Consider the following 57,671-nt stretch of genomic DNA (forward strand, 5'->3'; position numbering starts at 1 on the left):
CCGAACAGGTCCCTGCCCGCGAGCACGACGGGAATCGCTTGCTCCTGGATCGGCGTAGGCGTCGTATAATTTTCTTCGCTCAGCGCTTTGAGTATCGCCGGCTTGAGCTTAAGGTCGTTGAAGTTCATGGAATCTCCTTTATGTTAAAGCGTATCGTAAAATGGTCATGCCAAGCATTATACCCTACCTGGGACTGGGATTGAAAGGAGCAGGCGCCATATCGCCGCCCGAAAATGCAAAAAAAGGCAATTTTCTAGGGCGCGCGAAGCGTTTGCCTGTCGATTCTGCTACTATTAAATAAATAGTACCCGTTTCAGGGGGGAGGCTACTCACGATGAAAAACGATGCGCCGGCACATCCGAGCGGCAGCTTCAAAGTCGTCACGCTGTGCGGATCCACGCGGTTTAAGCCCGAGTTCGAGCGCATCAACGCCGAATTGACGCTTGCGGGCAACGTCGTCATCTCTGTAGGCGTCTTCGTTCATACGGAAGGCCCCGCGGTTTCCGAAGCGCAGAAGCAACGGCTGGACCTTATTCATTTGCAAAAAATCGACATGGCCGACGAGATCTTCGTCGTCAATCCGGGCGGTTACATCGGCGAGAGCACGAGAGGCGAGATCGAATACGCGACGCGAACGGGCGTCCCGGTCCGGTACCTCGTCCCGCCCGCTCCGAGCGGTCCGGACGCCCTAACCGATGGGAGGCTCGTCCCTTGACCTTGATCGTGCACGCCGAATCTCCCGAGGGACTTTATCTGCGGCAATCGGATCCCGTGCTGGCCCGGTTAATCGAGCGCGTCGGGGAGATTCGCCTGTCGCCGAGCCGCACGCCCTACGAATCCCTCGTCGGCTCTATCGTCTCTCAGATGCTCTCCGCCAAAGTCGCAGGCGTCATCAAACAGCGGCTCACGACGCTAATAGGCGGGCCGCTCACGCCCGAGTCGCTGCTAGCGCACGACGAGGAGACGTTGCGGGGTATCGGGCTTTCTTATGCCAAGATCCGCTCGATTCACGACCTCTCTCGCCGGACCCTGTCGGGCGCGTTGGACTACGAAGCGCTAGGCGTTCTGCCCGAGGCGGAAGCCGTCGCCATGTTGACCCAGGTTAAAGGAATCGGGAAATGGACGGCCGAGATGTTCCTGATCTTCTCGCTCGGCCGGCCGGACGTGCTCTCGCTCGGAGACGCCGGCCTGCAGCGCGCGGCTCAATGGTTATACGGGCGCATTAATCCCGACGAGGCGCCCGGCTGCTTGGGACGGTACGCCGATCGGTGGAGCCCTTACCGCAGCATCGCCTGCCTTTACTTGTGGCGGGCGATCGACGACGGCTACGTGGACGGACGGTCGGAGTTGTAGCGCAACGGGGATTTTACCTTTAGAACGGACGCAAGCGCAGGCCGGCGCCTGCGCTTGCTTGCCGACGGGCCGCGTTGCGGTCGCCGGCAGGAACCTCTGTTAGATCCGCTCCAAAAACGGAATCGCGATCGCGGCGATTCGGGCGTGTCCCCGTTCATTCGGATGCAAGCCGTCGTCCGTGAACAGCGGGAGCGTCAGCCGGTTCAGCCCGCTCTCCGCGTACAAATCCAGCACCGGAAGCGCGTACTCGCGGCCGAGCGCGGAGACAACTTCCGCGTAGTCGCGGAGCCGATGTCCCTGCGCGTTAGGACGAACGACGTCATAGCCGTCCTTGTCCCGCTGCAGCGGCGTCCAAAGACTCAAGCGGCAGCCTGGATTCGCCGTCAGCACGGTTTCGATCGCCGTCCTGTACGCGCCGACGAACGTCAACGGGTCGTAGCCGTCCCGGCTGCCAAGCGGCTTGTCGAGCCGGTAATCGTTCGTTCCCGCGAAAACGGTGACGCAGTCCAAGCCGGCGTCGATCCCCGCCGCCATGTTGACGGTAGCGCCTTCGTCGGTCGCGCCGCCGGCCGTCATCGGACAGCCGCTTCTGCCGTAATTAAGCACCTCCGCAAAGCCAAGCGCATCCCGTACGACCGGCTGGTAGCCGTTCGCCGCCGTGATGCTGTCTCCCAGCGTGCCCCAGCGTTTGCCTTCCCATTTCACCTTGCTCACGCTCCGTCTCGAATGTCCGTTCTTTATTCTGCCATTGCCGCTTGTTCGCCCAGCCACGCGACCTGCTCCAGGAGGAGACGCCGTGGCTCGGGCACCCGAATCCCGCGCGGGCCTGCCATTTTGGAATACAACGCCCGATTCGCCGGGTGCCGGTGAACGAGCGTATTGGACGCAAGCGCGCCGAAGTTCGTTACAGTCATGAGTTTACCTTTCATATATTCTCTATGTCCAGCCTTTGACGAAGCCGGCGCGGGGCCGCTTGGGTAAAGCATAGGTAATTCCAAACGGCATGTGGAGCGCTTGAAGGAGGAAAGTACGCATGAAGCCGTTCGATTATTCGCTGGACTACGCCCGCCTCGATCTGCGGGCGCATCCGGAGCTGTACGCGGTGGGCCGCGGCGAGCAGGGCGTGCTGATGGCGGAGCCTTACAAAAGCGAGATTTTGCCGCATTGGCGGTTCAAGACGCCGGAGGAAGCGGTCGAATCGTCCGAGAAAATTTATGCCATGTTCCTGGCGTACAAAGCGGCGGACGACTTCGTCGGCATGGATATGGCCCGCAAGTTTCTGCAGATGGGCTTCACCCGCGCCCGCCGCTATGCGAACCACAAGAGCGGCCGCAAGTACGCGGCGCCCGGCGGCGAAGAACTGCCCGATCGATATGACCCCGTCAAAGCGCAGTCGGCGGCGATTTTCAAAAAGAAGTGGGACGAGGCCCGCACCGATGCCGAGTACTTGGCGATGAAGCGGCGTCATCGGGAGCGGTACGAAGAGAACGCGACGTAAGCGTCGGCCCGACCTATAAGCAGCCCAGCACCCAGCCTTCCAGCGCAGCCGTTCGACGTTCGTGCGGCGTCAGCGTCTCCAGTCGGAAGTAAGGAGCGAAGGCGCCTTCCCCGTCGCGCTGCTGCGCCCACTCCGCGATGGCGAAGGCGTCGGTCTCGTGGGCCGAAAGCGCGATATCGTACCGCTCGTCCGGCTGAGCGGACTTGTACGCGAGACGCTCTTTGCATATTTTCGGATAAACCTCCGCTACGACGTGCCCGCTGACCGGCCGAACCGCCGCCTCCCCGCTCTCGGAGACGTCGATATGATCGTAAGGCCAGCATTGAACTGGCCCGCGATCCGATCGCCGCCTCAGCGCGGCAAGCCAAGGTAGGCCGGCATACGTCGAGTAGGATACGTTCTTGCTCATATGTCCATGCCGACGGTCCAGGTCGAGCACGCTGCTGGCGCCGATCGCGTAACGCGCTTCCGTCAGGCGCAGCAGATTGGCATTGCGGTAAGGCGCTGCGCGCTTCTTGCATTCCCCGATGGATAGCCGCCGCGTGTCCCAGTTGCGCGAGAGCCAATCGAGAAAGCCGTCCCAGGTGTGCAACCCGTAATGGGCCAGCTCGGACAACGGATAGGAGAAGCCGTGATCGATGCCGACGAAAACGCGCCGATCTGTCTGCGCCAGCTCAGACATCAGGTATTCGTGCAGCTCGGACCGCGACCACCGGCCCTGCGGATGATGGGAATGGCGCACGACGGCAGGCGGTTCTTCGCCTGCGGCCCGTACGACCGCGAGCCCCGGGATCGCCTCGTCGGGTAGACCGGCGCCCGAGTAGTCTACGCCGATGTATACGTCGAAGAGCGTTTTTGTGCGCGTCAAGCTTATACGCCCTCCCGGTTCGCCCGCAGCCATTTTTCCGCAGCGTCGACAGCGCGCTTTGCATCGAACAAACGGCATTCGGCTTCGCCGATTCGGCCGGACGCGACATGCCCGCTCTTGTCGAAGGGGATGCCGATCCGCTCGAAGTATTCCGCGTCGTACGCATAGTCCTCGAACCAGCGCCACGATCGCTCCCCGTCCGACAGGACGGCGGTCCCCATGCGCTTCTTCGGCATGCCCGGGATCCTGGCTTCCGCCAGATGCATGCAGGTGCACGAATCGTAACCGACGCCGAGCAGCAACACCTTCGCATCCAGCCCGCAGAGCTTGCCGAGCGGCGAGGACTCCCCGAACTGCGGCGTCAGCGGATGCTCGGATACGATGGATGCTGCGTGCCGGCCGTTGGCCGTGAAGGACACTTGCGGATGGCATGAACGCATCGTGCCCGGCCAGGTCCTGAACAGCTCGGCGATCCGACCCATTCCCCGCGTCGGCGTGAGCGCCGGATCGAATGCAGGCATCTCTTGGTAGATCGTCTCGAGCCAGTCCGCCGGCACGGCCGGATTCTGCCATTCGGCCGGATCGCTCCAATCGCCGCTCTGCGCGGGCATGACGATCGTGCCCGCCTCGCCGACAGCCTGCAGAAGGGCATGGATCACAGCCTGAGGACCGCCGCACACCCAGCCCATGCGGGACAAGGAGGAATGGACGAGCAGCGTGTCGCCGGGTTGTACGCCGAGGTACCGAAGCTGCTCTATCATCGACGACACCGTGTTCGGTCGCCTCGTGCGGTCGACGATGTCTTTTTCGCTCATCGCATGAAGCCCCTTTCTTTATTTTAATTCAGTCGAACAGGCTTAACTTTTGTCGCCCGGCGTGTTATATCTGAAGGATGAATGCGTGAACGAATGGAGGATTACCGAATGAACGTTCCGTCGCTGGTCAAGTACATCCTGACCAAAAAAGGCGCCATTAAAGATTATCCGTTCGGCGACCAACCGCTCGTGCTGAAGGTGTCGGGCAAAGTGTTCGCGCTGGTGGACGAACGCGGCGAACCGCCCTCCGTCAGCTTGAAATGCGATCCTGTGCTCGCGGAGAGCCTCAGGCAGCAGTACGCCGCCGTCATTCCCGGCTACCACTTGAACAAGATGCATTGGAACACCGTCCGTCTCGACGGCACCGTGCCGGACGCGGACCTGAAGGCGATGGTCGATCATTCCTACGATGCGGTCGTGAGCAAGCTGAAAAAAGTTGATCGCGAAGCGCTGGAAATGCGGCTAGCCCCATATCCCCAGGACGATAACGCCCGTCGTAATAAGCAGTGAGGTCGCGAGCCTTCTCATCCCCTGCTTTTCCTTCAGCAGCCACAGACCGAGCGCGGCGCCGAATACCGTGCCGATCTCCCGCATGGGCGCGAGCTGGGTTACGGGCGCAAGCGCCAACGCGGACAGGAAAAGGATATACGCTCCGGGTGCCAGGATACCGCCAAGCATGATCGTTTTCCAATTGACCCTAAGCTCGGAGGCCATATGACCCGAACGCCAAGCGATCCACGTTAATGCGGCAAGATTGCCGACATTTGTCGCTTCGTTCAGCACGACGGCCGGCACGTAGCCGAGCGCGACTTTGTCGACGACGATATACGCCGATATGGCGACGCCGACCGCGAATGCCAGCAAGGGGGCTTTGCCGGATGGCGCGCCTCGGACAAACCGAAAATTGCTTAAACCCAGCATGCCCGAGACGATCGCTGCGACCCCGAGCCAGCCGACGGCGGACAGCTCTTCGTGAAGCAGCAGGACGCCGGCAAGCGGCACGAGCAGCGGACTCGTCCCTCTCATGATCGGATACGTCTGGGACAGGTCGCCGGACTCGTACGCCGCTGCGAGCAGCCGGACGTACAGCCCGTGAAGCGCCATCGAGCCGATGACGGCGAGACCGCCGACGCCGCGCAGCGCGCTCCCCTCCCATTCGTACAGGGTCCATGGAAGGAATACGACAACCGCGACGAGTTGGCAGTACCAAAGAAATGCGTTTTTATCCCCGCTTTTCTTGGTGAACAGGTTCCATACCGCATGCAAAAAACCGGAACAGAGCACGAGTGCGACCGCAATGCCGAACATGATTCACCCCGCGAGGACAACATGTAAAGGACCGCCCCTTCGAGCGGTCCTCTTCTTGCTTAACGTTCCACGAACAGCTCGCGGTACCGCTCATAGTCTGCAGCCCTGCAGCTAAGCGAAAGGCGCGTACCCGTTTCCTCGTACTCGGTGCTCCGGACGTCGGCATGCTCGTTGAAGTAAGCGACGAGCCGGCCCTGATCGTACGGGATCAGCACTTCGCCCTCGACATAATCGCCGAAGACCTGTTCCCGGATCATCTTCACAAGCTCCTCGACACCTTGGCCGCCAGCAGCCGACAAATAGACGATGTCTCCATCGATGCGCGGGAAGTCGGCTTCCGGCAGCAGATCCGCCTTATTGTAGGCATAAATAGCCGGAATCCCGTCCGCTCCCAGATCCTTCAGCGTCTCCCGGGTTACGGTGATATGCTGCTCGTATTCGGGATTGGCTGCGTCCACGACGTGGATCAGCAGATCCGCCTCGGACACTTCCTCTAGCGTCGAGCGGAACGCCTTGACGAGATGGTGAGGCAGCTGGCTGACGAAGCCGACCGTGTCCGCGAGCAGGAAGGTCTTGCGGTCCGGCAGCGAGATGCTGCGCACGGCGGTCTCGAGCGTGGCGAACAGCATATCCTTGGCCAGCACGCGCTTGCCGGATTCCGGTTCGTAGGCCGACAATATCGCGTTCATGAGGCTGGACTTGCCGGCGTTCGTATAGCCGACGAGCGCGACGACGGGAACCTCGTTTTTCTGGCGCTGCTTGCGTTGGACTTGACGGCGCGCGACCAGCTTCTCCAGCTCCTGCTGCATATGCGAGATACGCTCTTCGATCCGCCGGCGGTCCAGCTCCAGCTTGGTCTCCCCGGCGCCGCGGTTCTTGAGTCCGGACCCGCCGCCCTGGCGTCCGAGCGATTCGCGAAGACCCACGAGACGGGGCAGCATGTACTGGAGCTTCGCCACCTCGACCTGCAGCTGCGCCTCCTTCGTCTGCGCGCGCTCGGCGAAGATGTCGAGGATCAGGATCGTGCGGTCGATGACCCGGCGCTCCAGCGCGGATTCCAGGTTGCGAATCTGCGAAGGCGACAGCTCGTCGTTAAAAATAACCGTCGAGGCATCCAGTTCCGCGGCGATCGCCTTCAGCTCCTCCACCTTGCCGCTGCCGATATAATGGGCGGAATTCACGCGTTCCGCCTTTTGCGTCAGCTCGCCGACCGTCTCGATGCCGCAGGCGTCCGCCAGGTTGCGCAGCTCTTCCATGGCGTATTCGAATCCGGGTGCGTTGTTCAGCTGTACGCCGACGACGATCGCGCGCGCCAGGTTGTTCGGTTCGATATCTTCTCGTTCCATATCCTCATCATCCTCTCATGATCGGTAAAACAAAAAAAACACAGGCATCGTTCTGCCTGCGTTCAGGGTGATCAGATCGAGGAAGCGCAATTCGTCCCTGCACGGGAAAAAACGCGCGTCGAAGTCGTACCTATCCAAAGGACCGGCCGCCGTCAGACGGAACAACTCCGCTGACGCGCGCTCCGGCGAATATCCCGCGCGGGTTGCCTTCGAATGTAGACAGACTTCATCTGAGTCTCCTGCCGGCAGGCAGAGCTTGGGCGCTAATCATTAGCCGACCAAAGTGCGAACTCGGATGTAGTCTATCACACGGCAACCCTCCGTTCCGTAAAGTACCTCGATTCTAACACACGGTGCTGCGAAATGGCAAACCTTGTTAGATGTTTATGTGTCCTTCTTAAGGCGTAATGTGGATCACGTTGCTGAACGTTTCGTTGCCGGCTGCATCGATAGCCCGCACTTTGAAATTATACCGGGTGCCGACCGTCAGCGGAGTCGACGGCGTATATTGGGTTGCGGGCGACGCCGCCATAACGACTGCGGAAGGTTCGGCCGTGCCCGTCGACTGCAGCAGTTCATATTGCGGCGTCGCGGAATTGTCGTTATCCGCGGATTTGGTCCACATCAGCTTAAACACGTTATCCGACTTAGAATACGACAAATTCGGCTGCGTAGGCGGCCTAGTATCCACCGGTTTGAGCGCAGTGCCGCCGATACCTGTAGGAGCGGCCGTCTGGGTGGAGATGGCGATTTTATCCACATCCAATCCGCTTCTGCTTGGCAGCAGGCGCAGCGTATGGGATCCTGCCAGGATCGAGAAGGCCGAACCTGTGCGATTCCAACCCCATGTGCCGGATGAGAGGGTAATACTCTGCTCCGAAGCGGCGTTGTTATCGATCCGTAAGGTCATATTGTTCGACGCTGCGCTGCCTCCCCTGCCCAGAATGCTAATGTAATAATTGCCGGCTGTCGCCACGTTCAGCTTAAATTCCAAGAAATCTTGATCGTTCGGATTGTCGTCGGCCGAGCGAACGTAAATGCCCTCCGATTGCGTCGAATCGCTCTTCAAACCCCATTGCCCGCTCAATACACGATATTTTTCGGCTTCGATATAGGCGGTATTGGCGCTGTTGACGAGATACTCCGCGCTCGTGGTCCAGACATCGATCGAGCTGTCTTTTTGCGTCCAGGCTCCGCCTGCGAATGTCGTCCGTGCGGACGATCGATTCCCCGCGGCGTCCTTGGCTACGACCGTAAACCGGTAGAGCCGGTCGGGATCGATCGCAAGCAGTGAGGTTGGATAAACAATCCAACTCGTCCCCGTAACCCCTGGAAACACAAGCGTGTTTCCTTCATAAATGTCGTAGCCCGTGACGCCTACATTATCGGTGGACGCGTCCCATTTAAGTTCGACGAACTTCCCGCCCGCGTTGGCCCGAACGTTGCCCGGCACGGTCGGTCGCACCGTATCGACGGGCGTTGCCTTGACCTCCGCGCTGAAGTTCGAGGCCAGGTTTTTCAAGTCGATCGCTTTGACCTTGAACGTGTATTCGACCCCTGGCGACAGGCCCGTCACTTGCATAGAGGTACCCGTAGGGGTACCGACCGACACGCCGTCGCGGAACACCTCATAGTGATCGATCCCCACGTTATCCGCGGATTTCGACCATTCGAGCGTCACTGAGTCTCCCGTTACGGACTTTACTCGAACTTCTCCCGGCGGAGTCGGCGCCGCATTGTCCGAGGCCAGGCCGTAATTGGTAATCGTATATTCGCCCGGCGCGCCCTCGAATTCGATGAACCCGCCTTCCTTCGTCGAACGAACCAGAAAACCCGCTTCTCCATCCCGCTTCACTTGCCAAAAGCCGGCCGCCATGTCGGTAATCAGAAACTTCAAGTTGTTAGGGCCGGTATTGGTTACGTTGAATTTTAACGTATCCGTGTTTCGTTCCCCGCTATAACCGAAGAAAACGACCCGATCCCGAAGCATGACGCCGTCATGCCGTTTCGCATTCGTCGGGGTCCGCGCTTCCAAATAGACGGGCGAAGCCGGGGTCGTCCCCGCATCCATCACCTGCATCACGTTCAAAAACCGATCCGTCGATGCTTCTGTCTTGGGAGAGACTTCAACACGGTACGTGCCGCCTTCGACCGTGTTGACGCCGTACTTATCGCCCATCGGGTAGTTCGTGCCGTCAACGAGATATTCGTTGCCGCTTCCGCCCACGAGCGTAACGTCCACGGACGCTGCCGCCGGAAGGAGCGTGTCGTTGACGAGCTTGCCGTCGTAGTTGCCCTCTTCCCGTTTAATCACGGTGCGGTTTCCGTTCACGGTCGGCGTCTCCTCGCTATGGAGGAGCCATTTTTTCTGATAGGAGGAAGAGGCGGCCGTAACTTTGTCGTAAGTGATCAACGCGGCGGGAATCGTCGCGTTTTTCAAGTTAAGAAAAACGAACGAACGCTTCACTTCCGATACTTTGTCCGAATACGCATCCGTGATATCGCCCTTTAAATAACTGAAGTCGGGCGCGGCGAGGGGCTGCCCGTCGGCGTTGGCTTGGATGCCGTAGGAGAGCACTTCGCCGGTCCGATATCCCTTGGCAGGGTCCTTCAAATCGGTCAGATTATTAGACTGGTAGCCATCGTTGGCGATCCGCTGACCGCCGTCGTTCGACCGGGTCGTGCCGCGATATTTAAACGTTTCCGCCGGATCCTCGATCAACAGCGTGTTCGCCGCAATGGAGCGCTTGTGGTAATTCAGATCGTGCGGACTTCCATAACCTACCAAAGTGTTGCTCGCGTCCAAGCCTTCATATACGCCGGACTTGATCGCCAATGCGCCTTTGTAATACAACTGGAAGCTGCCCGCGTCCCAGTGGGCATGATCGTTGACGCTCCATTCCTGGATTTTCATCTCCGCAACGACATCCGGCGCAGCGTTCGGAGACGTGCATTCCGGCGTATTGCCGAGATAAGTGCACCAACCCGTCCTGGCGATCATCGATCCGATCGGGCTGCCGAAATACCGCGTCAGCGACTTTTGGGACAAATTCGCAATAGGCTGGGGCGCTAGCGTCAAATCCCGCAGCAGAAGAGCGAACAACGCAGAGTTGAAGTTGTCGTTCGGTTTAATGATCGGCCTTATACGATTCGCTTCCGTCAGAATTAATCCATCCTGGTACAAATATTCGGGGTAAGCGGTATCGCCTAAATTGTCCCAATACTCTCCCGGATCCGCGTAGGTGGAAATATAATTGTCGCCGCTTCGCAAGAGCTGCCCGTCCGGCCGTCTCTCGTACAGCCAACGATAGGGGACCTCTTTCATGTTATTATTCCAGTACGGGTCGTCCTTTCCCATTTTCTTATACAGCCATGACGGCCACAAATCAAACATATACTTGCCGGGACCATAGGCGACGCCATTGTACGGCATTCCCGACTCGTACAAGAAATCGCGCGCGGGGAAAACCTGTTCATATAGAAAGTCGGAAACGATGTTGTACATCTCGGGCTTCTCGTCGTAGATCGCGATGCCCGCGGCGAGCAGATCCAGCAGCCACACCTCGGAGCTCCCCGGGCTGGTGACGGCGCTCTGCTTAAATGCCGGATAGCCGATATCGGTGAACTGCGAGGCCATTCGATCGATCCGTTCGATGAAGAAGCGCTTGTCTTCGTCCGTCAGCAAGGCGTAACACCAATCGTAAACGAACGCCGCGGTTAGCAAATTTCTGCCGATCGTATGATGATCTCCCCCGGCAGCCGGCAGTGCGAGCGATCCGAAGTATTGCTTCGCTCCCGCTACCGCGGCTTGACCCGAAGCCAGATTGGCGACGGGATTCATCAAATACTTGAAGGCGAGCGCATCCAGCTTTTCTCTTGCCTGCCGGTTTTCGTTGGTCGTGAGCGAGTTCGGACCGTTGTACTGCAGATCCGCCAATACGAAGGACACCGGGGAGTTGGCATCCGCTTCGAGCGCAGCCGCCGCTTGCTTGGCCCAGTCGGAGTCTGCATTCCACTTTGCCTGCAAAGCCGTTCTGTCGTTTGCCGTTGCCAATACCCGCGGATGACCGCCGATCGGTTCCGGTATCGCCGCCGCAGAGGCGGTTTTCGAACTACTCGCTATGGGAAATAACAGGATCCAGCCTAAAACCAATACGAATACAGGGACCGCGATGAATTTACTGCGCAAGAAGTTCATTTCGGAATCGCTCCTTTTCATATTCGTTTCTCATTCAGCCAAAACGCGCAACAAGGCCGGACTTCTTGTGCCGCGGCCTTGTTGGGTAACTCGTATTCGGATAAATCAATAGAACCAATCGTTTGAATCGGCGCCCGTGAAAAGCTTCATTGCACCGTGACCGTCATTTCCTGGCTTTCGGTCGTCCCTGCTGCGTTGATCAGTTCGGCTTTGTAGCGATAAGTGCCTGCAGTCTTGCCCGAGATCGGCGTGACGGCCGATTGGGCCGAAGGCGTATTCGCGGTCAGCTGCCGCGTATCGATCAGCGCATCGTTCTCGTACAGCTTGTAGGTCGTCGCGTTGACGCCCCACCACAGGTTCATCGTCACCTTGTATTCGCCGTTCTTATCCCAATTGTCATGGGACAGCACCGGTATGCCGGGATTCGCGTCCTTCACGACGACCGTCACGGGATCGCAAGCGGTGGCGCCGCGCCCGTTGCGAAGCTGGCACGTGTACACGTACGTGCCGTTCGGCTTGCCGGACACGTTCGTCACCGCGCTCTGTGCCCCCGGGGATCCGTCCGTCAGCCGCTTCGCGTCGATGGCCGCGCCGTTCTCGTACAGCGTGTAGCTCGTGCCGTTCTGGCCCCACCACAGGTTCATCGCGATCTTGTAATTGCCGTCGTGCAGCCCGCTGGCATGACCGCTGTCGCTGGACAGCACGCCTTTTCCCGGAATCGCGGCGGCCTTCGGCTCGAGCGCGTCCTGGGCGGTTTGCAAGCTAGCTGCGGCCGCGTCCACTTGCGCTTGCGTCGCGTTCGCATCGTCGTTCGCCGCGATCGCTTGCGTCAATGCCGTGTGCAAATCCGTCCAGGAGGCCGCGGTATAATCTTCCTCGAACAGAGACTGAGCGGCAGAGATGCTGGCTGCAAGCGCGGCTTTACCGGCGATCTGCACAAGCGCGTTCATGGCCGACGTCAAAGCGGCTGCGGCCCCGTCGACTTCCGATTGGCTCGCACCTGGATTGTCGCTGACCGCAATCGCCAGCGCCAGCGCGCTTTGCAGCGCAGCCCACGAATCCGGCGCGTAAAGCTGTTCGTCCTTCGATTCGGCGTCCGCGATCGCGGCAAGAAGTTCGCTCTTACCCGCCGGCGCCACGGCGAGCGTGATCGTCGGAAGCGCCGTCAACGCGTTCAGATTCGAGGCGGAAGTCCCGTACCCGGCGTGACCGACGCCAATCTTGCCCGTTCCCGGCGATTTGGCCCGGAAGGACACGCGGTAAAGCTCGCTCGAATCGGTAATCGGCGACGCGCTCTCCGATGCGATGGTTACGAGCCCGTTCGCCGTATCGTTCGAGACATCGCCGATCTCCAGTCCTTCGACCGGGCTCTCGGCGGACACGTACTCGAACAGGTTAGCGTCGTATTTCAGCACGGCCTGATAGTAGACGGCATTTGTTACGCTGGTCATCCCGACGGTAACCGGGAACAATTCGCCCGCGCTCAAATTACGTTTGGCCGAGATTCGAACGCTCGGCGCCGGTTCGGTCCGATAAGCCGTCACGTAGTCCAACGTGTACTTGCCCGTAAAAGATCCCGCTCTCAGCTGGAAGTGATCGATCTGCGCGACGTTGGCCGTTCCTGCCATAAAAGGGACGTCTTCCACGCGGTAAATGCCCGTGGTCCGGTCCAGCGTTCCCCTGCTGTCCGGAATGCCCGCATATGTCTTCAGTCCGTCGGCCTGCACGGTCAGGTCATAAGTCTTGGCCGCCAAATCGACGTCGAAGCGGACGGTCATCCATTGGCCGGCAGGCTGCTGGTAGGTGCCGTACGGCGTAATCCGGACAAACGTATTCGCGCCGCCCGCCGAGGTCTGGTAGCCGATGCCGCCGTCGGAGAAGCCGACGAACTTGCCGAAAATCGCGCCGTTGCCGAACAAAACCGCTTCATAGTTGCCGACGGTGTGGTTCAATTTGTCGAACGACAGCTTCGTCTCTACCGTCGTTTTGCCCGTTAGCGGCGTAAACTTGCGAAGCAGCCAAGGGGTGACCGCCGAAGGATTCGCAGGATCGTGATAGTTGTCTACCGCCTGCAAGCCTTGACCGCCGATATCAGCAAGCGGCGCGACGACAACGGACGTACCGTTGTTCTTCGTGAATGTCCAGCCTTTGCCGTCGCTCGCTTCTCCCGGCTGCCAATCGTCGAACGAATCGTAGAACGCGGCGGACGCAGGCGGCAGCGTCACGGTCACCTCGGGTCCGTCGACGGATCGGTTGCCGTGCTCGTCCACGGCCTCCACCTTGAAGCTGTAGGTTCCGCCCGGCTGTAAACCCGTCACGTCATAGGTTACGCCTGCTACGGACACTTCGGGGAGGACAGGCGAGCCGTCCTTGCTCACGCGCAGTTCGTAGGCGGTGACCGGCCCGATGTCGGTCGCCGGCGTCCAGGCGAGCCGAACCGCGTTCGGGAACGTCAGGACAGGGCTAATGGAGGGTGCGTCTCCCCATGCCGGCGCGACGGTATCCGTTATCGTGACCGCAAGCTCGTTCGATGCCTTCGACAGATTGTCGCTCGTATCGACCGCCCTTACGGTGAATGTGTAAGCATTCCCCATGGAGAGTCCCTCGATCTTCGCGGAAAGGGCGCCTGCCGGAACGACGGCTTTCCGGACCCCGTTCGCGAATACGTGGTACTCCTTCACTTCTACATTATCCGACGCAGCATCCCAGCTCAGCTTTACCGAGTCGGACGTCTGGGCATCCAGACGCAGATTGCCTGGCGCCGACGGGATGATCTCGTCGTCCTTGACTTCGACGAGCGCGATCCAATCCAGATTCATCCCGCCGCGTTGGTGCCACATCGTCAGGTCGACCGGGCCTGCCGGCAATGACTGATCCAATTTCACGCGAAGTCCTCTCCACTGTTTAGGATCGGAGAAGTCGTTGATCGTTTTCGGCGCTTTGAAGTAATTCATCTTGTCGCCGAGCTTGACGAAGCGGATCGAAGTAGAATCCTCTACCGGTTCACTCGGCAGATCCCAGCCCGCCAAGTATTTGACGACCAGATCGTACTTGCCGGCCTTGGGAACGTTGAAGCGCCATTGGATCGATTGGCCGATCTGGTTCCACTCGGACACGCCCGTTCCCCCGGACAGGAACGGACGTGTCGTGTACCGGGTCGGCGCCTTGCCGCCGTATCCCGCGAACGACTCGGCTTCCTGGAACAGCATGTTCGTGACCGCTCGCGTCGCTTCCGGGTCGACCCATGTTTCCGTGGCCGCGGGATCGCCCGCTCCGACGGACTTCAGCTTCAGGACGCCAGGTTCTCCGCGCACCAGAATGGCCGCATTCGCATCCAGCAGCACGCTCCGCGAACGCCCGAACTTCTCGAACGTAAAGCCGGCGGGCGCCTCGAGAACTTCGTAGAATCCCGCCGCGTTCGTCAAGTTGCCCCAGGATACCGGCACCCCTTCGATGTCGCTGTAGGATTGAAGCGTCGTCGCCGCGCTCGCGCCGTCGATTTCCACCTGCATCGTTACAGGCGGGAGAGCGGCCGGTATCGGCGAATCGTCGAGCTTGAAGGCCTTCTCGCCCTTCTCGACGTTCAGTGTCAGAACGTCGTCCGCAAGCGCCCAGTGAACGCCGCGCGTATCGATCGCCGACTGCACGGAACCGCCGGAAGGGATCGCATCGCCGCTCGCTTCGTCCCGCACTGTGGTAACGCCCGGCGCGCGAACCGCGATTTGGGCGTCGGCCTGCGGGGAGACGGAGAGCCTGCCGTCGCCGGATACGATCGTCGCTTGCTGGCTGCTCTCGATGAGCGCGACGCCGTTTTTCTCGACCCGCTTCCCGTCAACGAGCAGCACCGAGTCGCCTTTGACCGCGAGCGCTGCCCCGTCGAATTTGAAACCGTCGCCGCCCGTATCGACGAGTCCGCTTGACGTCATCCGGACATACACGGCGGATCCGTCTTCGAATGCCAGCTTCATGTAATCCCCATGGTCGGTCGATACCGCTCCGTTCGGCTCGCCCCCGCGTTTATAGGGCGCCATTGTCGAAACCAGTTTGACAGCCCCGGTCTTGGGCGTCACGAACGCCGCATGAACTTGCTCGTCGGTGATATCCTTCGGCTTCACCTCGGTGCCGTTGATGCCGATAAACTTCGTGCTGATCGTCGATTCGAGCTGTCCCGGGGCGTAGAAGCGGAGCTTCAGCGCGGCATCTCCTTTGTAGATCGTCGCGCCGGCTCCATCTTCGTCCAGTTCCATCTGATCCTCGGCGTGCATGCGCCATTCGAAGTTCGTACCGCCCGGGATCGTCGTCGCGAGGTCGTCGATCACGACGAACATATCGGGCCGCAAGTAAATGACGTGCCTTAGCGCCTTGCTCAACGCGCCGCCGTAGGCTGCCGACGCATCCCCGCTGGTCGCGTCGAAGTCGGGGCTGGTGACGAACCCGAGGATTCGGCCGTCCGCGTCGATGTTGTTGATCGGCTGGCCTTTGCCGCCATCGATCGTGATGGCATTGGTCGCCAAAGTCTGCCTGGTAAAGTCTCTATGGTGCTCGCTGTTATAAAAATCGTAAAATCCGGTCTCCACGGCCAGCGACTCTCCGTAGGCTTGAATGATGAACCCGTTCTGATCCGCGTGGTTGTGGTTGTAGCTGCCGTAAGGACTCGAGCGGAAATAAAACGAAACGCGGTCGGGATCGTACAGCTCGGAATGCATGGCGACGAGTCCCGTCGTCGGAAACCACTTCGCCCTCGGCAGATCGACGGGCGGACGGACGGGAAGCTCGGCGTCTCCGTAGAAATAATCGGATATCCCCATGGCCGGTATCGCGCCGATCGCCTGAGCTCCCCATTTCAACCGGGGATCGCCGTACATTTGGGCTAACCGGTTCAAGATGGATACGCTTGTTCCTCCGGGCACGTATTGGTTGTCGTCTCCGAAAACGCCTTTCCGGGAGTTGTGCGGAAACGCGTAAAGCGGGTACAGACCCTCATTGCGCGAAAAAGCCTTGTCGTACAAATTGAAGCCGCTCGAAGTCAACAGGATGTCCATGAATTCCTTGTTCGCCGAGGACGACCATTGCCAGTAGCCCGTGCCTTGCGACCACGATCCGTCCTCTCCTCCCCAAGGCGGAAGCAGGTTGATATAGGCAGGGACGACCTGCCGGTACCAGTCCGACGCTTCGGGCACGTCATGAAGCAGCGCCGTCGCGATGACGCCCACGAAGCCGAAGTTCGTCCAGCCGTGCGAATCGTACGGGTATTGCTGCATCGGCTGATCGACCACAAGGTCGTGCATCATCCGCTCGGTCCGGTAGCTGATCATCTCTTGCACTTGCTCCCTCTCTTCCGGGGACAAGCGGTCGTAGATCCAGTCGTACACGTACGCCGAGCGATACGAGATGGCGCGATCCACTTGATCGTTGATCGAATATTTAGTCGCCCCGTCCGGATCCCAGGAAGCAAGGTTCAGCAATTGCCGCTTCGCGTCGTCTCCGATCGCCGGGTCCCCGGTGATCAGGTAAACGAACGCGGCGTCCATGATCCTTGAGATCGCCGGATCGACATAACGTTTCAGCTCTCTAATCGCGTCGACGTATTCAGGCGCGTTCTTGTTGTAGTCGTCGGGGTAGGGAAACGTCGGCTCGGTCAGCAGCGGCGCGTTTTTGGATTGATTGTACGCGACCAACGTGGCGTCGAAAACGGCCTTTCCGCTCGTCTGCGCAAGCGCTCGGAATCCCGCTAACTCCTCGGGCCGCGTCAGGATTCTGGGATGCTGGGGCGTTACGTTATCGATCAGCGCGTCGATCGCGGGAACTTCGAACGGAACGGCACCCTCGGTGATTCGGAACTTCCGGACCGTGCTCCATGCCGACCACCCGGTACTCGGTTTATGGTACCTGACGCGCCAATACCAGGTTCCCGTCTCGAACGCTTCGGGGAAGTTGTACAGATTCGAGGTCAGCGTTTGTTGCTGATGGACGACCTCGGACATATCCGCCTTGCGGCTTACCTCTAATGCGTATTGGTCGGCGCCGGGCACGTACGGCCATCCGAAATCCGGCGGATTTTGCGTCGTGACGAGCGCTTCCTCCGGTTTGAATTGCACGTTCGTGCCGGTCCTGACCGATGCCGGCCATTCCGCGTCGCTCGCGTGAGCGGCAGGAACGAGGGAATTGGGCAAGATGGGTAACGAACCGAACAAAAGCATGAAAACTACCGCAAAGGTAAACCGCTTTTTGAATTTCCCTTGGACCATGATGACGCCTCCCGACCAATGTCTTTCTTATGAAACCCGCAGACCATTTGACACCGCTTTCATTTCTTGAAAAAAACGAGGTCTTACCTATTTATCGTTGACTACAAGCACGATACAATCCAGATATAAACCAATAAAAGCCCTTGTTACGTCACTTCTCTCCTTTGTCACGGTGGCAACTTTCGATTATAATAAGATTGCTATTGGGTCATATCGATCGCCGACCCGCGCTCCCGATACGAAACGTCCCGAAAGGTGCTGCAATATGACCGAACGACAGAAACGCACGACTTTCAAAACCCGCATGGACGAAATGATCTCCGTGCTGAAGAACGAAATCATGACGGGCAAATATATGCCCGACGATCTGCTGCCGTCCGAAATCGCGCTTGGCGTGAAGTTCCGGCTGAGCAAACAATCCGTCCGCAAGGTGCTGGACACGCTGGTGAACGAAGGCTACATCGAGAAACTCCCTCGCATCGGCGCCCGCGTCCTGAACGCGCGAGCCCGTGATCGGATCATCGTGAAGTTCGGCTATTATCCTACGCTTATAGAGGAAGCGAACCTGATGTCCCTGATCGACGCGTTCCACAAGCGATACCCGCAGATCAGCGTACAGATGATCCCGATGCCAATCAATTGGGGCTCGCCTACCGTACGTGAATCCATGGAGCGGGAATCGATCGATTTGGTTACCGTAAATACGATGAGCTACGAGATGTTTCTGGATAAGGGTCCCCATCCCGAATCGCTGGAGCCTTTGGCGCGCAACGACGGGATTTACCCTTTCTTGACGAAACCGTTCACGTCCGGCGACTCGACATACGTGCAGCCTTTCGTCTTTTCGCCTATCGTCTTGTGCTACAACAAACGGCATTTTCGGGAAGCGGGCTTGCCTGAGCCGGATAGCGGCTGGAGTTGGACCGACGTGCGCCGGGCCGGCGAAGCGTTGTCGCGCGGAAGCGACCGCTTGGGATTTTTGTTCAATCTGGTCTCGACCAATCGCTGGCCTCTTTTTTTGCTGCAGAACGATTATACGTTCCGGCCGGGCAAGGACGGGCGTACGGTTTACCGCGACCCGGTCCTCCGGCATTGTCTGGAGGAAGCCTCAAGCATCGTGGACGACTCGTCGATCTCCTTGCTATTGCCTGACGAGGACGTATCGGGCCCCTTGTTCCTTCGCGAGAAGGTATCGATGATCGTAACGAGTTATTTTCATATGAACGCTTTTCGGGAATCCGGACTCGACTTCGACATCTCGCCGCTCCCTTATACGAAGGAAGCCAGGACGCTGCTGCTGGTCATCGGGCTCGCCATCAATAAGAACGGCTCCGCGAAGCAGGCTGCCCGGACGCTGATGGAGTTCCTTTTGTCTCCCGAATCGCAGCTTGCCATTCGGAAGCATACGCTCAGCATACCGAGTCTCCGTTCGGCGGCGGATCAAAGTCCCGGCAAGGAACATCGTCCGCTCCACTATCCGATGTACCGGGATATCATCCCGACGTTCCGATTCCATAGCGACTTGGGCATTCCCTTTCGCAGCCTGCTCGCGCTCAATCATGAACTGTTGTACTATTGGGCGAAGCTGGAGGATGCGGACACGATTCTGCAGAGAGTCCAAGAGTCGGATCTCGCCGCGCTGCGCCGGCCGAAAGACCAGCCTATAACTGCCTGGTGAAGCCCCCCTCCCTTTGCGTCGGCCATCTCGGGACGCACCTTTCGACTCCGATAACATCCCTCCAATGCGGTACGCCATCGTCACCGGCTACCGCTTTTTGGTTTGTTTCAGTGTCATTATATATTCAATAATAGATAAGGTCAATTCATTTACAAACTAGATACATACCAGAAAAGCGGAGGTTTTAAACGGCAGCCATGTCTGTTACTATAAAAGACAATAAAACCGCATGCGACTGGCGAGATCAGTGGAATCGACCACGAGGGAGCATGCGGCGGGACCCTTCCGTTCGCCTGGGAGAAAAGGATCCGCGAGCAGGACTCGTATGCGCATACGAGCCTGCCGCGGGTCCTTTTTCGTTTAAAAATCGGCATTCCCATTAAAGGAGGACCACGGTATGACGACGATTATGAAAGCCAAGGAAGCGGCGGAACGCATCTACGACGACGTCCGCTCGCGCGCGCAGGCGCTCAAGGAATCCGGAACGCAGCCGCAGCTGGCCGTTATTCTGGTCGAAGGAGATCCGGCTTCCGCTTATTACGCGCAGGCCAAACGAAAAATCGCTGACCGGCTCGGCATCGCCTACCGCCTTCACGAGCTCCCGGCCAACGCGACCGAAGCGTCCCTCCTGCAGCTGATCGCCGAGTGCAATGCGGATCCCGCCGTTCACGGCATCCTGCTGGAGCTGCCGCTGCCCGCCCATTTGTCCGCGCGCCGGATCGAGCGGGCGATCGCGCCGGCCAAAGACGTCGACGGCGTCGCGCCCGCCAACAAGCTCGCCGTCGTCACGGGCGAAGCCGGCCTCTACCCCGCTACGCCGCAAGCTTGCATCGCGCTCGTCAAGCATTACGGCTATGCGCTCGAAGGCGCCGACGTCGCGCTGATCGGACGCGGCCAGACCGTCGGGCTGCCGCTCTTCCATCTGCTGCAGCGGGAGCAAGCGACCGTCACCGTCTGCCACTCCCGCACGCCGGATATCGCGGTGCACCTCTTGCGCGCGGCGATTGCTTTCGTCGCCGTCGGCCGTGCGGATACGGTGACGCCAGGCATGGTCCATTCCGGTCTCGTCCTGGTGGACGCCGGCATCAACGAGCTCGCGGACGGCAGCATCGCCGGCGATGTCTCCGCAGGCGCGGGCGATCGCGCCGCCGCCTACTCGCCGGTGCCCGGCGGCGTCGGTACGCTGACGACCGCGATCGTGTTCAGGAACTTGATGGATGCGATCGATTGGCAGCGAAAGGAGGCGACCGGCGAATGAGCGACATCTCGTGGGAACAATCGATCCGAAGCTTCGTCGGACAAGCGGCTAGCGCAGATCCGACGCCCGGCGGCGGCAGCGTGGCCGCGGTGGTCGCGGCGCTCGGAGCAGCCATGACTTCGATGGTCGGCCGGCTGTCGCAGGGCGACAAGTTCGCGGCGATCCGGCCGCAGATCGAAGAGACGCTCGAACGGATGAACCGCTTGAGCGCCGAATGCGAGAGGTTGATGCACGCGGACATCGCGTCGTTCGACCGGTATATGGGCGCGCTGCGGCTGCCGAAAGCGACGGAAGAGGAAAAAGCGCAGCGCCGGGCGGCGCTGCGCGAAGCCGCCGTCCAAGCGACCGCGGTGCCCCTCCGGCTCATTGAGCAATGCCGGGAAGGGTTGACCCATACGCTGCGGATCGCAGAAGGCACTAACAAAAACGTTTTGTCCGACCTGGCGATCGCTGCGATTCTGCTGGAGGCTGCGGCGCGATCTGCCCTGCTGACCGCGGAGATCAACTTCGGTTCGCTTCAGGACGCGAAGCTGGAAGCGGCGTATGCCGAACAGGCGGCCGATCAAATGCGTCTCATCGCGGACATGGCTCGAGAAGCGCAGGACATCGCCCGCCGCAGAATGCTTGAATGACGGCGGCGCGAACGGTCATCCGCGACTCCGGCGTTCACGGTCGCCCGCCTTCCTTTGTCCGATCGAACGCCTGCAGATACAATTCCTTCAACTTGTTCACGCCCAGTTTATTCAGCCCCTCGATGAAGGCGTCCCACTCGGACATCGGCTTGTAGCCGAGGATAAACTGGGATACGTTGGCCCCGTAGTACTTGTCCAACTGCTCCAGCGCCGGTCCCGCCCAGGCGATCTCGTCCGCGGTCAGCAACGGCGGTTCGCCGGAGATGGGGGATGCGTACTTGGCCGCTTCGCGATAGGCATACTGCTCGCCCGCGCTGCTAAGCGACATGAGCGAGCGATAGTCGAAGCGGCCGTACGTGCCCGCCGTCATGATGCCGGCTTCCTTGCGCAGGTCGTTGGGCTCCTTGAACAACGGCAGCAGCCTGCGTTTGCCCTCCACGACCTCATAGGTCTCGCCTTCCTTGCCCCAACTCATCAAGTCCATGCCCTCGTCGGCGTACAAAAAGTCCAAATAACGAAGCGCCGTATCCAGACGGTCCGTCTTGGCGGAGATCGCGAAGCCGAGCGGTTCGTAGTCTTTTCTCGGAAGATAGGCGAACCCGTCCACTCCGCTTGGCGGCGCCATGAACGTCAGGTGCTCGCCCGCTTCCAGCTGCGCGTTCATAATCTCGATCTGGCCGATGTACTGGACGGTGATAAACGATTGATTCGTCGTCATGAACTGCGTCCAGGCCTTGTAATCCATCGAGAGCCAATCCGGCGGCATGAGCCCTTCTTCGTAAAACTTCCTTAAGTATTCGATCATGCGCTTAAAATTCGGATCGGTCGGGCCGTATTTGACCTCGCCCGTCTCGGGGTCCCGATAGAACGACGGGTAAACGCCGAACGCAGGACCGAACGTGGCCAGCGTGCCGAGCCCGTGCCTGAAGACGAACGGGTAGCTGTCGGGGTAGAGCCGTTTCAGCTTCTTGGCGGTCTCATAGAGTTCGTCCCATGTGGCAGGCTCCTTCAGTCCGTGCTTGTCGAAAATGTCGTCCCTGTAAAACCACACGATCTGGTTGCCAGCGCCCGCGCCGTCGCTGAGCAGCTGGTACATCTCGCCGCCCGGCGAAGTCATGCGCGCGGCGACATCGGGCCTTGAAGCGAGGAACGCCTGGACGTGGGGCATTCGGTCCAAGTAACCGGAGAGGTTCAGAAAAGCGCCCCGCGAGCCGTACTTCTGGGCGTCGGCCGGATACAGCGTGAACAGATCCGGCATGTCGCCCGACGCGATCGCCAGCGCCATCGATTCAGGCCCCGTCTGCGTCTCCTGCTCGACCGCGATGTTCGTCGCCTCGCGTACCCACCGCCATACCGGCCAGTCGGACTGCGCCGGCCAGGCTTGCGATTCTTCCGTCAGCATCGTGAGCGGCGCTGCGGTCGATGCGGATGCGGACTGCGTGCCCGTCTTGGAGGACGCGGTCGAAGCTGCCGAATCGTTGCCGTCGTCGCCCAAGCAGCCGGTCAGCGCGGCCAAGACGGCAAGCGTACCGAGAACGGCGAGCGCCTTCCGCGCAGCAGCCCCCGATATTCGTTTTCTACGCTCGATCAAGCCGGATTCCCCTTTCCCCGCTGCTTTTCTCACGAGATATCTTGCCGCTTCCGGTACTCGCTCGGCGTCATGCCCGTGAACTTCTTGAACATCCGATTGAAGGAGGTGATGTTCTGGTAGCCGACCGCCTTCGCCACGTCGTTGATTTTGGCGCGGTTGTCGGACAGCAGTTCCTTCGCCCGGGCGACGCGCGTCTCGTTGATGTAGTCGACGATATTGACGCCCGTTTTCCCCTTAAAATAGGTGGATAGATAGCTGCTGTTCATCTTCAGCTTCTCCGCGAGCGCGTCCAGATAGATGGCCTCCGACAAATGCGCGTTCACGTAGTCGATGACGAAGTCCGTGACCGGATGCTTCTCTTCTTTCTTCGCCTTGAAGGCTTCGGCCGCTTCCGTCACCAAGTCCGCCAGCAGCCGCTCCAGCTCGGCCGCGGTCTCGCACCGCGCGAGCTGCGCTTCCGTCTGCGCAAGGATGGACGTCAGCCGGTCCTGATCGGCTGGGGTTTGAACGGCGGCGACGCGAATCTTGCCGACCGTCGACTCCGCAAACCGCAGCAGCGCGGACGCCGGCAACGTCCCGGTCTCCCGCCGGTCGAACATTCGCTGCACGATCGCCGCGGCTCGCTGCGCGTTTCCTTCCTTCAAGTGAACGAGGAACTCCTTGTCCTCATCCGGCGGCAGCTCGAAGGGCGGCTGCGCCGGCGCGGGCTCGGCGATAATCTGCGTCTCGTCCGTCAGCCGCCGATCCTTGACGAGCTGCTGCGCCTCCTCGTAGGCGGACGTCAGCTCGTCCGAGGACCGATGGACCGGCGTCACGGCGATCGTCACGACGCCATACGCTCGGTCATGGTCGAACACGTCCTTCATGCGCGTTAGCAAACTGTTCAGGTCGGCCATCCGGTCGGTCGGCACGAGACTCAGAATCTGATTGCGCTCGATCTGGAACGTCTGCGCATCGGGGAACTCGGGCTGCAGATGGGCGTCGATATAAGTTTTCATATAATAGAGCCATTTGTCGATCGGCTCGGCATCGCCTGAATCGCGGCGCCGGAGCTGGACCTGGTACAGGATAAAAACGAACGGCTTGTCCGAGAAGGAAAGGCTCGCGCCGTCGGCCTCGCGGCTCCGAATCGCCTTCAGCCGGTTGACGAAGCCGACCTGCCGGCGCAGCTCCCGGCTCCCCCGGAGCTCGTCGTCGATCAGGTTGAACTCCCGGATCCCGGGCCGGTTCGGCATCGCTTCGTTCATCGAGCGCAGCGATTCGATCACGCGCTTCAGCGGATTGTTGATGCGGACGGCGAACATGACCGCGATCAGCATGCTAAGCAGCACGGCGGCGGCAAGGATGGCGATCAGCGTCGCGCTCAGCCGCGACTGATAGGCGATCTGCCGGGCCGGTACCCGGTACGCGTAGCTGTACCCGGTCGCAGTTCCTTTTCGAATAAAATAATAGTCGTCGCCGCGAACGAATCGGTCCTTGCCCGGCTTCGTCAATTCGGCATAGCTCAGGAACGGCTTCTCTCCTTCCCTGCGGTAGAGGACGCGCCCGTCTTTGTCGTAGACGACGAAGTCGTCGTATTTGCTTTGCTGGAATGCGTCGTACATTTTCCCGGCGTTAAGGAATACGACCATGTACGATTCCGCGCTGCCGTCGTATTTGAACACGACCGGAATCAAGTCTGCGATCGGCTCGGAGCTGCCTCGGAAGATGGAATTATAAAAAGGGGCCGCAGGGAACACCCGGTAGGTATAGGGTTCGGAAAACTGCGCGGTCCAAAAATCCGGCGGATACGCTTCGCTCGCGTAAAACTTGCCGAACATCGCCCGGGCGCTCGTGCTCGTGTTTTTTTCCAGCACCGTCTTGCCTTGGTCGACGATAAAAGCGATGTTGTCGATAAACAAGTAAGGATTGGCGACCCAGGTTGAGATATCGTTAACGATCTGCGGGAACTCGTCGTAGCGGGGAGGCGACTGAAGCCGCTGGACTTCTTCGCTGAGGAACAGGTACATCTGTTTTTTGACGAGATCCAGGTGCTTCTCGTAGCCGTTCATCGCGTTGTCCAGCATGAGCGTATTGTAATTGACGATCTCTTGCTTGACGCTGCGCTTGGATACGGAGATCGCATAGACCGTGAGCGAGACGAGCAGCACGATGATGCAAAGGAAACCGGCGATGAGCCGCATGAACAGCGAATAGGATCTGCGTCTGAAAAAAAGCAACGGCTGAAGTTGTCTCATGCGTCCCCCAAGCGTGAAAAATAATGTGCTTCGCCGATCGGGCACCTCAATCTTAACAAGCCTATTCGCGCGTGTAAATCGGAACATCCCGTCCGCGTCAGAAAAGCGATCCCCGAATCCGCTTGGATCCGGGGATCGCCCTTATAGTAGAACGCCTGGCGCGAAATCAGATGACGAACGGTACCGTCGGATTCGAGGCGATGTCCGCCGAAACCTGCTTGATCGTGCCGTTTAAAGTGACGCTGAACGTGTACGTGACGGGCAGAAGCTCCTTGCGCGCGATGCCGCCCGAGAACTTGCCGAACGTACGCCAGCCTCCCGCGTAGTACGCGGCTTCGCCGCCTTCGAGCATGTTGCCTTGGACATCTTTCAGTTGAAGCGCGACATTCGTCGTCTGGAACACGACGATCGGGTCGACGATCGTATCCTGGCTCTTCTGAAGAATGCCTCCCGCGTAAGTCACGGCGTACGCATAGTTGCCCGGAAGCAGCTCCTTGGACGTCTCGCCGGAGGCCGCGGTCGTGCCGAGCGTGCGCCAGCCGGTCGCGTAGTAGGCTACCTCGCCGCCTTCGAGCGGCGTACCTTGACTGTTTTTCAGCTGCACCCGCACTTTGACGGTCTGAAAGTCGACTGTCGCGTTGTCGCCCGTATTTTGGCTTTTCTGCTGGGCGGTGCCCTCGTACGTCATGGCAAACGTATAGTTGCCGGGCAGCAGCTCCTTCGAGACTTCGCCGCCGGTCGCTGGACCGAACGTGCGCCAGCTGTCGGAGTAGAAGGAGACGACCCCTCCGCCGAGCGCATTGCCCTGGCTGTCCTTCAGCCGAACCTTGACCTTGACGGTCTGGAAATCGATGACGTTGCTGCTGCCCGTGTTCTGCGACTTCTGCGTCGTTCCGCCCTCGTACGTCATGGCGAACGTGTAGTTGCCGTCCGGCAGCGTCTTGCTCGCCGTCCCCGTCGCATCGGTCGTGCCGAACGTCTTCCAGTCCCCGTCGTAATAGCTGACCGTCGCGCCCGCGAGCGGATTGCCCGCGCTGTCATTCAACTTCGCGCGGAAGGTCGTCGCCGCGAGCGAAAAGCTGACCGAATGCGCGTTCTCGACGTTGCCGGCCTTGTCGGCGGACCGGTACTTCACGTTGTACGTCCCCTGTCGGTCGAACGTGACCGGCCCAGTGTAGGGCAGCCAGGCGGTGCCGTTGTTCAGGCTGTACTCGGTCTTGTCGATGCCCGCGCCGCCGGCATCCGTCGCGCTAAGCGAGAGCGTGACTGGTCCGGCATACGCGCCGCCCGTGCCGTCCGGCTGAGCGGGCGACAGCGTCGCTGTCGTCGTTGGCGCGGTCGTATCCGCCGCGGTCGGCGTCGTATCTTTGTACATGGCGACGTAGTCGAACAGGAACTGTGTCGTGAACCGGCTGCCCGCGAAGCGGAACGTGTCGACGGAATTCACGTTTGCGCCGTTCATGAATTTGATGCCGGTTACCTTGTAAACGCCGTTCACGATCGTCCCCGGCGCGTCGACGGGTCCCGTGTAGGTCTTGAACGCGTCCGCCTCCATGGACAGGTCGTACGTTTTGCTCGCCGTGTCGATGTCGACGCGAAGCTTGATCCACTGATTTTGCGGCATCTTGAAGAGCGGATTCAGGTTGTTCGCGGGAATCTTGTAGTCCCCGTACTCATTCGTGGCGGCATTCTTCAGGTTGTAGTAGCCGAAGTTCCCCTCCGAGAAGCCGCCGATCTTCACGATGTCGCTGTTCTGGCCGCGAATCTTGAGTTCAAAGGTACCCAGCTCCGTGTTCATGAACCGCGTCTCGAACGCTACCTTCCCGCTCAAGGGCGCCGTCGCTCGGATAATGGCAGGGCTTTGCGTATAATCCGAAGCGCTAGGCGAGTAAGCGTCTTTTAACAGCAGCGACTGCCCTGCGCCGCCGGGCGTCGCCTCGACGGTGACGGAGGAGACGGTGTCGGCGGCTGCTTTGGCGATCGTCCAGCCGCCAGTCTCGACGAACGCGCCGGCGGGACGCTCGTCGAACGAATCGTAGTAATCGCCGTTGCTGCCTGCGGCTGGCGTCGTGACCGTCACGCTCGGCCCGCTCTCGGTCTCCTGGCCCGACGCGCCGATCGCGCGGATCTGGAACGTATACGCCTGGCCCGGCTGGAGCGCGGTCGCATCGTACGCGCGCGCGCCGCCGGCTACCGTCGCGATTTTCGAATAGGCCTGCGTGCCCTGCTTGCGATAGACCGCATACGAGGCGATGGCGCTGCCGTCGCTCATCGACGCCGGATCCCACGCCAGTCTGGCGGCGGTCGGGAACAGGTGCGTCTGCGTCGCCGCGGCTCCCGAATTCCACGTCGGAAGGCCGGTCGTGTCCTTGTACATGGTCGCGTAGTCGAACAGGAACTGGCTCTTATAGCGGTTGCCGCTGAACCGGAATGTATCGATGGTGTTCACCTTCGCGTTATTCAGGAAAGGAATGCCGCGTACGGTGTACGTGCCCTTCTCCTTGTCCAGCGCGCCGGGAGGCACGCTGATGCCGCCGTAGGACTTGAGCGCGTCCGCTTGCAGCGTCAAATCGTAGGTGTCGGTATCCGTGTCGAGATCGATGCGCAGCGTGATCCACTGATCCTTGGGCAGCTTGAAGTCGAGGGCGTTGCCAGGAATCTTGACGTTCGTAAAGGTACTGCTCCCGGTCCCGGGGTCTACATAATAGCCGAAGGTGCCTCCCGTAAAGCCGGTGAACCGGACGATATTCGCGCCGCCCCCGCGCAAATACAGCTCGTAGTTGCCGTGCTCGTAGCCCGTCGCGTTGTCCTTGAACAGGCTGTTGAACATGAAGCGGGTCTCGAATTTGACCTTCCCCGCGATCGGCGTCGTCGTTCTCGTCGCGATCGGGCTCTCGGTATAGCTGTCGTTGCTCGGAGAAAAGTCGTCCTTGACCTGCAGCGATCGTCCTGCGGCGCCCGGCGTGTCCTCGACCGTGACGGCGGACGCATTGTCGCCGCTGGCTTTCGCGACGGTCCATCCTGGCATCGAGGGCAGCGTGGCTGCCGGATATTCGTCGAACGAATCGTAGTAATCCCCGCCGGCGGCGGAAGGCAGCGTCACCGTCAAGCTAGGGCCGTTTTCCGACCGATTGCCGTCTCCGTCGACCGCTTCGATCTTGAACGTATACGCGCCGCCGGACTGCAGCTGGGTCGCATCGTACGCATACACGCTGCCCGCGACCGTCGCCACCTGCTCGAACGAAGACTGCGACGCCGTTTTGCGAGAGATCTCGTACGTCGCCACGGTCCCCGAATCGTCCGTCGCGGCATCCCACGCCAGTCTGGCTGCGTTCGTGAAAAGGCGGCTTGCTTTGAGAGCAGCGCTCCCCCATTCGGGCGGCAACGTATCGCTAGCCGGCAGCTCGAGCGGCACGCTGTCCAGCGAAGGATTGTCGCTCGTATCGATCGCCAGCACGACGATGGCATACGCCGTGCCGGGCACAAGCCCCGTGACCGTAGCGGTCGTCTGGCCGTTTGGCACGACCGTCTTCTGCACGCCGTTCGCGAAGATCGCGTATTCCTTCACCGCTACGTTGTCCGTCGACGCCGTCCAGGAGACCGTCGCGGATGTATTCGTGCGGGAGACGAGCTGCACGCCGCCCGGCACGCTCGGGCGAACCTCGTCGTCCTTGTTCTCGATTAAAGCGATCCAGTCCAGGTTCATGGCGCCCTGCGCGTTCCACATCGTGATGTCCACAGGTCCGGCGGGCAACTGCTGGTTGGTGTGAATGCGAAGACCTTTCCATACTTCCGGCGCACGGCCCCAGTCCGGCACGCCGTTTGCGTCGAGGGTCACAGGCGCTTCGACGTAGTACGGAATATCTCCGATCATCGCGAGGCGTCCCGTCATCGTGCCGACGGGGTCGAAGCCGGCGACATACTTGAGGACAAGGTCGTAGTTGCCGGCTTTGGGGACGTTCATCGTCCACTTGACCGATTGTCCCGTCTTCGTCCATTCCCCGAGCCCGACGCCGCCGGACAGGAACGGACGCGTCGAATACTTATTAGGCCCATCGACGGCGACGTACGCCTCTGCTTCCTTCCATTGGAGATTTAACGTAGACCGTTTAACGTCGGGATTCGTCCACACTTCGGCGGGCGTCGGATGGCTGGTACCGATGCGCGCCAGCTTCAGCGTTCCTGTCGCTCCCCGTACCAGAATCGAGGCTCCCGCTTCCAGATAGACCGTGCTCGGCCGTCCGTGCTTCTCGAACACGAAGCCCGCCGGCGCCTCCTGGACCTCATACAGGCCCGCTTGGTTGCTCAGCTTGCCCCACGCGACAGGCACGCCGTCCGTATTGCCGTACACCTGCATCGTCACGCTGCTCTGCGCGCCGTCGATCTCGACGGGCAACGTGATATTGGGCTGCGCCCCAGGCATCGGCGCATTGTTGAGTTTAAAGGCGTGCTGTCCCTTTTCGACGCGCAGCGTAAGCTTGCTGCCGGACACCTCCCAATGTACGCCGAGATTTGCGAGACCTTCCGCGACGGATCCCCCGCTCGGGAAGTCGGTCCCGGTATCGAAGTCGCGGACGCGCTGTACGCCCGGCGCTTCGACGGACACCTGCGTCGGATCCGCTTGGCCCGATACGGACAGGCGCTCTCCGTCGTAGGCGATCGTCGCGGGCTGGTCGCTTTCGATCAGCGTAACGCCGTCTTGGACGACCTTTTTTCCGTCGACGAGCAGCACCGAATCGCCCTTCAGCGCGACAGCCGAACCGTCGAAGCGAATGCTGCCTGCATCGATCTCGCCGGCCGCCGCCGTCAGGCGGACATACACGACCGTGCCGTCCGCGAAGGTCAGCTTCATATAATCGCCGTGTTTTTCCGAAACGACGTTCTGCGCGGCAGAATCCCGCTTGTACGCTTCCAGGGTCGACACGAAGGTCGTCGACGTCGTCTTGGGCGTACTGAAAACGGCATGCACCTGCTCGTTTGCGGCGAAGCTGCCGCCCGGCTTCACTTCGTTTCCTCCGACGCCGATGTATTGATTGGTCTTGGTGGCGCTTAGGCTATCCGGCGTGTAAAAACGAACCTTTAGCGCAGCGTCTCCCTTGAGGATCGTCGCGCCGGCGTTGTCGCCGTCGAAATCGAGCTGATCCTGGGCATGCAGCCGCCATTCGAACTTATTGCCCTGCGGATTCGCGGACTTCAACCTGTCGATCATGACGAACATGCCGGGACGCAAGTAGATGACATCGCGGTCCGACTGGCTGAGCGCGCTGCCGTAAGCGGTTTTCGCGTCGGCGCTGATCGCGTCGAAGGCAGGCGTCGTCACGAAGCTTTTCACCTTGCCGTCAGCATCGATATCGTTGGCCTTCTGACCGACGCCGCCGTCGTACGTAATCGCGTTGGCCGCCAACGTCTGCCTCGTATACTGCACCCGGTGCGGCGTATCGTAGCCGTCGTAATGACCGGCTTCGATCGCCAGCGACTCCCCGAAGGCGTTGATGACGAAGCCGTTCTGATCGGCATAGCTGTGGTTGTAGCTGCCGAACGGGCTCGACCTGAAATACATCGAGACGCGGTCCGGATCGTACAGCTCGGAATGCATGGCGACCACGCCGACGTCCTCGAACCATCTGGCTCTAGGCAGATCGACCGGCGGGCGGGAAGCCAGGCTATCGTCCCCGTAAAAGTAGTTGTTGTTAAGCGTAATATCCGGTCCTGTGCCGATCGCCTCCGCCGCCCATTTAAGGCGTGCGTCCTTGCTCATCTGCGACAGCCGATTGTAGATGGTGACGCTCGGCTTGGCCGGCAAATACTGGCTGTCGTCCCCTAGGATGCCCTTCGGTATGCCATGCGGGAAAACGTACAGCGGATACATCCCCTCGTTGCGGGAATAGGCCTTATCATACAAGTTCAGTCCGGTCGAAGCGAGAAGAACATCCTCGAACTCCTGGCCGATCAGATTGGACCACTGCCAGTAGCCCGTTCCCTGGGACCAGCCGCCGTCCTCCCCGCCCCAAGGCGGCATGATATTGATATAAGCGGGCACGATCTTGGCGTACCACGTCTCCGCCCGGCCGTCCGGGTACTCGCCCAGCATGGCGGTTGCGACGATACCGAGATAACCGAACGCCGACCAGCCGTGCGAGTTGTACGGATTATTTTTAATATTGGTGTCCGAATTGTCGACGAGCGACGCTACCATCGATCCGGTATGCAGGGCGATCAGTTCCCGAAGCGTCGTTCGCTCCTGCGCCGACAGCACGTCGTAAAGCCAATCGTAGGCCATCGCCGAAGCCAGTGCGACTGAGCGCTGGATCTGGTCTTGTTTGCCGGACGGACCCGTCGGGTCCCAGCCTGCGATGCCGGCTACATTGTTGCCGCCGAACAGCCGAATCTTCGTGTCGGTCAAATATTTTGGATCTTCCGTAACGAGGTATAGGAAAGCGGTGTCGACCATTTTATTGATCAGATCTTTGGCCTTCCCCGCATATAGGTCCAGAATTTCTCTTTCCGTGAGCGTGGAATCGGTACTAAGCGGCGGCTCCACCGGAGGCGCCTGACCGGCTGTGAGCAAGGCCAGACCTTTGAGCTTCTCGTCTATGAATGCCTTTCCGCTGCCCGACAACGCGAGGTCCCTGAATTGCTGTAGCGTGTCCGGCGTCGTCCAGATGCGCGGATGGCCCGCCGGCACCTTGCCCATCAGCTCGCCGATCGGCGGCACTACGAAGGGTACGTTCTGCGCCTCAATGCGGAATTTCCGCACGTCGCTCCATACCGACCAGCCCTCCGCTTTCTGGAAGCGAACCCGCCAGTACCAGGTACCGCTATCGAACGTATGCGGGAAGTTATAGACGTTTTCCGTCAGCGCGTTATTCTCGTACGTAACGCTCGACACCGACGCGTCACGGCCGACCTGCAGGTCGTAGCCGGTCGCGTTCGGTACCGCGGGCCATCTGAAGTCCGGCGGATTCTGCGTCGTGACCAAACCCTGCGCAGGCGCGAACGGCAAGTTATAGCCGCCCATCACCGACGCCGGCCATGCCAGGCCCGTCTCTGCCGCCTGCGCGCTTTTGAAGGCGATTCCGACATCCAGCAGGCTCGCGAACATCGCCAGCAGCATGCTCATGGCCATGATTTTTTTCTTCGTCCAACCCCTCATCGTTCCAGCTCCTTTTCAACACGAAAATGTGAATCGTCATGTGGACTGCTTCCCGCGGGTGTTGCCTCGCACTTTTGGAAACGCTTTCGATCAGGCCTCCCTTCCGTACACGCCTATGGTAGCCCAGCATCTCGGCCGACGTATATGAACGGATATCGCGATACGTGCAACTATTTCGCTATTTCAAAAAAAGAGATCAGCTTCGAAAAAACAGATTAAGATGCATGCTCGCGGACCGGAGATCCGCTATTTCGCTCAGATTGGGACAATCGCACGTAGTTGCGGACTCAGGAGCCGTTTTTCCAACCAATTGGCGATATTTGATGTGCTTTTCGGCGCAATAACGGCTATCCGGTCCGCCAGCGTCGCAAATGCGCCAAAAACGCAAAAATAGCGGCTCCTGAGTCCGCATTCGAGATCACGTCTTTGCTCGCGGACCGGAGATCCGCTATTTCGCTCAGATGGGGCCAATCGCATGTAGTTGCGGACTCAGGAGCCGTTATTCCGATCAATTGGCTATATTTGATGCGCTTTTCGGCGCAAAAACGGCTATCCGGTCCGCCAGCGTCGAAAATGCGCCAAAAACGCAAAAATAGCGGCTCCTGAGTCCGGGGGTTAGATAAACGAACAGGGGGAAACGAACGAGGGTAGCGAACGAGGAAGCGCCGCAACGCGCAAAGAAACCGCCCCTTGCATAACGGCTGCGCGTCGCAGCCGTTTGCAAAGAAACGGTTTCTTTCTAAGTACGGGTTGCTTTACTTCGTCACCTGCACGAGCAGACTATCGCTCGACGTCGCGCCGGCCGCATTGGCGAGCTCCGCGCGGTATTCGTAACTGCCCGGCGCCCGGCCGGAGACCGAAGTCTTCGCGGCTTGCGCGGACGGCGTGCCGGCGGTCAGCTGTTGCGTATCGATCAGCTCGCCGTTCTCGTACAAGCGGTACGTCCCGCCGTTCGTGCCCCACCACATGTTCATCGACACGTCGTAGCTGCCGTCGCCGTCCCAGTTGTTCGCGGACAGCACCGGCTTGCCCGGCTTCGCGTCCTTGACGGTGACGGTGAGCGTCTCGCTCGTCGTTTTTCCCTTCGCATTGATCAGCTCGGCCCGATAGCGATATGTGCCGTCGGTCCGCCCCGAGATCGCCGTGACGGCCGATTGCGCCGCCGGCGACGCGTTCGCGAGCGATTGCGTATCGATGAGCACGTCGTTCTCGTACAGCTTGTAGACGGTGCCGTTCTCGCCGTACCAAAGGTTCATCGTGATCTTGTAGTCGCCGTCGAGCAAGCCCGTGTCGTACCCGTTGTCGCTCGACAGCGCCGGCTTGTCGGGCAGTCCAGGCCCTTCGGTAGCTTCCTCGCCCTTGATCTGCTCCGCAGTCAGCGTCAAGGTGCCGAATGCCGCGATCTTGCCCTCGGCATCGATCTCGTAGACCGCGATCGCGCTGCCCTCGGCGGCGGCGAGATCGCTGCCCGCGACGTAGTCCGCCGAGCCTGCCGGCGCCGCGCCGCCCAGATCCGGCGCCGTCGGCAGCTCCGCCGCCGTCGCATAGACGGCCGCCTTCAGCGCATGGCCCGCCGGCAGCGCGCCCGCCGCCAGCCGCGTCGTGCCCGCGGCCGTTCCCGGCGCCGCCGTCACGCTAAGCGCGGCCGCCGGATACGGCGCGATGTCGGCAGCGGCGAGCTGCCGCGAGCCGAACCGCGCGATCTTGCCCGTCGCCGTCGACGTCTCGTAGACGCCGACATAAGCGCCGGCCGCTGCCGCGGGCAGCTCCAGCGCGGTCCCGCTCGCAAGCGGGACCGCGCCGCCCGGCAGCGTCGCGCTGCCCAGCTTCGGCGTCGCGAGCGGCGCCGCCGAGACGACCAAGTGCAGGCTGTTCGCCGCATCCGAAGCGACGGCGGTCACCTGAACAGAACCCGGCGCGCTGCCGGGCGCCACCGCAAGCGGCGAAGCGAGCGCCGGTGCAGGCTCCTGCGGCAAGACCGAGAAACGGACGTCGTCGAACAGCAGGTAGCTGAATCCGCTGGCGTAGAAGCCTACCTTGCCCGACGGGCGGTAGCCAGGGTCGGTGGCGTCCAGCCGGAGCGCCCCGTTCACATACACTTTGAGATGTCCGCCCTCGGCAATGACTTTCACGTCATACGTCGTATCGGCCGCGAGATCCCAACCAGTCTGAGGCGCCGTTTTCAGCACGGCCCAGCTGCCGTTGTACAGCACCCAATCCGACGTGCCGTCCGCCTTCATCTTGTAGCCGATCCGGGTCGAAGCGGCCGCGTCCTGCCGGTCGAAGATGTACAGCGTGCCTCCGCCCGACGGCAGCGTAGGCGGCGTCCGGAGCTTGAACTCGAGCATATAATCCGAAAATGTCTTATCCAGCAGTCCGGTCGCGCCGTTCAAAATCTTGTACCAGCGGTTCCCGTTCGCATCCAGATAGATGCTGCGGTTCGGGTCGACGGGCCATCCGTTGCCGCCCGATTCGAAGTTCGTGAAATGCATGACGTTCGACACGATGACCTGAACGGCCGCCGTCGCATTCGCGTTTTCGACCGAGGTCGCCGTGATCGTCGCCTCGCCCTCGCTCACGGCGGCGACTACGCCGTTCGCATTCACGGTCGCCACCGACGAATCGATGGACGTCCAGGTCAATCCCTGGTTCGCCGCGTTAACCGGATCGAAAGTCACGGTCAGCTGCTTCGTCTGTCCGGCCGTCACGCGCACCGGATTTTCCGTCGGGATGACGCCGGACACGTCGGTCGTCGATGCCTTGAACTGGATGTCGTCGAACATCATGTTCGTGACGTTGTTGACGTAGAAGCCGACCTTGCCGCTCGCGTTGTGCCCCGGGTCCGTGCCTTTCATCCGGAACGCGCCGTTTACGTAGACGCTGTAATCCGCGCCCTTGACGAGCGCTTTGATGTCGTACGTCGTATTCGGCAGCAGATCCTGGCCGGGCAGCTTCACTTCCTTCAGCACCGCCCAGGCGGAGTTGTACAGGAGCCAGGACGACGTGCCGTCCTCCCGCACTTTGTAGCCGATCCGCGTCGAGCCGCTGCCCACCTGCTTGTCGAAGATGTACAGCGTCGCGAAGGCCGGCATGACCTCGGGCGTCTTCAGCTTAAAGGTCAGCTCGTAATCGGTAAAATCCTTGTTGATGAGCGTCGACGCGTTGTTCAGCAGCTTATACCACCGGTTGTCGTCGACCTTGACGATCGAACGGTTCGCGTCCTGCGGCCACAGGCCCGAGCCGTTCTCGAAGTCCGTCCGGTCCATGACGCCGTCGCCGGCCTCGACGTGAACCGACGCGACCGCCGTCAGGTTCGGGTAGACGGCCGAAGCGACCGTGATCGTCGTATCGCCGACCGACTGCCCCGTGACGACGCCCGCAGCGCTGACCGTGGCGATCGACGGATCGGCGGATACGAACGTAAGCGCCGCGTTGCTTGCATTCCACGGCACGACCGCCGTCTGCAGCTTCACCGACTTGAAGCGGTCGACGGCGATGTCGTCGTTGTACACCGCGACGCCGGTCACCGGGAATTCGTGCGGACCCGCGGTCGTTCCCGGTGTTCCTGACGTGCCGATATCGCCGAACGGAATTTGAGGGAAGCCCGGAATCTGCGTATAGGCCGGCGCGTTCGCCGCAAGCGTCAGGTCGCCGCCCGCGAGGTTGACGAAGCCGGGATCGGTCGTCGTCACCCAGTTGTTCGCATACTGGACGAGGTTGAACTTGTCGTATGCGCCGTACACATTGGTAGTCACGCTCCGGGTCATCGTCGGATTGTAGACGATGTTGCCCTGGAATGTATTGGTATCCGGATAATAGCGATTTTCGTCAAAGAACGCGGCCAGCTCCGGATACTTGGTCAGGTACGGCGTGCCGACGAAATCGTTGTTCGCGGCGAACAGCGCCTGCCACTTCGGCATGTAGTTTTTCGCGATCTGACCGTCCGGGCTGTCGCCCAGATAGATATCCGCGTAATCGTACGGCACCTTCGCGTCGACGAAAATGTTGTTCCGCGAGAGAATATGCGCGCCGCCGTTGTTCTTGATGGCGGAGTTGCCCATCTTGTAGAACACGTTCTCCTCGATTTTGAGCCCCATCGTGAAATTGTCGGGATAAATGCCCTCGACGCCGGCTTTGCTCGTGCCGATGTCGTGGAAGTAGTTGCGCCGGATGACGGTACCCCGCTGCTGCGGCGTCTCGCCCGCGTTCATGTAGATCGCGCCAAGATCGGAGAAGCTTTTGCACACGTCGTAAATCTCGTTGTACTCGATCAGATGGTCGTTGCCGAAGACCAGCACGCCCGGGTGGGGCGCGTCGTGCAGCTCGTTGTGCGACATCCGGTTGCCGACGCCCGACAGGATGACGCCGGGATTGTACGCCTTGTGATAATAGGCGAAGTCGTGAATATGCGAGTTTTCGACGTAGTTGTTGCCCGGCGCGAGCGTCGTTTTGTTGCCGCCGCTCAGCGTGACCGCGGTGCCGCCGATATGGTGGATATGGGACCCCACGATACCGAGATCGGTGCCCGGCGCGCCGTCGAAGATGTTGTAGAAAAACCGGCTCTGCGTATTGATCAGCACGCCGCTGTTCGTGAAGTTGCGGATCTCGCTGTTCACGATGCGCACGTGGCTGCCGCCGACGATGACGGCCGCCGAGTCCCTTCCGTTTTGGAGAATAAGCTCCTTGAAGTCGATATAAGAAGCGTCGATCGAATTGATCATCGGCGTCTTCAACATCGTTACCGTGATCTCGGGATTCGCGGTCTTAAACTCGGCGTTCGGCAAATAGTAAAGCTTGCCTGCGCCGCGGTCGATGTAATACTCGCCCGGCACGTCGATCTCCTCGAGCAGGTTTTGCGCGAAGTGGAAATCCGGGTACCAGTTCTTGTACAGGCCGCTCATCTCGCCGTATCGCAGGGTGATCGTCTTGTTCGTCGTGTCGATCGCGGCGATCTTGTTGTACGACCATTCCCAGCTGTAGCCGAAAATGCCGTCCAGCCAGATGTCGTCCGCTTGCGTCCAATACTGCGGACGGTCGTACGTATACGTGAACGTGCCGCCGCGCTGCTGCAGGTCCGCGTCCTTGCGCGTCGGCCCCATGTCGATGATGTCGCCCATCTGGACCGTGCCTTCGTTCGGCCAGCGGGCGAGCGTCATGCCTTGGCCGTTCACGTACAGTTCCATCGGAGGCACCTGGCTCAGGTCGTTGGCCAGATAGTAGCCGTGACGGCTCATCACCCCGTAGTCGGTAATGCCGAGCGCGGCGAGGTCGATCTGCAGCACCTTCGATCTCGCGTCCTGGCTGATGATCCGGTTCAGCACCGCGCTGTCTGTCACCGGCACGAACCCGCTTTTCGGAATGTCGCGGCCGCCCGACAGGCGGACCGTCTCCCCGGGATACGCCATGTACGTGATCGTCTTGCCGGCTTCGCCCGAGTCGTCCGCGCCGAGCTCGAAGCTCGACGTCCGCTCGTATAGCCCTTCTCTAAGGTAGACGGTGACGCCGCCGTCCGGCAGGCCGCCGTCTTCTTTCATGTCCCGGATAGCGTCGCGCGCTTTCTCCAGCGTCTTGAAGGGCGCGGCGATCGTGCCGGCATTGGCGTCGCTGCCGTTCGTCGCGACGTACAGCACGGCACCGGCATCGGGCGCCTCGTCGGTCGCAGCGGATACTTGCATCATCGGAAAAGCGCAGAATAGTACCATCAAGCCTGCAAGCCAAGCCGTCATCCGTCTCTTCATGAGCATGCGTTTCCATCTCTCCTTAACGTATGAGTCTGGAACACCGCGCCCGACTTCGGCGCCTTTCTCGTTGCCGCGGACCGCTTATGCGATTATTTTTTGAGACCCGACGTCTTCAGGTATTCCTCGAATTGCTTGGTAACCTCTGCGACGTACTTTTCCTCGCCGGCTTCCTTCAGCTTCTCGTACAGGCCCGGCCACGTCTTGTCGAAGTCGAGCGTACCGGTCTGGATGCCTTTCTTGTATTCGCCCCATACCGCGTTCAAGTTGGCGATCTCGGTGACGACGGGCTCGGAGTTGAACTTGAAGCCGCCGACCGGGTTCAATTCGGCCGTTTCGTTGATTTTCTTCGTTTGCTCCCACACGTCCTTCGGCTGGCCTTCCTTCAGGTAGCTGTTGAACACGTTGCCGAAAATGAAGTCCATGTTCGGACGGTACTTGGAATCTTCCTTCGGCGCGATGAAGCCTTCCGCGCTCTTCGTATAGTGCTCGCCTTCGATGCCGTTGCTGATCAGGTTGTAGAGCTCGGCGTCGCTGTTCATCAGGTTGATGAGCATCATCGCGCGCTCCGGATTTTTGGACGTGCGGCTGATCGACAGGTTCGTCGTCGCGGAGTAGCCGTTCGTGAACCAGTCGCTGATCGGCACGATGACGACGTCGTTGCCGCCGTTGCGTCCTTTGACCTCGGCTTCAACGCCCGGCTTCAGGACGTTGTTGAATTGGACCGCGATCTGGCCCTTCGCCTCGTAGTCGGCCATCTTGGCCGTCGCCGCGTCTTTGTAGATGTAGCCGGCTTTGTACCACTTGCTCGCGAGTCTGAAGGTGTTCAGCTCTTCCTCCGGATAGCGGTACAGCTTGTAGCTCGGGTCGCCCGACTTGATGAAGAAGTGGTCGTCGAGACCCGGCACGCCCCAATACGTCGCGTCGTGCAGCGCGGTGTTGTAGTAGCCGTTGAACGGGATGATGTCCGGCTCGCCCTGCTTGATCTTCTCGAGGAAAGGCTCGATGTCTTCCATCTTCTTGATGGAGGCCGTGTCGAGCTGGTACTTGTCGGCGAAGCGCTTCTGGATGATGAAGCCGTAACGCGAGCCGTTGATCTGCTGGTTGGCGACGCCGTAGATCATGCCGTCGACCGTGAGGCCGTCCCACATGTACTGCGGCATGTCCGCCTTCAGCGCCGGCGCGTATTGCTCGATCAGATCGTCGAGCGGCTGCAGCGCGCCTTTGCGGACGAGCTCCTCCGGCTTGATCAGGTAGCCGGTCCACATGATGTCGAACGACTCGCTGGCGGCCAGCACGGTGTTCATCTTTTGCACGTAGTCGCCCAGTGCAACCGGTTTCAGTTTGACGGTCGCGTTGATTTTCTCTTTGACGATCTTGTTGACCGCGTCTTCGACCTTCTGCTGGTCCGGCTGCATTTGGTTGAGCGGATAGTACCACGTCAGCTCGACCGGCTTGAGCTCGGATCCGCTCGATGCCGTCGCCGCCGCGCTGGACGCGGCGGGAGACGAACCGCTCGCGCTTGGCGAAGCGGCGGCGTTGCCCCCGTTATTGTTGTTGTTGCCGCAAGCCGCCAGCGCGGTTGCGGTCAGCAGCGCAAGCGCCGCCGTGGTGCCGATTTTTCTTTTCAGCATTCCTGTGACCTCCTAGTTTTTTGCTCTGATTCAAATATGTTAACCCTTGAGGGAGCCAACCGTAAGTCCTTTGACGAAAAAACGCTGGAAGAACGGGAATACGATGAGCATCGGCCCGCCCGCCAGAACGGCGATCGCCATCCGCGCGGAGTTGTTCGGGAAATGCGACAGATCGATGCCCAGCTGCTGGGCGAAGTCCGAGTTGGCCGTGATGAACTCGATGCTGTTCAGCGTCCGCACCAGCAGCAGCTGCAGCGGCACCTTGTTCGGATCGTCGATGTACAGCATGGCGTTGAACCATTCGTTCCAGTAGGCGAATGCGATGAGCAGTCCCATCGTGGCCAGGGCCGGCGTCGACAGCGGTAGGATGATGCGGAAGAAGATCTTGAACTCCCGCGCCCCGTCGATCTTGGCCGACTCGATCACCTCGAACGGCAGCTTCGACAGGAACCCTTTCATCACCATGATGTTGAACGGCGACAGCAGGACGGGCAGGATGAGCGCCAGCAGACTGTCCTTCAGATGCAAATACTGCGTGACCAAAATGTAAGAAGGAACGAGTCCTCCGCTGAACAGCATGGTGAAGAAAACGTAGAACGTGGTCATCCGGTTGTACCGGTAATCCGGACGGGAGACGACGTAGGCGGTCATTGCGGTAATCAATAGGCTGACGATCGTTCCGACGACCGTGACCAGCAGCGTCACCTCGTAAGCCCGGAACAGAATGACCGGCGAGTCGAGCATGTACCGGTAGGCATTGAGGCTGAATACGCTTGGCCAAAATTGATAGCCGTGCTGCGTCAGCGCCTGTTCGTCCGTGAGGGACACGGCGACGACGAGCAGGAACGGCAGGATCATCGCGACAGATAGGATGACGAAGAACAGGTGGATAAACGTGCGCGGGATCGGACTTGCTTGCTGCATCTGCGATTCCTCCTTACCACATCGAGTGATCCGGGTTGATTTTGCGTACGATGCCGTTCGCGACGAGCACCAGGATGAAGCCGACGACCGACTGATAGAACCCTACCGCGGCCGACATACTCACGTTCCCGACCTCGCGAAGCGCCCGGTAGACGTAGGTGTCGATGACGTCCGTGGAGGAGAACAGGAAACCCGAGTTGTTCGGAATGAAGTAGTGCAGTCCGAAGTCGCCTCGGAACATGCCGCCGATCGACAGAATGAGCATGATGATAATAAGCGGCGTCAGCAGCGGCACGGTGATTTTTAGCGCCATCTGCGCCTTGGTCGCGCCGTCGATCCGCGCGGCTTCGTAATAATCCCCGCTGATGCCCATGATGCCCGCGAAGTAGATGAGCGTCGTGAAGCCGATCGCTTTCCATAGGTGAACGACGATCAGGATGACCGGCCAAGGTCCCGAATCCTGGTACCAGCTGACCGGCTCGAACCCGAGGGAGATCAGCATCCGGTTGATGAAGCCGTCCGAATGATTCAGGAACGCGTAGGCGATGTAGCCCACGAGCACCCAGGACAAGAAGTGAGGCAGGAACAGGGCCGTCTGATAAAACTTCGTATACTTCGCCTTCAGCTCGTTCATCAGCACCGCCAGGAACAGGGCGCCCAGCGTCGTGATCAGCATGTAGCCGGCGTTGTACAGCACGGTGTTGCGCGTGATTCGCCAGGCGGTATCCGTCGTGAACAAGAATCGGAAATTGTCCAGGCCGACCCACTTGCTCCCGAACATCCCGAGATCGTAACGATAATTTTTGAAGGCGATGATCAGCCCGACCATCGGCAGGTACGCGAAGATCAGCTTGTACAAGAGTCCGGGCAGCGACAGCAGGAACAGCTCCCGGTTGTTTTTGAAATGCTTGAGCTCTCTTCTTAAGAAAGACTTGCGCTTCGGCTTGTTGGCGATGCCGATCGGCGGTGATTCCGCATCTGCTAATGCGCTTGGACGGCTCTGGTCGCTTAGGGCGACCGATGCTTTGTTCGGCATGACGAATGCTCCTTCCCTTGCTTCCCGTGCTTCTCTTGCTGCCCGTGTTGCTCCGGCTTGCAGGTCTAACGATAGCGCAGGGGGCTGCGGAGACGGTACTGTACATATGCAGGATTCCTGTAAACGCGGGCTGTACGTATGCCAGAATGCTGTAACGGCGCGGCTCGCGGGCTGTACAGGTGCAGTACAGGTTTGTGCAGGCGCGGCGGCCGGCCGGCTCCATGACGAAAGAGGCCAGCCGGAAATCCGGCTGGCCTGGTGAAGCAATATTCAGTTGCGGCTTGGGGCTAGCGGCCCCAAGTGACGTCCACGAGCGTTACTTCGCCCCGCCGACCATCGATTGCATCCAACGTAACGTTCACGAGCGTCTCTTCGCCCCCTGACCTTCCGGTATCCCGAAAGTAACGTTCATGAGTGCCTCTTTGTCCCGCCGACCATCGATTGCGTCCAAAGTAACGTTCACGAGCGTCTCTTCGCCCCCTGACCTTCCGGTATCCCGAAAGTACCGTCCGTGGGTGCCTCTTTGTCCCGCCGACCATCGATTGCATCCAACGTAACGTTCACGAGCGTCTCTTCGCCCCCTGACCTTCCGGTATCCCGAAAGTAACGTTCATGAGTGCCTCTTTGTCCCGCCGACCATCGATTGCGTCCAAAGTAACGTTCACGAGCGTCTCTTCGCCCCCTGACCTTCCCGTATCCCGAAAGTAACGTCCGTGGGAGTTACTTTGCCCCGACGACACGCCGCCACCGAGCGGCGTAAGCCACGTCAATCCAGGCTGCGATCGTCCAACCCGAGCGGCAGCGGCTCGGGTCTCTCGCACGTGCTCTTCATGACGTAATGCCTGCCTTCCGCGGCCGCGTCATGGATGCCGTGCATCGCCTCCAGCACATGGTAGGCGAGCTCGCCGCTCGCGCGGTGCCGGCGCCCGGTCAGGATCGCCTTGACCATGTCCGCGGCCCCGATGCCGCGGGCGTTCTCGTCCTTGCCGTGCGTGAGCGGCATGGCCGACCAAGCGTCGGCGCCGGCGCGCCTCACGGAGACGGGACCGCCGAACGTGTTCGGATCCGGCACGAGCAGCGTGCCCTGGCTGCCGTACACCTCGATGCGCGGCAGCACGGTACCGCCTTTGACGTCGAAGGACGTGAGCAGCGTCGCGATCGGACCGGACGCGAAGTCGATGACGCCCGCCAGATGCGTCGGCGTCTCGACCTTGATGACGTGGCCGTAATTGGCCGGATTCGTCACGACGCGCTCCGGATACGAGATCCGGGCGGAGCCGGTCACGCGCGCGATCGGCCCCAACATGGCGACCAGGGCGGTCAAGTAGTATGGGCCCATATCGAACAACGGACCGCCGCCGGCCTGGAAGAAGAAGTCCGGGTTCGGATGCCAGCTCTCCGGCCCGCCGCCCAGCATAAAGGCCGTCGCGCCGATCGGCGTGCCGATCCAGCCGTCCTCGATCAGCTTGACGCAGGTCTGGATGCCGCCGCCGAGGAACGTGTCCGGCGCGCAGCCGACTTTTAAGCCTTTTCTTTCCGCCAGCTCGAGCAGCCGCAAGCCTTCCTCCCGCGTAACGGATAGCGGCTTTTCGACATACACGTGCTTGCCTGCTTCAAGCGCCTGCATGCAGACGGAAGCATGCGCTTGCGGAATCGTCAGATTGATGACCAATTGAATCTCGGGATCGGAGAGCAATTCTTCTACCGAGCAGCCTCGGACCCCGTGCTCCTCGGCCTTCGCCTTGGCGCGCGCGACGTCCAGATCGGCGCAGGCGACGACCTCCATCGATTCGAACCTTTTCCCGTTCTGAAAATAAATGCCGCTGATATTTCCCGTGCCGATGATGCCGACCTTCAACCTTTCGATGCGGTCCGCCCCCTGTATCCATTAAGTTGAGAATCCGAGTTTAGCCTGACGACCGCCAAAGCCAGAACCGCCGCTCCGGTCTCCAGCGCGTCCAGATCGAATTGCATGTGCGGATGATGCAAGCCGGGCTGCAAACCGCAGCCGAGACCGACCATGGTGGCACGGAGCTCGGGCTTGCGCAGCGCGTAAAAATGAAAGTCCTCTCCGCCCGGCGTCACTGGCGGCGGCGCATATCCGTCCTCTCCGAGCAGCTCGGCGATGACCGTGCCGACCAGCGCCTCCAGATCTGGATCCGGGCTCGCGGCTGCCGTTCGCGACTTCATTCGGAGCGTCACGGGACTGCCGTTCGCCCCTCCGACGGCATGGACGGCCGCTTCCAAATCGGGCAGCAGCCTGTCCATCGCTTCGTTCGTCTGCGCCCGTACGTCGATCGTGAAGGTGCCGAGATCCGGGATGATGTTGCTGCTCTCGTTCGGGACGTGCAGCTTCGTCACATTGCAGGAAGCGGGAACCGCAGCGTAGCTGGCGGAGACCGCGCGGACCGTCTGGACGATGTCGGACAGCACTTCGATCGCGTTCAAGCCGTCGCTTGGCCGGGCAGCATGCGCCTGACGTCCCCTGGCCTCCCCTTCCAGCACGGCGCACGCGCCATGATAGATGGCTCCGGACACTTGCCCGTAGGCCAGCTCCTTCGCCGGACGCAGGTGAATGCCCAGCAGGACGTCCACGCCGTCCAGACAACCAGCCTCGAGCAGCCTGAGCGCGCCTTCCCCAACTTCCTCCGCAGGCTGGAACAGCACCCGCAGTTCGCCGGCCGGCATGAATCCCACCGCCTGCAACGCCTTCAGCGCGAACAGCGCCATCGTCATGTGCGCGTCGTGACCGCACGAATGGTTCGCCCGCAAGACGCCGTCCACCTGCTGCCACAGCGCATCGATATCCGCGCGAAGCGCGATGCACGCGCCCTTCGCGCCGCTACCTTTCTCTTCCCTGCCTCTCTCTTCCCTGCCTTTCCCTTCGCTGTTGCCCCCGTCCGCCGCGCCGCCGATCCAATGCGCGACCAGCCCGGTGTGCGCGGAGAACGTATCGTACGGCACGCCCATCTCGTCCAACGCTCGCGACAAATACGCTGTCGTTTGATGCTCCTGCCAGCTCGCCTCCGCGAGCGCATGCAGCTCCCCGTAGGTCGCCCTGATCTCATCCCGGTGCGCACGAAGCCAATCCGCGATCGCTTCCCTCATGCTTGCCGCTCCAGCACGTAGTCCTGAACCTCGGGCTCCGCCCGATGGCAGGACACGACCCGGTAGCCTTGGGAGAAGGCCGCCGTCGCCAGCTCGCGGAGCTGCCGCTGCCACACCTTGAACGCATCGGGCTGCGCCTGCTTCAGCTGGGCCGCGGCCCGCGGGATAGGCAGCCGCAGACCGTCCGCCAGGCCGATCAGATCCTTGCCGGATTGATGGCCGAGCGCCGTCACTTTGCCGTCCGTAAACTCGACCCCAAGCAATCGCGGATACGCGGCCGCATCGCCGGCCGGCGCCCCCCTGCCTTCAGCGGCGTCCGTCGCGCGCGCCGAGGACAGCGCCCACTCCACCAGAAATCGATCCGTCGGGTGTCCTGCAGCATCGTAGCCATAAAACTCGCGAATATAAGAAGACACCGTCGCGCCGAGCTTGCATAGGTTCAGATAAGCATTGCGCGACTCGAAGGGATCGAACGTCCATACGATCTTGTCGTATCCGGCCTCCAGCGCCCACAGGCGCTGCTCCAGCTTGAGGCGCATGCCGATGCCCCGATCGCGATAAGCGGGATCGAGCGCCATCATATGCGAGCCCACATAGGGCGCCTTGCCGTCATAGCCGATGAAGCCATAGCAAAAACCGACGAGTTCCTCCTTGCTGAACGCCCCATTCACCGCGCCGCCATGCAGAATAGCCGCGCGCATCTGCTGCATCGAGGTGATCGTATCCGGCGCCCACACCTTTTTTTGCAAATGAACGGCCTGAACGAGCTCCTCGATGTCCGTAATCAATCGATACTGTATGCGATCCTCATGCTGTTCCGGCATCAGGCACCCCCTGCTCTTTCTTCAACCTTCCTCACGGCTCGAGATGACCCGGCTTGGCGCGATCTTCCCGGCATCTCGCCCAATAGTCGTCCAGCAATTCCAGATCGAACTCCCGAACGATATCCTGAATCGTGAATTCGTCCGTCTCGCTCGAGATCACGAACGCGTTCAGCTGGGTCGGGTCGCTAATCTTGAGCTTATAGCCGTACTTCCGTTTCGCCGCCTCGAGCTTTTCCCAATTAAAATCGTAATGCACGACCGCGCGGTCCATATTCACCGTCTCCGTCACGTGCGGATAGAAGAGCGTGCTCTTCGCCACGACGTCGCCCACCGGATTCAAGATCGAACAGATCCCGGGCCGCCAGATCGCGCCCGCAAAGTAAGCCCTGCACGTATAGGCCCAATAAGAGGTCATCATGCCTCCGTGGTAAGCCGAGGAGAACACGATGAGATCGGGCTTTTGCTGCATATACCGCTCCCGCAGTTCGTCGAAATTAACGTCGAAGCAGATGATGCAGGCAACGCGGCCGAAATCAGTCTCGATGACATCCGCTTCCTTGCCGTACAACGTATCCGAATTCGACTTCTGACGGATCGTGATGAAGTTTTTGTTGTACGTGCCGCACACCTCGCCGGAGCGGTCGAGCACATGCGTCGCGTTGCGGAAGCTGCCGTCCGGCATCTCCAGGTTGGCCGAATAAGCGATGTAGCACCGATTGGCGCGCGCGATCCCGGCAAAATAGTCGCGAATCCGGTACCCGCGATAGCGATAATAATCGTAGAGCCACTCCGTGCTCATATCCTTCATGTACGGATCGTCGCAGCACTCCGGCAATACGATGAAGTCGGGCCGCTCCGGCAGCACCTGCTGCAGCTGCGCCTCCCATTTGGCGATCATCTGCGTCACGACGCCTTCAAACCCTTGGCCGGGATCGACCTCTTTGAGCGGCGGCGCCATGCAGCTGATTTTGACATGCTTGGCCATGCGATCGTCCTCTCCTTTTGCCAAACTTCTTTATGCGTCTCGCGTCAGTTTGGCGACGGTCCATTCGTCCAGCGTGCGCTCGCACACCTCATGGCCGATCCCCGATCCGGTCGGCACGGCCAGTACGCCCGGTCGAATCAGGTCGACCTCCGGTACGACGACGTCCCGCTCCCAGAATCGGCTGGATGCCGACACGTCTCCCGGTATCGTGAAATTGGACAACGAAGAGAGCGCGACATTGTGCAGACGGCCGATACCGAGCTCCAGCATCCCGCCGCACCAGACCGGTATGCCGCGTTCCATGCAGAGGTCGTGGATCTTCTTCGCGTTCGTGAATCCGCCGACCCGGCCGAGCTTGATGTTGATGATCCGGCAGCTGCCGAGCTCGATGGCGTGTCGCGCATCCGCGAGCGTATGGATGCTCTCGTCGAGACAGATCGGCGTCCGCAGCTCCCGCTGCAGCGCGGCATGGTCGACGATGTCGTCATGCGCCAGCGGCTGCTCGATCATCATCAGGTTATAGGGGTCCAGCGCCTTCAAAAGCGGCACGTCCGCCAGCGTGTAGGCGGAATTCGCGTCGACCATGAGCGGCAGCGAATCCCCGAACTTCCGGCGGATCGCGTCGACCAGCCGGATATCGAAGCCCGGCTTGATCTTCACCTTGATCCGTTTGTAGCCCTGCTCCACGAATCGCTCGACGTTCCGGACGACCGCCTCGACCGTCGGCTCGATGCCGATGCTCACGCCCACGTCGAGCTCCTGCTTCGTGCCGCCCAGCGCTTGCGACAGCGAGACGCCTTCCCGTTTCGCGTACAAATCCCAGACTGCCGTCTCGATCGTCGCGATCGCCATATGATGGCGTCGGATCGGCGCGAACAGCGCCGATATCTCGTCGGGATGCGCCACTTCCCTGCCCGCCAAAGCGGGCACCAAATATTGCTCCAGCATATACCAGATCGTATCCGTCGTTTCTTCGTTGTAATAAGGGGCGGAGAAAGCCGTGCTCTCTCCATATCCGGTCGCGCCGTCGCCGTGGACGCTGACGATCGCGCAATCCTTTTTTTCCATCCGTATGAAGCTGGTCTCGAACGGAGCTTTTAAAGGCGCTTGAACGCGCCTTAACGTAATTCGATCGATTTTCATGTGCCGACCCTGCCTTTCGTCCTTCGCCGCATCCCTTTTATTATAGGGGGGCCGCTCTGCGATCGGACCCCTTCAATCTTATGACTTCATGTCCAAAATTAAGATCGCGAGCGTGGCGGCGCTGCGAATGGGGTTTACGGATGGCTTTGGATAAACGCGTCGATCTGCTTCTGCATCTCGGCCTGGACCTTGTCGATCCCCGCCTGCTTCAGCTTCTCCTTGGCGATCGGGATGCCTTCCTCCGGCTTCACGAGGCCGTGGTAGATCGGCAGCAGATAGGTTTTCTGCACATTGCCGAGCGCAGCCAGCTCGTTTTTAATGTTCGTATCGTCCAGCACGAATGTCGCCAGCTTGGTGTCGACGATATTGTCTGCCTTCCATTTATCGTAAAAGGACTTGATCAACTCTCCGGCCGCCCCTTCAGGCTGACGGTATAGCTCGGGCGTGCGCCAGCCCCACGGGCAAGCGCCGTCGGGCGGATATCCGGCGGAACCCGGCAGGCTCTTGTATTTGTAATCTCCGACAGGCTCCCAGTGCTTGCCTTTGATGCCGTACGTGGTCAGGTCGAACAGTTCCTTGTCGTAGCGGAGCAGATCCAGCGCCATGAGCGCACGCTCCGGATTTTTGGAGGTGGCGTGGATGCCGATGCCGTTGCTGATCAGCGGGGACCTATACCGCTTGGCATTCGGCGTGAGATCGACGACTTCGGGCTTCCACTCCGGATGGGCAAGCAGGATCGCTTCCATCGTGCCCGCAACGGTAGGGAGATTGCCGGAGTCGGCCGCCGTCTTGCCTGCCTTGAACGCCGCGTGCCAATCGGTCTTGGAGACGATGGATTCTTTGGGCCACAACCCCTGTCGGGCCATATCGTAAAGCGCGTTGAACTTCGCGATGTACTTGGGATCGTCCAAGTAGTTGTAAAGCTTCGGATGCTCGCTGTCCATTTCGTAGACGAGCGGGACGCTGCCGTTCACGAAGAGACGCTCGAGATCGGCGAACATGACCGGCATGGCGACGCCGTTCAGGTTCGTGCTCGGCCCGCCGAACGGGGCGATGTCCTTCTCGAATTTGGCGACCGTCGCCAGATAGTTGACAAAGTCGGCTTGCGAATCCACTGCCGGCAAATCGTACTTCTCCCTCAAATCGCCGCGGATGATCGCCAGTGCGTAGCCGGATTCGAAAATATCGTTCGGTACCATATAGAGCTTGCCGTCTACGCTCGCCTGCTCCCAGCCCAGCGGATCCTGCTTCGCCCAGGTCGTCGGCAAGTACTTCTTGATCATGTCTTCGGGCAATTCCAGGAAGCCGCCCTTGCGCGCCGTCGGCTGATAGAACGCCCAGGAGCTCGTAAAAGCCAAGTCGAAGTCTTCGTTCGCCGCGAACATGAGCGGATACTTCTGGATATATTCGTTCCAAGCGAGAAATCGCACCTCGAGCGTGGCATTGATTTTTTCCTTGAGGATCTTGTTGACCTCCGCGTACACCTCGTCCGTGTCGGCGGGCTTCGGGCCGAGCAGCACCAGCTTGAGCGTGACGGGCTTGGACGTATCGAACGCACTGGTCGCCGCGCTGCCGGAAGGCGCCTGCGTCGCAGCCGGCGAAGACGCATCTCCGCCGCCGTTCCCGCCGCTGCATGCGGCAGCCAGCAAGCTCATCGCGAGGATCGCCGCCAATCCCCATTTTTTCATCCCTGTCCCCCCCTTTAAGTCGATTATAAACCGGAAAACAGCCGAGCCTCATTCGCTCGGCTGTAGACCTATTGATTAAACGCTACTTTTTTACGAAAAACTTCATCTCGGAGATCGATACCCATTCAGGACTCAGTATCGCGTCCGTCGATCCGAACACCGCCACCCTGAAGTATCTCGCATGGATCGACGGGAAGTTGAACGGAATGAAGTTGCTGGTGTCGCCGACCGTATCGCCGCCGTACACGTTCGTCCAGTTCACGCCGTCGTCCGAGACGGAGAACATGATTCTGCTCGATCTCGTATGACCGTTGTAGAACGCGGCATCGAATCTCTCCAGTTGGATCGTCTCCCCGAAGTCGAAGTCGATATGGGATCCGATATTTCCCGCCCACCGCGAGGTATTGGACTGAATATTATCGAACATTTTCGGCACGTTTTCCGGACCGTACGTCGCGGTAAAGCTCGCATACATTTTTTCTTTGAGGTCCGCGATCGGGATCGGGGTGACCGGCGCCAGCGGCACTCTCTCCCACTGGAGCACTTCCGGCGGCGGCAGGGTCACGATGTCGGCCACCAGCGCATCGCTGTCCCACGTCACGTCGTGATCCAGGCTTTCCCCGATAAAGCCGACCGGGATCAGCAGTCGGTTATCGACCAAGGATGCCGGTTCGTCCATCGTCACGCTTGCGCCGTTCACCGTCGCCGTATCGCTGTCCGCCGTCACCACGATCGTCGTGCCGTCTTTGGTGGCCGTCACGGTTTGAGCGGCTTCGTTCCACGTCACGTCCATGCCGAGCGCTTCAAGGACATCCTCAGCCGGCACCATCACGCTGTTGCCCGCCAGCTGCGGCTCGACATCAAGATCCACGCCTTGTCCGTCGATGCGGACGCGGATCTTCCGCTCCACCGTCTCCGACGGAACCTCGTCGGCGTACGGAAGCGCGCTTGCGTTCGTCTTTTGCAGCGTATACGTGCCCGGCGTCCCCTCGAAGTAGAGCGTATTGCCGTCTTTGACGACTTTATGCTTCGCCGACGCCGTCTCGCCCGCCTTCACGGCGGTCCAGTCGCCTTCCGCAAGGTCGGCCACCAGGATCTTATAAGTCTGGCCTGCTTCGCCGTCGAAGGCGATCGTCGCTTCCTGATCGGTCAGGCCGAAGTCCTTGGCGAAAAAGACGACGCGATCGTAGATTCTTGCTCCTGCATAATCGTCCGTCTCGGAATAGTGCACATCCAGCGGCGAAGGACCTTCGACGGCGTCCATCACCTGCATGACGTTCAGGAAGCGCGTCTGGTTCGCAGGCGCTTGGTTCGAGAGCTCGATCCGCCAGTCGCCCGCTTCGAGGCTCTGGATGTTGGCCGGATTGCCGGGAGCTCTCGGGAAATTAACGCCGTCCACTTCGAATTCGCGTCCGGGACCGCCGATCTTCTCGACCTTCAGGTCAACCGCCTTAGGCAGCAGCGCGTCGGTGACCATCTTGCCTTCATAGCCCCGCTCCGTCACCGTATTCGTGAATCGGCTGCCTTCCCGAACCGGCTCGCCTATCGTGTGAAGCAGCCATCTTTTCTTTGCGTTCGCATTCGGCGTGTCGATATTGTCGTACACGATCATCGCCGCAGGATGCTCGTCGTCCTTGAAGTTCAGGAACGCCATGCTCCTCGTATAGTCTTCGGTCCTCGTCTTGCCGTACGCCTCCGTAAGCTCGCCCTTCAGATACGAGTAATCCGGATACATCTCGTCGTCGCCGATGGCGTGGGACAAGATCGTTCCTCTCTGGTAATCCGGACTGGTATTCCATTGCTCGACCGTTCTTGGGATCTCCGTCACGGAGCGTTGATTCGACGGGGAGAACTTTCCCTGATCATTCGCAGAAGCAAGCGGGTCTTCGATCAGCACGACGTTATGCGCGACCGACTGCTTGTTGTAGTTCAGGTCGTGCGGATTGCCGTATTCGTCGAAGGATCCGTTCGGGAAGACGCCGTTGTAAATACCGGAATCAATCGCCAGGTAACCCTTGTAGTACATTGAGAACGCGCCGGCGTCGACATGTTGGTGGTTGGTCTGGGTCCGCTCCCCGATATTCATGACCGCGACGACCGATTTGGAATCCGGTCCGTCATCCCAGCCCGTGCGGGCCACGATCGAGCCGTACGGCGCCGGGAAGTACTTGGACAGCGGCGTATCGTAGGTGGATTGCGCGGGCGCTTCCGGATCGAAGAACAACATGTAATACAGTTCGTCCTGATACGTGTTCTGCTTCAGGAACTCGTTCTGAGCTCTCGGATTCCGGTATACGCTGCCTGCGATCATGCTGGTAATATTGCCAAGTACGAATCTGCTCCACGGCACTTGGTAGTAGGTATTGAAGTCGTCGCCTTCCGTCATGATGAAGCCGTCAGGCCGGCGGGTATACACCTGCCTGTCTAGCGCTAGTCCGATCTTGCTCGTGAGCGGCTCGATGCCGATCCCTTTCCACAGCTGATTGCCCATCATGATGTACCTGAGCCGATTGTCCCCATAAGCGGGGCCTTCGAAGGGCATCTCCGCGTCGAGCATGACATTGTAGCCTGGCAGGCTCACATTCAAGAGGAAGTCCGCAACGTCGTTATAGTACTCGGGATTGGTGTCGTACACCGCGATTCCCATCGCCAGCTTGAACTGATGGTGCACGTCGCCGTTGGCGTGCCCGGCCAGAATATACTTATCATTCTGCTTCATCGGGTACGGGTATTCGAGACCGGTCCTGACCCACACGCCCAGCGCCTGGCGGACGGCCGCCCGCTGCCCCTCGTCCATCAGATCGTAGCACCAGTCGTAGACGACGGATTCCAGGAACATCAGGGTGCCGACTTCTCTGCCCACATCGAAAATGACGCCCTTGTCGGGGTTCAACTGTGTCGTATTCGCCATGTTAACGGCGATCGAGACCGCCTTTTCACCCGCCGCCTCATCGCCATGGATCAGGTAGAGAAGCGCGTTGGACTTCATGACCTCGACCGTTCTCGGGTCGATGTTGGTATAAGCGGTTCCCGTTCTGGGCGGGAAGTTGCCGGTCAGCTGCCTTTGCGCTTTGGTGTTGATGTTCGCCCATACGTCGTCAAAAGCAGGGTTGCTCAACCTCGCCTTAAGCGCGGGGAGCGTATCCTTGTTCACGAGCACGCGCGGGCGCTCCGCCGGCGGGATCGGAAGCGGCTTGTACTGGCCGGATTGCTTGGGCGCCACGGGGAAGATGATCGGCGCCTGCGCCTGGAACAGAATGATCGGGTTGGTCGTCAAATCCCCGACCTTCTCGGTGACTTTGCCTTGATAGGTCATCGCAAACGTATAGGTGCCCGGCAACAGTTCCTTGCTCGCCGTGCCGCCCACCGTCGTCCCGAACGTCCGCCAGCCGGTCGCATAATACGACGCCGCGCCGCCGGTCAGCGGGTAGCCTTGCTCGTTTTTCAGCTGCACGGTCGCCTTGACCGTCCGGAAAACGATGACAGGATCGGCGCCGATCTGCTGCGCTTTGTCCATCCGGGTGCCTTCGTAGTCCACATGGAACGTATAGTTGCCCGGCAGCAGCTCCTTGCTCGCCTCGCCGCCGGCGACTTCGCCGAACGTTTTCCAGCCTTCGGAGCCGTAATAGGAGGCCGTACCTCCGCTAAGCGGGTTGCCCTGGCTGTCCTTCAGCTGCACCTTCGCCTTGACCGTCTGGAAGACGATGACGGGATCGGCGCCGGTATCTTGCGCTTTGCTCGTTCGCGTGCCTGCATAGTCCACGTTGTACGTATACGAGCCGGGCAGCAGCTCTTTGCTGGCCTCGCCGTTCGCGATGGTCCCGAACGTTTTCCAGCCGGAAGCGTAATAAGAGACGACTCCGCCGTTAAGCGGATTCCCTTGGCTATCCTTCAGCTTCACCTTGACGTTCACCGTCTGGAAAGCGACGAGCGAATCGACGCCCGTGTCCTGCGCTTTTTCCAGGTACGTCCCCTCGTATGCCACATGGAACGTATACGACTTGTCCGGCAGCGTCTTGCTCGCGATGCCTGTCGCATCCGTCGTGCCGAACGTCTTCCAACCCGCATCGTAGTAATCGACGGTCGCGCCCGCGAGCGGATTGCCGTTGCTGTCCTTCAACTGGACTTTGACGGCATCCGGATCTCCGTATACACTCTCGGACACCGACGTTTGCGGCTCGACCGCCGCCGCCCGCTGCGGGGCCAATCCAAATAAAAACCCTCCAATCATCGCTAAGCATAAAAGCATGGAAATCCACTTTTTGTTCGTTCCAGTTAACCAACTGGCCATTCTATTCACCCTTTCGCCGATGCCTGGGCGGCAAGTATACGAATCGATTTCATTTTAATGGAAACGCTATCAAGATCGTCCCCGTCAATCTTTCGATTTCATGGTCAAAGTTAAGACGCGGGGGCTTGTTTGTTCCTAGTCGAGACTTCTCTCGGTCCGGAAGAGCGGCGTCCGCGGCTACGCCAAAAAGCCGGGCGCACGCGCCCGGCTTCCTGCATTCCGAAACTACTTTTTCACATAAAACTTCATCTCCGAGAACGACACCCACTCCGGATTGACCAGCGCGTCCGTCGATCCGAACACCGCCACTCTGAAGTATCTCGCATCGATCGACGGGAAGTTGAACGGCATGAAGTCGCTGGTATCGCCGACCGTATCGCCGCCGTACACGTTCGTCCAGTTCACGCCGTCGTCCGAGACGGAGAACATGATCCGGCTCGACCGGGTGTGACCGTTGTAGATGGCGAGGTCGAATCGTTCCAGTTGAATCGTCTCCCCGAAGTCGAAGTCGATATGCGTCCCGAAATTGCCTGACCACCGCGAGTTATTGGACTGGATATTATCGAACAATTTCGGCACGTTTTCCGGAGCGATAGTCGCGGTATAGCTTGCGTACATTTTTTCCTTGAGATTTGCGATCGGGATCGGCGTCACCGGCGCAAGCGGCACTCGCTCCCATTGGAGCATCTCCGGCGGCGGCAGGGTCACGATGTTGGCCACTCGCGCATCGCTGTCCCAAGTCACGTCGAGATCCAGGCTCTCCCCGATAAAGTTCACCGGGATCAACAGCTGGCCGCCTTCAAGCGTAGCCGGTTCGTCCATCGTCACGCTCGCGGCGTTGACCGTCGCAGCAGCGCTGCCCGCCGTCACGACGATCGTCGTGTTGTCTTTGGTCGCCGTCACGGTCTGGGCGGCTTCGTTCCACGCCGCGTCCATGCCGAGCGCTTCGAGGACCTCCTCCGCCGGCACCATCACGCTGTCGCCCGCCAGCTGCGGCGCGACGTCAAGATCCAAGCCCTGTCCGTCGATGCGGACGCGGATCTTTCGCTCCATCGGCTCAGACGGTACCTCGTCGGCGTACGGAAGCGCGCTTGCGTTCGTCTTTTGCAGCGTATACGTGCCCGGCGTCCCTTGGAAGTAAAGCGTATTGCCGTCTTTGACGACTTTATACTTCACAGATGCCGTATCGCCTGCCTTCACGGCGGTCCAATCGCCCTCGGCAAGGTCTGTTACCAGAACTTTATAAGTCTGGCCTGCCTCGCCGTCGAAGGCAATCGTCGCTTCCTGATCGATCAGACCGAAGTCCTTGGCGAAAAAGACGACGCGATCGTAGATTCTGGCGCCCGCATAATCGTCAGTCTCGGAGTAGTGCACATCCTGCGGCGCTGGACCGTCTACGGCGTCCATCACCTGCATGACGTTCAGGAATCGCGTCTGGTTCGCAGGCGCTTCGTTCGAGAGCTCGATTCGCCAGTCGCCCGCTTCGAGACTTTGGATGTTGGTGGTACTTCCGGGCTTTCTCGGGTAATTAACGCCGTCTACCTCGTATTCGCGTCCGGGTCCGCCGATTTTCTCAACCTTCAGATCGTCGGCCTTTGGCAGCAGCGCGTCGGTGACCATCTTGCCTTCATAACCGCGCTCCGTCACCGTATTCGTGAACCGGCTGCCTTCGCGGACCGGCTCATTGATCGTGTGAAGCAACCATCTTTTTTTGGCGTTCGCATTCGGCGTGTCGATATTGTCGTACACGATCATCGCCGCAGGATGCTCGTCGTCCTTAAAGTTCAGGAACGCCATGCTCCTCGTATAATTATCGGTCCTCGTCTTCCCGTACGCCTCCGTGAGTTCGCCTTTCAAGTACGAATAATCCGGATACATCTCGTCGTCGCCGATGGCGTGGGACAAGATCGTCCCCCTCTGGTAGCCGGGGTCGGTATTCCACTGCTCGACCGTCCTTGGAATCTCCGTCACGGAGCGTTGATTCGACGGCGAGAATCTCCCCTGATCAGCCGCATTCGCAAGCGGGTCTTCGATCAGCACGACGTTGTGCGCGACCGACTGCTTGTTGTAGTTCAGGTCGTGCGGCTGGCCGTATTCGTCGGGAGTCCCGTTGGGGAAGGGCTCGCCGTTGTAAATGCCTGAGTCGAGCGCCAGGTAACCCTTGTAGTACATCGAGAACGCGCCGGCGTCGACATGCTGGTGGTTGGTCTGGGTCCGTTCCCCGATATTCATCACCGCGACGACCGATTTGGAGTCCGGTCCTTCATCCCAGCCCGTGCGGGCCACGATCGAGCCGTACGGCGACGGGAAGTACTTGGACAGCGGCGTATCGTAGGTGGACTGCGCCGGCGCTTCCGGATCGAAGAACAGCATGTAATATAGTTCGTCCTGATAAGTGTTCTGCTTCAGGAACTCGTTCTGCGCTCTCGGATTGCCGTAGACGCTGCCTGCGATCATGTTGGTAATGTTGCCATGCACGAAACGTTGCCATGGCGTCTGGTAGAAGGTGTTGAAGTCGTCGCCTTCCGTCATGATGAAGCCGTCCGGCCGGCGGGTGTACACCTGTCTGTCGAGCGCCAGCCCGACCTTGCTCGTGAGCGGCTCGATGCCGATCGCCTTCCACAGCTGGTTGCCCATCATAATGTACTTCAGCCGATTGTCTCCATAAGCGGGGCCTTCAAAGGGCATCTCCGCGTCAAGCATGACGTTGAAGCCGGGCATCGTGACATTCAGGAGATAGTCCGCGATGTCGTTGTAGTACTCGGGATTCGTCTCGTACAGCGCGATGCCCATCGCCAGCTTGAACTGATGGTGCACCTCGCCGTTGGCGTGCCCGGCCAGAATCACCTTGTCGTTCGTCTTCATCGGATACGGATACTCGAGACCGGTCCTGACCCATACGCCGAGCGCCTGGCGGATGGCCGCCCGCTGTCCCTCGTCCATCAGATCGTAGCACCAGTCGTAGACGACGGACTCCAGGAACATCAGGTTGCCTGCTTGTCTGGCGACATCGAAGATGACGCTCGGGTCGGGGTTCAACTGCGTCGTATTCGCCATGTTAACGGCGATCGAGACCGCTTTTTGACCTGCAGCTTCATCGCCATGGATCAGGTAGAGCAGCGCGTTCGATTTCATGACTTCGACCGTTCTCGGGTCGATGTTGGTATATGCGGTTCCCGTCCTGGCTGGAAAGTTGCCTGTCAATTGTCTTTGGGCCTTGGTGTTGATGCTGTCCCACACGCCGTCAAAAGCAGGGTTGCTTAATCTCGCCTTCAGCGCGGGGAGCGTATCCTTGTTCACGAGCACGCGCGGTCGCTCCGCCGGCGGGATCGGAAGCGGATTGTACTGGCCCGATTGCTTGGGCGCGACGGGGAACATAATCGGCGCCGCCGCTTGGAACAAGATGGTCGGGTTGGTCGTCAGATCGCCGACCTTCTCGGTCACCTTGCCAGCGTAGGTCATCGCGAACGTGTAGGTTCCCGGCAGCAGCTCCTTGCTCGCCGTGCCGCCCACCGTCGTGCCGAACGTCCGCCAGCCGGTCGCGTAATACGACGCCGTGCCGCCGCTCAGCGGGTAGCCTTGCTCGTTTTTCAGCCGCACGGTCGCCTTGACCGTCCGGAAGACGATGACCGGATCTGTGCCGATCTGCTGCGCCTTGTCCATGCGTGTGCCTTCATAGTCCACATGGAACGTATAATTGCCCGGCAGCAGCTCCTTGCTCGCCTCGCCGCCGGCAACGACTCCGAACGTTTTCCAGCCTTCGGAGCCGTAGTAGGACGCCGTGCCGCCGTTAAGCGGACTGCCCTGGCTGTCCTTGAGCTGTACTTTTGCTTTCACCGTCTGGAAGACGACGACCGGATCGGTGCCGGTGTTCTGCGCTTTGCTCGTTCTCGTGCCTTCATAATCTACGTTGTACGTATAAGAGCCGGGCAGCAGCTCTTTACTGACTTCGCCGTTCGCGATGGTCCCGAACGTCTTCCAGCCCGAAGCGTAATAAGAGACAACTCCGCCGCTAAGCGGATTCCCTTGGCTATCCTTCAGCTTCACCTTGACGTTCACCGTCTGGAAAGCGACGAGCGAATCGACGCCCGTGTCCTGCGCTTTTTCCAGGTACGTC

At 60.1% G+C, this 57,671-nt stretch carries 31 protein-coding genes and 1 riboswitch (2 of these 32 only partly in view); of the genes, 7 read left to right on the top strand and 24 right to left on the bottom strand.

Translation table 11 applies throughout. From position 1 onward, the window contains the following. On the bottom strand, positions 1-128 hold the 5' end (the start) of the coding sequence (locus tag BM235_RS00555; RefSeq protein WP_090108592.1) for a DEAD/DEAH box helicase. Its footprint begins 1,474 nt before the window's first position; 128 of the gene's 1,602 nt are visible here — the first part of the coding sequence; the start codon lies at positions 126-128; the stop codon falls past the left edge of the window. A gap of 206 nt (positions 129-334) precedes the next feature. Between BM235_RS00555 and BM235_RS00560 the strand changes: the two genes are divergently transcribed. Beyond that, positions 335-715: a hypothetical protein gene (locus BM235_RS00560; RefSeq protein ID WP_090108593.1), complete on the top strand. Its 381-nt coding sequence runs from the start codon at positions 335-337 to the stop codon at positions 713-715. Then, positions 712-1,353 carry a DNA-3-methyladenine glycosylase family protein gene (locus BM235_RS00565; protein WP_255373999.1) on the top strand — a complete coding sequence of 214 codons (642 nt, stop codon included), beginning with the start codon at positions 712-714 and terminating at the stop codon, positions 1,351-1,353. The genes BM235_RS00560 and BM235_RS00565 overlap by 4 nt, the downstream gene beginning before the upstream one ends. A 99-nt stretch (positions 1,354-1,452) precedes the next feature. On the opposite strand, the gene BM235_RS00570 is transcribed toward BM235_RS00565, so the two are convergent. After that, complete coding sequence (locus BM235_RS00570; protein WP_158543634.1) at positions 1,453-2,067, bottom strand: SGNH/GDSL hydrolase family protein; 615 nt, start codon at positions 2,065-2,067, stop codon at positions 1,453-1,455. 23 nt (positions 2,068-2,090) lie between these two features. Continuing rightward, the gene (locus BM235_RS31885; protein WP_158543635.1) at positions 2,091-2,267 is read right to left on the bottom strand and encodes a hypothetical protein; all 177 of its coding nucleotides are present in this window, start codon (positions 2,265-2,267) and stop codon (positions 2,091-2,093) included. Positions 2,268-2,386: 119 nt separating this feature from the next. Here BM235_RS31885 and BM235_RS00575 point away from each other — a divergent pair, with 119 nt between their 5' ends. Next, the gene (locus BM235_RS00575) at positions 2,387-2,851 is read left to right on the top strand and encodes a DUF4385 domain-containing protein (RefSeq protein WP_090108595.1); all 465 of its coding nucleotides are present in this window, start codon (positions 2,387-2,389) and stop codon (positions 2,849-2,851) included. Positions 2,852-2,864: 13 nt separating this feature from the next. Here the strand turns inward: BM235_RS00575 and BM235_RS00580 are convergent, their stop codons facing one another. Together BM235_RS00580 and BM235_RS00585 are read right to left on the bottom strand one after the other, a co-directional pair. Beyond that, complete coding sequence (locus BM235_RS00580) at positions 2,865-3,719, bottom strand: hypothetical protein (protein ID WP_090108596.1); 855 nt, start codon at positions 3,717-3,719, stop codon at positions 2,865-2,867. Positions 3,720-3,721: 2 nt separating this feature from the next. Continuing rightward, positions 3,722-4,534: an AAC(3) family N-acetyltransferase gene (locus BM235_RS00585; protein ID WP_090108597.1), complete on the bottom strand. Its 813-nt coding sequence runs from the start codon at positions 4,532-4,534 to the stop codon at positions 3,722-3,724. A gap of 108 nt (positions 4,535-4,642) precedes the next feature. Here BM235_RS00585 and BM235_RS00590 point away from each other — a divergent pair, with 108 nt between their 5' ends. Next, positions 4,643-5,044, top strand: coding sequence for an MmcQ/YjbR family DNA-binding protein (locus BM235_RS00590; protein ID WP_090108598.1), 402 nt, complete (start codon positions 4,643-4,645; stop codon positions 5,042-5,044). Here BM235_RS00590 and BM235_RS00595 read toward each other — a convergent pair. The 4 genes from BM235_RS00595 to BM235_RS00610 all read right to left on the bottom strand — a co-directional run bounded on the left by BM235_RS00595 (position 4,997) and on the right by BM235_RS00610 (position 17,634). Next, the gene (locus BM235_RS00595) at positions 4,997-5,842 is read right to left on the bottom strand and encodes a DMT family transporter (protein ID WP_090108599.1); all 846 of its coding nucleotides are present in this window, start codon (positions 5,840-5,842) and stop codon (positions 4,997-4,999) included. The two genes, BM235_RS00590 and BM235_RS00595, sit on opposite strands and share 48 nt — an antisense overlap. A 59-nt stretch (positions 5,843-5,901) precedes the next feature. Further along, positions 5,902-7,188 carry a GTPase HflX gene (gene hflX / locus BM235_RS00600; RefSeq protein ID WP_090108600.1) on the bottom strand — a complete coding sequence of 429 codons (1,287 nt, stop codon included), beginning with the start codon at positions 7,186-7,188 and terminating at the stop codon, positions 5,902-5,904. 397 nt (positions 7,189-7,585) lie between these two features. Then, positions 7,586-11,242 (bottom strand): fibronectin type III domain-containing protein, encoded by a 3,657-nt coding sequence (locus BM235_RS00605; protein ID WP_158543636.1) that lies wholly within the window; start codon positions 11,240-11,242, stop codon positions 7,586-7,588. Between the two features lie 290 nt (positions 11,243-11,532). Next, positions 11,533-17,634, bottom strand: coding sequence for a DUF4962 domain-containing protein (locus BM235_RS00610; protein ID WP_090108602.1), 6,102 nt, complete (start codon positions 17,632-17,634; stop codon positions 11,533-11,535). Between the two features lie 265 nt (positions 17,635-17,899). Here BM235_RS00610 and BM235_RS00615 point away from each other — a divergent pair, with 265 nt between their 5' ends. From BM235_RS00615 to BM235_RS00625, 3 genes are all read left to right on the top strand, one after another. Continuing rightward, complete coding sequence (locus BM235_RS00615) at positions 17,900-19,312, top strand: extracellular solute-binding protein (protein WP_090108603.1); 1,413 nt, start codon at positions 17,900-17,902, stop codon at positions 19,310-19,312. 221 nt (positions 19,313-19,533) lie between these two features. Beyond that, positions 19,534-19,618, top strand: a riboswitch (ZMP/ZTP riboswitch). Between the two features lie 91 nt (positions 19,619-19,709). Further along, complete coding sequence (locus BM235_RS00620; protein WP_090108604.1) at positions 19,710-20,570, top strand: bifunctional 5,10-methylenetetrahydrofolate dehydrogenase/5,10-methenyltetrahydrofolate cyclohydrolase; 861 nt, start codon at positions 19,710-19,712, stop codon at positions 20,568-20,570. Continuing rightward, positions 20,567-21,202 (top strand): cyclodeaminase/cyclohydrolase family protein, encoded by a 636-nt coding sequence (locus BM235_RS00625; protein ID WP_090108605.1) that lies wholly within the window; start codon positions 20,567-20,569, stop codon positions 21,200-21,202. Before BM235_RS00620 ends, BM235_RS00625 begins: the two co-directional genes overlap by 4 nt. Positions 21,203-21,236: 34 nt before the next feature. Here the strand turns inward: BM235_RS00625 and BM235_RS00630 are convergent, their stop codons facing one another. The 15 genes from BM235_RS00630 to BM235_RS00700 all read right to left on the bottom strand — a co-directional run. Then, complete coding sequence (locus tag BM235_RS00630) at positions 21,237-22,793, bottom strand: extracellular solute-binding protein (protein WP_143106606.1); 1,557 nt, start codon at positions 22,791-22,793, stop codon at positions 21,237-21,239. Positions 22,794-22,822: 29 nt separating this feature from the next. Beyond that, the gene (locus BM235_RS00635) at positions 22,823-25,030 is read right to left on the bottom strand and encodes a helix-turn-helix domain-containing protein (protein WP_158543637.1); all 2,208 of its coding nucleotides are present in this window, start codon (positions 25,028-25,030) and stop codon (positions 22,823-22,825) included. 166 nt (positions 25,031-25,196) lie between these two features. Then, positions 25,197-32,183 carry a DUF4962 domain-containing protein gene (locus BM235_RS00640; protein WP_090108608.1) on the bottom strand — a complete coding sequence of 2,329 codons (6,987 nt, stop codon included), beginning with the start codon at positions 32,181-32,183 and terminating at the stop codon, positions 25,197-25,199. A gap of 755 nt (positions 32,184-32,938) precedes the next feature. Further along, complete coding sequence (locus tag BM235_RS00645) at positions 32,939-37,927, bottom strand: Ig-like domain-containing protein (protein WP_158543638.1); 4,989 nt, start codon at positions 37,925-37,927, stop codon at positions 32,939-32,941. Positions 37,928-38,013: 86 nt separating this feature from the next. Then, positions 38,014-39,555, bottom strand: coding sequence for an ABC transporter substrate-binding protein (locus BM235_RS00650; protein ID WP_255374000.1), 1,542 nt, complete (start codon positions 39,553-39,555; stop codon positions 38,014-38,016). 39 nt (positions 39,556-39,594) lie between these two features. Continuing rightward, entirely contained in the window at positions 39,595-40,479 is an 885-nt protein-coding gene (locus tag BM235_RS00655) for a carbohydrate ABC transporter permease (protein WP_090108609.1), read from the bottom strand. Between the two features lie 13 nt (positions 40,480-40,492). Continuing rightward, on the bottom strand, positions 40,493-41,515 hold the full coding sequence (locus BM235_RS00660; RefSeq protein WP_090108610.1) for an ABC transporter permease: 1,023 nt from the start codon (positions 41,513-41,515) through the stop codon (positions 40,493-40,495). A gap of 766 nt (positions 41,516-42,281) precedes the next feature. Next, positions 42,282-43,382, bottom strand: a complete 1,101-nt coding sequence (locus tag BM235_RS00665; RefSeq protein WP_090108611.1) for a Gfo/Idh/MocA family protein — start codon at positions 43,380-43,382, stop codon at positions 42,282-42,284. Further along, positions 43,370-44,623, bottom strand: a complete 1,254-nt coding sequence (locus tag BM235_RS00670; RefSeq protein ID WP_090108612.1) for an amidohydrolase — start codon at positions 44,621-44,623, stop codon at positions 43,370-43,372. Before BM235_RS00670 ends, BM235_RS00665 begins: the two co-directional genes overlap by 13 nt. Then, positions 44,620-45,447 (bottom strand): GNAT family N-acetyltransferase, encoded by an 828-nt coding sequence (locus tag BM235_RS00675; protein ID WP_090108613.1) that lies wholly within the window; start codon positions 45,445-45,447, stop codon positions 44,620-44,622. The genes BM235_RS00670 and BM235_RS00675 overlap by 4 nt, the downstream gene beginning before the upstream one ends. Positions 45,448-45,478: 31 nt before the next feature. Beyond that, on the bottom strand, positions 45,479-46,432 hold the full coding sequence (locus BM235_RS00680; protein WP_090108614.1) for a carbon-nitrogen hydrolase family protein: 954 nt from the start codon (positions 46,430-46,432) through the stop codon (positions 45,479-45,481). Between the two features lie 30 nt (positions 46,433-46,462). After that, positions 46,463-47,575: an o-succinylbenzoate synthase gene (menC, locus tag BM235_RS00685; RefSeq protein WP_090108615.1), complete on the bottom strand. Its 1,113-nt coding sequence runs from the start codon at positions 47,573-47,575 to the stop codon at positions 46,463-46,465. 134 nt (positions 47,576-47,709) lie between these two features. After that, a complete protein-coding gene (locus BM235_RS00690; RefSeq protein ID WP_090108616.1) occupies positions 47,710-49,263 on the bottom strand; it encodes an ABC transporter substrate-binding protein in 1,554 nt (517 codons plus the stop codon). A gap of 82 nt (positions 49,264-49,345) precedes the next feature. Next, positions 49,346-53,470 carry a stalk domain-containing protein gene (locus tag BM235_RS00695; RefSeq protein ID WP_177244170.1) on the bottom strand — a complete coding sequence of 1,375 codons (4,125 nt, stop codon included), beginning with the start codon at positions 53,468-53,470 and terminating at the stop codon, positions 49,346-49,348. 309 nt (positions 53,471-53,779) lie between these two features. Further along, positions 53,780-57,671, bottom strand: the 3' portion of a protein-coding gene (locus BM235_RS00700; protein WP_158543640.1) for a stalk domain-containing protein. 236 nt of this gene lie beyond the right edge of the window; the window shows 3,892 of its 4,128 coding nt (coding positions 237-4,128); its start codon lies beyond the right edge, outside the window; it ends in the stop codon at positions 53,780-53,782.

Origin of the sequence: Cohnella sp. OV330, assembly GCF_900112065.1 — a bacterium.
Taxonomy (GTDB): Bacteria; Bacillota; Bacilli; order Paenibacillales; family Paenibacillaceae; genus Cohnella.

What these genes read in the sequence shown, in the direction of transcription:
- BM235_RS00625 (WP_090108605.1), top strand. Translation starts at nt 20,567, where the DNA reads ATGAGCGACATCTCGTGGGAACAATCGATCCGAAGCTTCGTCGGACAA.
- BM235_RS00640 (WP_090108608.1), bottom strand. Translation starts at nt 32,183, where the DNA reads ATGAGGGGTTGGACGAAGAAAAAAATCATGGCCATGAGCATGCTGCTG.
- BM235_RS00650 (WP_255374000.1), bottom strand. Translation starts at nt 39,555, where the DNA reads ATGCTGAAAAGAAAAATCGGCACCACGGCGGCGCTTGCGCTGCTGACC.
- BM235_RS00560 (WP_090108593.1), top strand. Translation starts at nt 335, where the DNA reads ATGAAAAACGATGCGCCGGCACATCCGAGCGGCAGCTTCAAAGTCGTC.
- BM235_RS00670 (WP_090108612.1), bottom strand. Translation starts at nt 44,623, where the DNA reads ATGAGGGAAGCGATCGCGGATTGGCTTCGTGCGCACCGGGATGAGATC.
- BM235_RS00645 (WP_158543638.1), bottom strand. Translation starts at nt 37,927, where the DNA reads ATGCTCATGAAGAGACGGATGACGGCTTGGCTTGCAGGCTTGATGGTA.
- BM235_RS00635 (WP_158543637.1), bottom strand. Translation starts at nt 25,030, where the DNA reads ATGAGACAACTTCAGCCGTTGCTTTTTTTCAGACGCAGATCCTATTCG.
- BM235_RS00655 (WP_090108609.1), bottom strand. Translation starts at nt 40,479, where the DNA reads ATGCAGCAAGCAAGTCCGATCCCGCGCACGTTTATCCACCTGTTCTTC.
- BM235_RS00690 (WP_090108616.1), bottom strand. Translation starts at nt 49,263, where the DNA reads ATGAAAAAATGGGGATTGGCGGCGATCCTCGCGATGAGCTTGCTGGCT.
- BM235_RS00610 (WP_090108602.1), bottom strand. Translation starts at nt 17,634, where the DNA reads ATGGTCCAAGGGAAATTCAAAAAGCGGTTTACCTTTGCGGTAGTTTTC.
- BM235_RS00595 (WP_090108599.1), bottom strand. Translation starts at nt 5,842, where the DNA reads ATGTTCGGCATTGCGGTCGCACTCGTGCTCTGTTCCGGTTTTTTGCAT.
- BM235_RS00575 (WP_090108595.1), top strand. Translation starts at nt 2,387, where the DNA reads ATGAAGCCGTTCGATTATTCGCTGGACTACGCCCGCCTCGATCTGCGG.
- BM235_RS00680 (WP_090108614.1), bottom strand. Translation starts at nt 46,432, where the DNA reads ATGGCCAAGCATGTCAAAATCAGCTGCATGGCGCCGCCGCTCAAAGAG.
- BM235_RS31885 (WP_158543635.1), bottom strand. Translation starts at nt 2,267, where the DNA reads ATGACTGTAACGAACTTCGGCGCGCTTGCGTCCAATACGCTCGTTCAC.
- BM235_RS00675 (WP_090108613.1), bottom strand. Translation starts at nt 45,447, where the DNA reads ATGCCGGAACAGCATGAGGATCGCATACAGTATCGATTGATTACGGAC.
- BM235_RS00585 (WP_090108597.1), bottom strand. Translation starts at nt 4,534, where the DNA reads ATGAGCGAAAAAGACATCGTCGACCGCACGAGGCGACCGAACACGGTG.
- BM235_RS00590 (WP_090108598.1), top strand. Translation starts at nt 4,643, where the DNA reads ATGAACGTTCCGTCGCTGGTCAAGTACATCCTGACCAAAAAAGGCGCC.
- menC (WP_090108615.1), bottom strand. Translation starts at nt 47,575, where the DNA reads ATGAAAATCGATCGAATTACGTTAAGGCGCGTTCAAGCGCCTTTAAAA.
- BM235_RS00620 (WP_090108604.1), top strand. Translation starts at nt 19,710, where the DNA reads ATGACGACGATTATGAAAGCCAAGGAAGCGGCGGAACGCATCTACGAC.
- hflX (WP_090108600.1), bottom strand. Translation starts at nt 7,188, where the DNA reads ATGGAACGAGAAGATATCGAACCGAACAACCTGGCGCGCGCGATCGTC.
- BM235_RS00615 (WP_090108603.1), top strand. Translation starts at nt 17,900, where the DNA reads ATGACCGAACGACAGAAACGCACGACTTTCAAAACCCGCATGGACGAA.
- BM235_RS00660 (WP_090108610.1), bottom strand. Translation starts at nt 41,515, where the DNA reads ATGCCGAACAAAGCATCGGTCGCCCTAAGCGACCAGAGCCGTCCAAGC.